The organism is Pseudomonas sp. MS15a(2019), from assembly GCF_013277805.1.
Lineage (GTDB): Bacteria > Pseudomonadota > Gammaproteobacteria > Pseudomonadales > Pseudomonadaceae > Chryseomonas > Chryseomonas benzopyrenica.
This window is the reverse complement of the sequence record NZ_VBTN01000011.1, coordinates 56,834-112,242: the sequence shown is the minus strand read 5'-3', so window position 1 is coordinate 112,242 and position 55,409 is coordinate 56,834. Positions and strand designations below refer to the sequence as shown.

Below are 55,409 nucleotides of genomic sequence, written 5' to 3'. Positions count from 1 at the left end.
CCCTGAACAAGGACACCCCCGACGAGGTGGTGACCCGCCTGCAGCAGGCCCTGGATGCCATGCGCCGCGAAGGCCTGGTCGACAGCATCACCAACAACTATCTCTAGTGCGGCGTCGCGTGGCGGGCGCCTGGCGAGTTGCGCTGGAGGTGAGCATTCGCTAGCGCACTGTCTGCACGCGAGCTGCCAGGGGTTCCGCATTGGCCCGGCAGCTGGACGGGGCCGCGAAGCCTTGACGACCGCGGTGAGGCCAGCCGCAGTGAGCGCTGAACGTTGTAAAGGGATACTCAACGAAACCTCGGAAATGCGGCCTTGCGTCGCCAGGGAGTTGCAATGCAAAAGCTGTGGTTGCGTCTTGCAGGGGTACTGCTGGGTTGCACGCTGGGCTTGACCCAGGCCCGTGCCGAGCTGCCGGATTACTATCAGGTCGTGCTCCTGACCGAAAATTATCCTCCCTTCAACATGTCGGTCGATGACAAGAACTTCGCCCGCGATGACGCCATCGACGGTATCGCCACCGATGTCGTCCGCGAGATGTTCAGGCGTGCGGGCATCAAGTACAGCCTTTCGCTGCGCTTCCCCTGGGACCGCATCTATCGGCTGACCCAGGAGACGCCCAACTACGGACTCTTCTCCGTCGCCTACACCGAGGCGCGCAAGGATCAGTTCAAATGGGTGGGGCCCTTTGGCCGATCGAGCTGGACCCTGCAGGCGTTGCCTGGCAGCAAGCTGGACGTCAAGACGCTCAAGGACGCCGCCCGCTATCGCATCGGTACCTATCGCAACGATGTGATCAGCAAGACGCTGACCGCCCAGGGCATTCCGGTCATCGATGCCCTGCGTGATCAGGAGAACGTCGACAAACTGGTGAAAGGCCAGATCGATATCTGGGCAACCGCCGATCCAGTCGGTCGCTATCTCGCCAAGCAGCAGGGGGTGACCGGCTTGCAGACGCTGCTTCGCTTCAACGAGGTGGATCAGTATCTGGCGCTGAACAAGGATACGCCTGACGAAGTGGTGACACGCCTCAAGGCGGCCCTGGAGCAGATGCGCAAGGAAGGGGTGATCGACAGCATCACCAACAACTACCTCTGACGCCTGGAGGCCACCAGCCGGTCGCTAGCGATAGCGACCATCGCGACCGTGCCCGGTCATGGCCTGATTGGCGCGCAGGGCGATCATCTGCGGCAGGTCGATCACCTCCACGCCCTGGGCCTTGAGCAGCGGCAACTGCTGGGCCAGCACCGCCAGAGTCGCCGGGTGCGGATGGCCGATCAGCACGGCGCTGCCCTGGCGCTTGGCCAGACGCACGCCTTCGGCCAGTTGCGCGGCCACGGCTGCCGGAGTCGCCTCGTTGTCCAGGAAGACATCGCGCGAGACGCTGGCCAGGCCGATCTTCTGGGCCTCCGCGGCGGCCACGGTGGCAGCGCTGGTGCGGCTGTCGAGAAACAGCAGGTGGCGCTCCTGCAGGACCTGCATCAACTCGGCCATGGCCGGTCGGTCGGCGGTCATGCGACTGCCTTCGTGGTTGTTCACCCCATCCGCCTCGGGAACCCGTGCCAGCGCTCGATCGAGGCGTTGCAGGCGCTCGGCGGAAGACATTTCCGGATGCCAGGCATAGGGGCCGCCGGCCGGGTCCATGGGCAGGTGCAGCAACACGGTGCGCCCGGCGCGATGGGCCTGGGCGGCCAGCTCCGCGGCGTAGCGGGTCTCGGGGATGATGGCCAGGACCACCGGCGCGGGTAGCGCCAGGACCTGGCGATCCCGCGCCGGATTCTGGCCGAGATCGTCGATGACGATGGTCAGCTGCGCGGTGGCGGCCTGGGCCAGACCGCTGGCCAGGGCGAGCACCCCGGCCAGTAGCCAACGTCCCATCCTCACGGGGTATGGGTGACGTTGAGCCCCTTGAGCAGCGACAGCGCCTGGGAGAGCTGGAAGTCGTCATCCTGCGGCCGCGGACTCTGGTTGGGCGCCTTGCTGCCGGTGGGCCGATCGGCGCCGCCGTTGCCATTGCCCAGGTGACCGGCCAGATCCGCTTCGCGGAAGTATTCGTCGCCACCGCTCTGCGGGGTGACCTTGGCCGGCGCCACGGCGATGTCCGGGGTGATGCCCTGGGCCTGGATGGAGCGACCGTTCGGCGTGTAGTAGAGCGCCGTGGTGAGCTTGAGCGCCCGGTCGTTGTTGAGCGGCAGCACCGTCTGTACCGAGCCCTTGCCGAAGCTGTCGGTACCCATGAGGATGCCGCGCTTGGAATCCTGCAGGGCGCCAGCGACGATTTCCGCGGCCGAGGCACTGCCGCCGTTGATCAGCACCACCAGCGGTACCTTCTCGCTGGGATCGGCGGCATCGGCCGAGAAGCGCAGTTCGGAATTGGGCAGGCGACCCTTGGTGTAGACGATCAGGCCATGGGTCATGAAGGCATCGGCCACCTCGACCGCCGACTGCAGCACCCCACCCGGGTTGTTGCGCAGGTCGAGGATCAGGCCCTTGAGCTTGCCCTTGTTTTCCTGGCGCAGCTTGGCGAGCGCCTTGACCGTCTCTTCGCCGGTGTTGACCTGGAACTGCGAGATGCGCAGCAGGCCATAGCCGGATTCGAGCACCTGGCTCTTGACGCTGTTGACCTTGATCACCGCCCGCGCCAGCTTGACGTCGAACGGCTGGCCACCACCGCGGACGATGGTCAGCACGATGGGGCTGCCCGGCTTGCCGCGCATCTTGTCGACCGCTTCGTTGATGGCCTGGCCCTTGGTTGGCTGGCCGTCGATCTTGACGATCAGGTCGCCTGGTTGCAGGCGCGCCTTGGCCGCCGGGGTGTCGTCGATGGGCGAGACCACCTTGATGAAGCCGTTTTCCTGGCCGACTTCCAGGCCCAGGCCGCCGAATTCACCGCTGGTGGTTTCCTGCAGCTCGGCAAAGTCCTTGGGTTCCAGGTAGGCCGAATGCGGATCCAGGTTGCTGAGCATGCCCTTGATGGCGTTTTCCAGCAGGACCTTGTCCGACACCGGCTCCACATAGGCCGCCTTGATGCGGTCGAACACCTCGGCAAAGGTGCGCAGCTCGTCCAAGGGCAGCGGAGCGCTGGCCGGGGCCGCGGGCGCGGCGACCGATGCGACCGGCGTCACCGCAGCCGGGGTGCTCTGCGGCGATTGCGCCTGGACGACTCCAACGCCGCTGAACAGCAGGGCGAGGACCAGGACGGTGGGACGAAAGCGATGCGGCATGTGCAGCTCCTAAACCGAGGTGTGTCGCACTATCCCTGAGCACGGCACCAGATGACCGGGTCCGTCGGACGGCCCTGTTGGCGGATGGCGAAGTACAAGGCGGAGGCTTCCTGACCGCCGCTGGCGCCGACGGTCGCGATGGCATCCCCGGCCTTGACCACGTCACCTGCAGACTTGAGCAGGCTCTGATTATGTCCGTACAGGCTGAGATAGCCATTCCCATGATCGATGATAACCAGTTGGCCGGCGCCTCTTAGCCAATCGGCGAAGACCACCCGGCCGTCGTGTACCGCCTTGACCCGGGTGCCGGCACCGGCGGCGATCAGGACACCGTCCCATTTCGCGCGGGGATCGTCGCCGCGGGCACTGCCGAAACGGGCCACCAGGCGACCATCGACCGGCCAGGGCAGCTTGCCGCGCGCATTGGCGAAGGCACCGCCATAGGCAGGTGCTGCACTAGACACCGCCAGCTCCGGGGCGTTCGAGGGGCGCGGGGCTTTCGGCTCGCTTTGCGCCTGGCGCCGTGCCGCTTCCCGCGCCTGGGCGGCGCGAGCTTCGGCCAGTTGCCGTTGGCGGGCCTCCTCGGCTTCGCGGGCCTGGCGCGCGAGGGTTTCCTCGATGGTCTTGAGCACCTTGTTCAGGGCTGCCTGATCCTGCTCGCGGCTTTCGATCTCGCGACTCTTGTCGCGGTAGTCCGCATTGATCTTGGCCAGGGCTGCCTGGCGCTCCTTGCGCACCTCGGCGAGCTCCGCCTGCCGCTTTTCCAGGTCTTCGCGGCGGGCGACCAGCTCGCCCTGTTCCTGCTGGATGCCCTGTTCCACCTCGCGCAATTCGCGCAGGGTGTCGTTGAAGCTGGCGAGCTGATCCAGGCGGGTGCGATTCAGGTAGTTGTAGTAGGTGAGGGTGCGACTGACCTTTTCCGGATGCTCCTGATTGAGCAGCAGCTTGAGGTATTCCTGGCGCCCGCTCTGGTAGGCGGCGCGCACTTGCACGGCGATCAGCTTCTGTTGCTCAGCGCGAGACTGGTCGAGCTTCTTCTTGCGCCCGTCCAGCTCTTGCAGCTTTTTTTCGCCGTTCTCCAGCTGCTTCTGCAGCGAGTCGACCTGCTTTTCCAACTCGCCCATCTGGGTCTCGGTGCCCTGCAGCTGCTTCTGCACGCCGGACTTCTCGGCCTGCACCTGCTTGAGTACCTTCTGCATCTCCTGGATTTCCCGGCGGGTCTGCTCGATCTGCCGCTGGGTGTCGGCGCGGTCGTCGGCCAGGGCGGGAGCGAGAACGCTGGCAAGCAGGAAAAGGGCAAGAACAGGGCGCATGCGAGGTCGTACGTTTCAAGGGCGAAGCGCCTAGTATGCCCGTCACATCCGGCAAAAAAAACGGCAAGGCACGCCGTTCAGCGTTCACGGCCCGACCAGGCGGCCAGGCTGCGAACGAGGGGGCATTTCTGTTTCAGTAACCCACGGTGAAACGGGTGCGGTGGTGGACAGGCCGTTCGGCCTCGTCCAGCAGCGCCACGGCGAAGTCCTCGTAGGAGATATGGCTGTCACCGGCCGCATCGAACAGCAGGGCATCGTCGCCCAGGCGGAAGCCACCGGTACGCTCGCCGGGCGCGAAGACCATCTGCGGACTGACGAAAACCCAATCGAGGTCGCTGACCCCGCGCAGGGCATCCAGGGTGGCGATGCCGGCTCCGGCTTCAGTGCGGTATTCCGCGGGAAAGCCAGGGGCGTCGAACAGTCGCGCGCCGTCCGGCAGGTGCAGGCTGGCGGCGCCGCCGACGATCAGCAGGCGCGGGATGCCGGTGGCCCGGGCGAAGTCGATCAGGGTGCCTGGTGCGATGTCGGCGAATTTCAGGCTGCTGATCAACACCTCGTGACCGGCCAGGGCCTTGGCGGCCCGCGGATCGGTGACATCGCCGGCGACCACGGTCAGGCCGGCGCGGGGCGCCAGGCGCGCGGGATCCCGTACCAGGCTGGTGACCTGGTGACCGCGGGAGAGGGCTTCGTCGAGCAGACGGCTGCCGACGTTGCCGGTGGCGCCGAGCAGGGCGATGGAGGTCATGGCTTGGATTCCTCGGAAATGAAGGGAAGCCAAGCCTAGGCAGAGCGGCGAAAGCCGCCAAGGAGGCAGTTTGAGATGAGCTGGTTACCTGCGGATAACCCCGGGTCGCCGAGGGTATGGCGCCATCGGGGGGCTGTGTATACTGGCCAGCATTTTTAGCCCTCCCTGGATAGCTCTTTCATTATGGAATTTCTCGGTCGGGTGGTCGAATTCGCCACCCATCATCCGCTTCTCGTCGCCGCCTTCCTCGCCATCGTCGCCCTGATGCTGTTCAACGAGACCCGTAGGGGCGGTCGCAGCCTGTCCACCGGCGAACTCACCAATCTGGTCAATCGCGAAGAGGGTGTGGTGCTCGACATCCGCCCGAGCAAGGACTTCGCCGCCGGGCATATCGTCGGCGCGCTGAACATCGCTCAGGAGAAAGTCGCCAGCAGCCTGTCTCTACTGGAGAAGCACAAGGCCAAGACCCTGATCGTGGTGGACAGTGCCGGCCAGCAAGCCGGTGCCGTGTGCGGCGAGCTGCAGAAGGCCGGCTTCACCGCCGCTCGACTGAATGGCGGTATCGCCACCTGGCGTGCAGAAAATCTGCCCCTGGTGAAGTGACCCCCTAGCGTGGCCGTTCCATCGGCCACTGGAGACCGCGCATGTCTGACGTCGTCATCTATACCAGCGCCTGGTGTCCCTATTGCCATCGTGCCAAGCACCTGCTCGATCGCAAGAACGTGGCCTATCGGGAAATTTCCGTCGACGGCCAGCCGGCGCTGCGCAGCGAAATGGCCCGCAAGGCCGGTCGCACCAGCGTGCCGCAGATCTGGGTCGGCAGCACCCACGTCGGCGGTTGCGACGACCTCTATGCCCTAGACCGAAGCGGGCGTCTCGATCCGCTGCTGTCCGCCTGACCAACACTCATCACTCAAGGCCCTACCATGACCGACCAAGCCAATGGCGCCCAGGAAGACGGCGCTCAGTTCTCTCTCCAGCGCATCTACATCCGCGACCTGTCCTTCGAAGCGCCCAAGAGCCCCGAGATCTTCCGTCAGGACTGGCAGCCCAACGTCAACCTGGACCTGGCCACCCGCCAGAAGACGCTGGGCGACGACTTCCACGAAGTGGTGCTGACCCTGACCGTGACCGTCAAGAACAACGAAGAGACCGCCTTCATCGCCGAAGTGCAGCAGGGTGGCATCTTCCTGATCAAGGGTCTGGACGCCGCGTCCATGGCCCATGCCCTGGGCGCCTTCTGCCCCAATATCCTGTTCCCCTACGCCCGTGAGGCGCTGGACAACATGGTGGTACGTGGCTCCTTCCCCGCGCTGATGCTGCAGCCGGTGAACTTCGACGCCCTCTACGCCCAGGAACTGGCGCGCATGCAGACCGCTGGCGAAGCCTGATCGGCTCGCTGCGGTACCGGACGCCCCTTGCGAGGGGCGTTCTGCTGTCTGGCCCCAGGGGGCTAGGCCTTGCCGGTCTCCCGCTCACGCGCCTTTGTACTGGCTCTGAGCTTGCGGCTGGCACGCCAGAGATCGAAGCTGAACACCGCAAGGCCAGCCCAGATGCAGATAAAGGCGAACAGTCGCTCGCGGGGAAAAGGCTCGCCAAAGAGCCAGACCGCCTGGATCAACACCAGGGTCGGGGCGAGGTACTGCAGAAAGCCCAGGGTCGAATAGGGCAGCTTGCGCGCCGCGGCGTTGAAGCACAGCAGCGGTATCAGGGTGACGGGACCGGCCAGCACGATCAGCAGGCCCAGGGAGGACTGCCAGACCTCCGCCTGCAGGCTTACGCCCGGGGTCAGCAACGGCAGCGCGATCAGGGCGATCGGCACCAGCATCCAGCTTTCCACCACCATGCCCGGCAGCGCAGCCACGGGCGTCTGTCGCCGCACCAGGCCATAGAAGGCGAAGCTCAGAGCCAAGGCCAGCGACACCCAGGGCAGTTGCCCAAGGGTCCACAGCTGCTGGGCCACACCCAGCACCGCCAGGCCCACGGCGATCCACTGCAGCGGGCGCAGCCGCTCGCCAAGGATCACCAGGGCGAGCAGGATGTTGACCAGCGGGTTGATGTAGTAGCCCAGGCTGGCCTCGACCACATGGGCGTTATTGACCGCCCAGATGTAGACCAGCCAGTTGCAGGCCACCAGCGCGCCGGATACGGCCAGCCAAAGTAGCCGCCGCGGGTGGGCGCGCAACTCCGCCCACCAGCCGCGATGGCGCCAGACCAGCAGCAGCAGGGCGCTGAACAGGGCGGACCAGAGGATGCGCTGGAACAGGATCTCGGTCGCCGGCAGGGCCGCCAGCAGTTTGAAGAACAGCGGAAACAAGCCCCACAGCCCATAGGCGGTGAGGCCCAGGGCATAACCCTGGCGCAAGGCAGACATGAGGGATCCTTAGGCAGGCAACGTTCTTGTCCGGGCAGGATAGCTCAAGGGACGGCGGGATGTCGGAGTGGGTGGTGCTTCCTGTCGTCGGCCCTGAGCAGGCTGGCATCCCGCACTCGCAGCCATGGCAGTGCGCCGCTGCGACCGCTGCGTAGGCGGCAGGCATTGTCTAATCGCGGCTATGGGCCGCTCCTACGGGTCAGGTTCCGGTAGGAGCGGCCCATGGCCGCGATCAGTGTTGTAGCGTGGAAAACGGCACAGTCTTTTCCACTGGAGAAGTCTTCACGAGGCGTACCCTCACCCCGGCCCTCTCCCAGGGGGAAAGGGGTATTCGGGCGCCTAGGCTAGAACAGTCGCAACGGCGCCTCGTCCAGGGCGGCGCGCTGTTCGCGCAGGGTGAGGATCTGATCGCCCCAGTAGCGTTCGCTGCCGAACCAGGGAAAGCTCTTGGGAAAGGCCGGATCGTCCCAGCGACGTGCCAGCCAGGCGCTGTAGTGCATCAGGCGCAGGGTCCGCAGCCCCTCGATCAGGGCCAGTTCGCGCGGCTGGAAATCGTGGAATTCCTCGTAGCCGTCCATCAGCTCGGACAGCTGCGTCAGCCGCTCCTGGCGATCACCGGCCAGCAGCATCCAGAGATCCTGCATGGCCGGACCGTGGCGGCAGTCGTCGAGGTCGACGATGTGGTAGGCATCGTCGCGGCAGAGCAGGTTGCCCGGGTGGCAGTCACCGTGCAGGCGGATGACGTCGTAGCTGACGCTCTCGAAGAGTTCGTCGAGGCGCAAGAGCAGGTCGCGCGCCACCGATTCATAGGCGGGCAGCAGGCTCTTGGGGATGAAATTGCCGGTGAGCAGGGTGTCCAGCGAGGCATGGCCATAGCCCTGGACGTCCAGCGACTCACGGTGCTGGAAGGGCCGGCTGGCACCCACCGCATGCAGGCGACCGAGCAACTGGCCGAGGCGATGCAACTGGTTGAGATCACCCGGCTCCGGTGCGCGGCCACCGCGGCGGGGAAAGAGCGCGAAGCGAAAGCCGGCATGGGTGAACAGCGTCTGGCCGTCGCGCTGCAAGGGTGCGACCATGGGCACCTCGCGCTCCTCCAGTTCGGCGGAAAAGGCGTGTTCTTCCAGAATGGCCGCGTCGGTCCAGCGATCCGGGCGATAGAACTTGGCGATCAGCGGGGTCTCGGCTTCGATGCCGATCTGATAGACGCGGTTCTCGTAGCTGTTGAGCGCCAGCACCCGGGCATCGCTGAGATAGCCCAGGCTTTCGATGGCGTCGATGACGAGGTCGGGACTCAAATTTTCGAACGGATGAGACATGGCGCGCTCCTCGGTCACGGGGGACGATGGCGATTGCCACCCTGCATCCGGGAGATGCTAGCGCATGCCCGAGCCCCATGGCGAAGGCTCGAGCGCTATCCGCTCGCCGGTCAGGCGCCTATCACCCCGCCGTCTTCCCGGGTGATGACCATCACCGAGGAACGGGGCTGACCATCCGGTCGTTGCTCCGGGAACTGGGAGCCGCCTTCCTCGCCCGGGTGCTGGATGCCGACGAACATGGTCTTGTAGTCCGGTGAGAAGGCCAGACCCGTGACCTCGCAACCGACCGGGCCGACCAGGAAGCGGCGCATCTCGCCGCTGCGCGGATCGGCGCAGAGCATCTGGTTGTTGCCCATGCCCTCGTAGTCGCCCTTGTTGCTGTACTTGCCGTCGGTGAGCACCCACAGCCGGCCGGCGGCGTCGAAGCCCAGGCCATCGGGGCTGTTGAACATGTTCTCGGCATTGATCTGCTGGGAGCCGGCTTCCGGCGTGCCCGGGTGCACCTTGGGATTGCCGGCGATGACGAAGAGGTCCCAGTCGAAACTCAAGGCCGCGGCATCGTCACCGCTCTCACGCCAGCGCACGATCTGGCCGTAGAGGTTGTTGGCGCGGGGATTGGGGCCACCCACCGGCATGCCGTCTTCACCGCGCTTGGTGTTGTTGGTCAGGGTGCAGTAGACCTGGCCGTCCTTGGGGCTGACGGCGATCCATTCGGGTCGGTCCATGCGCGTGGCGCCGACCTGGCTACCGGCCTGGCGGGCGTGGATGAGCACCTCGGCCTGGCTGGCGAAGCCGTTGGCGGCGGTGAGGCCGTTCTCGCCATGCACCAGCGGCAGCCACTGGCCGCGGCCCTTGGGACGGTTCGGGTCGCGGTCGCCCTCGTCGAAGCGGGCGACATAGAGGGTGCCGTGGTCGAGCAGGTCGCGATTGGCCTTGGGGTCGTCCTGCAGGCGGTCGCGGCTGACGAACTTGTAGATGAATTCGCCACGTTCGTCGTCGCCCATGTAGACCACCACGCGGCCATCACGGGTGCGGGCGAGGGCGGCGTTCTCGTGCTTGAAGCGGCCCAGGGCGGTGCGCTTGACCGGCTTGGCTTGGGGATCGAAGGGATCGATCTCGGTGATCCAGCCGTGGCGGTTGAGTTCGTTGGGATTCTGCGCCAAGTCGAAACGATCGTCGTGCAGGTGCCAGTCGTTCTCCACGCTGGCGTGCTTGACGCTGTAGCGCTTCTGGGCCGCATCGAACTTCAGGTTGGCGTCGCGACTGCCAAAGACATCGGTGAAGTTTTCTTCGCAGGTCAGATAGGTGTGCCAGGGGGTGGCGCCGCTGGAGCAATTCTGGAAGGTGCCCAGCACCTCGCGACCAGCCGGATCAGCGGCGGTCTTGAGCAGGTCGTGGCCGGCGGCCGGACCGCTGACGGCGATGGGCGTGTTGCCATGCACCCGGCGGTTGTAGGGCGAGCCCTGGACGAAGTGCCATTGGCCGTCCACGCGCTTCACCTCGATCACCGAGACGCCCTCGGCGGCCTGAGCCTTGCGGGTGTCTTCCAGGGATTTGGGCGGCGTGCCGTGGCTGAGCAGATAGCGGTAGTTGGTGTATTCGTTGTTGATCGCCATCAGCGCCCGGTCCGGATCGTCCGGGAAGGGATAGAAGGCCATGCCATCGTTGTTGTCACCGAACCGCACGGCCTGGTCGGCGGCGCTGGGGCTGCCATCGGGGCGGAAGGCCGGGCCATCGGTGTGCAGTGGCTGGCCCCAGCTGATGAGCACGCTGGCGCGATAGCCGGGCGGCACCACCAGGGTGTCGGCGGTGGAAGCCGGGATGTTGGCGAAGCCGATCAAGGGATTGCCCGTGGCCTCGCTGACGGCATCGGCCAGGGCGCTCCGCCCGAGCAGGCCACCACCGAGGAACAGGGCGGCTCCCGCCAGGGCGCCAGCGCCAATGAAGCGTCGGCGGCTGAGGTGGACGAGGCGTTCGAGATCGGTCTGGTCGTTGTGCATGCGGATGGCTCCCTCACGGTGTGCAGGCGAGGCTAGTCAGACTAAATGACGTTTTGGTGACAGCGGCTAGTCGCCGGGTGGTGGTGTCCGCGCCAGGCAATAGACGTCTACCCGCCTGGCGCCAGCGCGCTTGAGCAGGCGTGCCAGGCTGTCGGCGGTGGCGCCGGTAGTGAGGACGTCGTCCACCAGGGCCAGATGGCGACCCTCCAGCTGGGCGTCCTGCACTAGGGCGAAGGCCTGTTTGAGATTGCGCCGCCGCTCGCTGGCGCTCAGGCCTTGCTGGCTGTGCTGTTCCTGCACCCGCTGCAACAATCCGCCATCCACCGGCAGTTGCAGGGCCTGGCCGAGCCAGTTGGCCAGCAGGGCGGCCTGGTTGAAGCCGCGCTGGTGCAGGCGCAAGGGTGAGAGCGGGACCGGCAGCAACAATTCCGGGCGTGGCTGGCCTTCGTCGAACAGGTGCTGCAGATGCCGCGCCAGCAGCGTCCCGGCCACGCGACCGAGACTGCCCTGGTCGCGATGCTTGAATCTGTTGATCAGGGTGTCGACTGGAAAGGCATAGCGCCAGGGCGCCAGTACCTGGTCGAAGGCCGGCGGCCCGCCCAGGCAGTTGCCGCAGAGCAGGCCGTCCACCGGCAGGGGCAGGGCGCAGCATTGGCAATGGGGCCCAAGCCAGGGCAATTCGCTGTCGCAGCCTTCGCACAGTGGCAGTCCGGCCGGAAGCCAGGCGGCGCAGAGGGCGCAACTGGTACCGGGCCGCAGGCGTTGCCAGTGGCGCTTCATTACCTGGGAGAGCGGTGGGGGCATGACGGCATCCGTGCCGAGCGAGAGCCCTACTGTGCCAGGCGGCGCGCCTGGCGACCAGTCAGCCGCGGATCAGCCAGCTCATCACCATGAGGCCGAGAATCAGCCAGATGACGCCACCCACCACCGAGCGCGCCATGAAGGCCCGTACCGCGGCGTAGAGCAGCAACAGGCCGATGGCCAGCACCACGAAGCTGATATAGGAGTCGTCCATGCCGATGGAGCGGGCCATGCCATGGAGGAAGTCGTGCACGGCATCGGCAAGGCCGCCCAGGACCGAACCGAACAGATCGATGATGAAACGGATGACCTGGCCGAGCGCAGCGCCGAGCCAGTCGAAGAAGCCTTCAGTACGCATGGATGTTCCCGGATCCTTGGCAATGTCCCTTGGAACCCGCGAAGCCCGCCGGGTTCGCTGGTGATCCGCGCTACACTGCGCGTTTTCCGCAGTGTCTCTCAAGTTCCTAGTGATGACAGCTACCGACGCGCTACCTCTGATCCTGCTTCCCGGCCTGCTCTGTGACCAGCGTCTCTGGGCCATCCAGGCCGCCGACCTGGCCGATACCTGCCCGGTGCTTATCCCCGATCTCACCCGCGATCTGGGTATCGTCGCCCTGGCGCGCCGGGTGCTGGCCGAGGCGCCGCCGCGCTTCGCCCTGGGCGCCCTGTCCATGGGCGGCTATGTGGCCTTCGAGATTCTGCGCCAGGCGCCGGAGCGGGTGGTGCGGCTGGCGCTGTTCGACACCATGGCCAGCCCGGATGCCCCCGAGCGCGCCGCCCAGCGCCGCGCCATGCTCGACCTGGCCGAGCGCGGGCGCTTTCTCGGCATCAGTCCGCAACTGCTGCCGCGCCTGATCCACGCCTCGCGCCTGGGCACGCCGGTCGCTGACACCGTGCTGGCCATGGGCAAGGCGGTGGGCAAGGAAGCCTTTCTGCGTCAGCAGCAGTCCATCATCGACCGCCCCGACTCGCGGCCCACCTTGGCGCAGATCCGCATACCGACCCTGATCGTGGTCGGCGCCCAGGACCAGCTCACCCCGCCGGCTGAAGCCGAACTCATGCACGCCGGTATCCAGGACTCGCGGCTGGTGGTACTGGACAGCTGCGGCCACCTGCCGCCGCTGGAACTGCCGGAGCGGACCACGGCGCTGCTGCGGGAATGGCTGGCCTGACACCTCGTCGCGGGCGCTGAACCCGGGCGGCAGGCGGGCCTCCATTGGCAAAGCCCTGAGGGAGTCCCGTATGTCGCGTCGTCCACCGCTGTCCGTCCTTTCCCTGGTGCTGGGCCTCGCCCCCACTGCCGTGGCCCTGGCCGCGCCGGTGGGGACCGGTCAGCCCGAGCAACTGTATTTCGCCGATGACGGCGTCATCCCCAACAGCCGCCTGCCCGTACTCCTCTATCGGCAGGTTCCTCTGGAAGGAACCGACCGCGCGGCGGCGCTGGAGCGACTGTTCGCCGACAACGCCTGGCCGCCGCAGTGGCGCTATGGTGTCTACGACTACCATCACTATCACCCCAATGCCCATGAGGCCCTGGGCGTGGCGCGCGGCCAGGCGCGGCTGCGTCTTGGCGGCGAGCAGGGGCAGGATGTGGCGGTGACCGCGGGTGATGTGGTGGTACTGCCGGCGGGTACCGGGCACCGCAACCTGGAGTCCAGTGCGGACTTCCTGGTGGTGGGCGCCTATCCGCCCGATCAACAGGACTTCATCACCCAACGCGCCGATCCGGCCGCCCATGCGCGTTCGGTCGAATTGATCGCCCAGGTGCCCTTGCCCACGAGCGACCCGGTGAGCGGGCGCGAGGGCGTGCTGCCCACGCTGTGGCGCTAACAGAGTCGCGTCAGGGTGGCTTCGTCTGGCTGACCGGCGAAAAAGGTCTTCAGCGCCTGGCGAAAGGGCTCGGGGTCTTCGGCCACGGCGGCGAAGAGAGTCAGGCTGGAGTGAAACTTGAGATCGTCCGGCTGCCCGAACAGCGCCGTGGCGGACAGCTCAGGATGTTCCAGTGCCGCCGCGGTGATCTCGCGCAGGCGCGATCCCAGCAGCGGATGTGCAAGGTAGGCACTGGCCTCGTCGCGGGAGGCGATGGCGTAGTGCTGGGCGGTCTCGCTACGCCCCAGTCCCTGGATCTGCGGAAAGATGAACCACATCCAGTGGCTGCGCTTGCGCCCGGCGCGGATCTCCGCCAGGGCGGTGGCATAGGTGTCGGCCTGGGCGTCGAGGAAGCGTTGCAGATCGTGAGTGGCGGGCATGGGGGAAACTCCGGGCCTTTTGCCTATCGGCAGGTCAGCCCGGAGGAAGTGCCGGCCAAGGGACGAGCGGTCTAGCTGCGGATCGTCTGGTAGCGAGCCTCAGCGCCGTCGCCGGCCTCGTCCAGATCGATCCGCGAGGTCTCCGGCAGGCTCAGGCCACCGACCAGACCGAGCAGAGCGACCAGGATCAGGTAGAGCGCCGGTGAGAGATTGCTGCCGGTGGCGCCGATCAGCCAGGTCGCCATCAGTGGCGCGGTGCCGCCGAAGATGGTGTAGGCCAGGTTGTAGGTGATGGCGCCCGCGGTGTAGCGGGTGCGGGTCGGAAAGATCTCGCTGAGCAGCGGCGCGGTCACCACGTTGCACAGTACCGCGCCGGCGCCCAGCAACAGGGAGCCCAGCAGGGCACTGCCGAATTGGCCGCTGCTGGCCAGCAGCAAGGCCGGATAGACGCCTACCGCCAATACCAGGCTGGCCAGCACCGTGGTCATACGCCGCCCGATGCGATCGGTGACGCGCCCCAGCACCGGACAGGCGGCCGCGGCGGCGAACAGGGTGATCAGGCTGATGGCCAGGGCTGCGGCCCGGTCGAAGCCGCCTGCCAGTTGCAGGTAGGTGGAGAAGTAGGTGGTGAACATATAGAAGGACAGCGCCGTCAGCGAGATGAAGGCACCGAGGCGCAGGATCGAGCGACCCTGCAGCCTGAGCGTCTCGCCCAGCGGCGAATGGCTGACCTCATGGTCGGCTTCCAGCGCCTGGAAGGCCGGCGTCTCGTCCAGCTTCAGGCGCAGGTAGAGGCCGATCAGACCCAGCGGCGCGGCGGCCAGGAAAGGGATGCGCCAGCCCCAGTCGGCCATGACCGCGGCGCCCAGCAGCCGCTCCAGTCCCCAGGCGGTCAGGGCGGCGCTGGCGAAGGCGAGAAAGGTCGAGACCGGCACGAAGCTGCCATAGCGTCCGCGACGATCGCGCGGCGAATGCTCCATCACGTAGGCGCAGGCGCCGGCGTATTCGCCCCCGGCGGAAAAGCCCTGGGCGCAACGGATCAGCGTCAGCAGGATCGGTGCCCAGATGCCGATGGTGGCGTAGCTGGGCAGGATGCCGATCAGGGCGGTGGCGCCGGCCATGATCAGGATGGTCAGCGCCAGGGTACGCTTGCGGCCGATGCGGTCGCCCAGCAGGCCGAAGACGATGCCGCCCAATGGGCGAAAGGCGAAGGCCACGGCAAAGACGGCAAAGGTCTTGAGCAGGCCGGCAGTGGCATCCCCACTGGGAAAGAAGTGCGCCGCGAGCAGAGTGGCGAGAAAGCCGTAGAGGGCGAAATCGAACCATTCGACGAAGTTGCCGATGGACGCGGCGGAGATGACCTTGCGCAGGGTGGCGGGTGAAACGGGGGTCGCTGTCTGGCTCATGGCGGGCCTCAGGAAAGGGAGGAGACGGAGGCAGAAATGAAGCGCCTGGTTTTATTGTCATGAAGTCGGGGCGTACCGCAGGATCGACCCTAGTCCTTTTCCCGTGATCGAGTAGTCCCGCCAGCGACTTGTCCACCGTTGGAACCGACTTCAGGAGCTCAGCCATGCCCATGACCACCACCTATGCGGAGCGGGAACCCGCCCGCGCCGACGTCGATGCCCTGCCCGGGGTGACCCTGCTGGAATTCGGCGCACCCTGGTGCGGCCACTGTCGCGCCGCCCAGCCGCTGCTTGCCACGGCCCTGGCAGAGCATCCCACCGTGCGCCATCTCAAGATCGAAGATGGCTCCGGGCGCCGCCTGGGGCGCTCTTTCCGCGTCAAGCTCTGGCCGACCTTGATCGTCTTCAAGGAAGGCCAGGAGCTGGCGCGGCTGGTACGCCCGAACGGGGCGGCAGAACTGCGCGAAGCCCTGGCCCTGGCGGACTGACCGGTCGTTCCGCTCGTCCTCGCCGCGCTTGACAAGGCCGGGGCTGGAACATTAGTTTCAAACGACTGTTTAAACGCCCTGGCGGCGGGTCCGTAGCGACGCTGCCGCCACCCTCGACAACAAGCATTCGCAAAGAGGTAACAGTCATGCCCGATTACAAAGCCCCCCTGCGGGACATCCGCTTCGTTCGCGACGAACTCCTGGGCTATGACGCGCACTACCAGAGCCTGCCGGGTTGCGGCGATGCCACCCCGGACATGGTTTCCGCCATCCTCGAAGAGGGCGCCAAGTTCTGCGAACAGGTCCTGGCGCCGCTCAATCGCATCGGCGACCAGCAGGGCTGCACCTGGAGCGAAGAGGGCGTGAAGACCCCCGATGGCTTCAAGGAAGCCTATGCCCAGTTCGTCGAGGGCGGCTGGCCGAGCCTGGCGCACAACCCGGCCCACGGTGGCCAGGGCCTGCCCGAGTCCCTCGGCATCTCCCTGTCGGAAATGGTCGGCCAGGCCAACTGGTCCTGGGGCATGTACCCCGGTCTGTCCCACGGCGCCATGAACACCCTGGAGCAGCACGGCACCGACGAGCAGAAGCACACCTACCTAGAAAAGCTGGTGACCGGCGAATGGACCGGCACCATGTGCCTGACCGAACCCCACTGCGGTTCCGACCTGGGCATGCTGCGCACCAAGGCCGAGCCGCGTGCGGACGGCAGCTACGCCATCACCGGCACCAAGATCTTCATCTCCGCCGGTGAGCACGACATGGCCGAGAACATCGTCCATATCGTGCTGGCCCGCCTGCCCGATGCCCCTGCCGGCACCAAGGGCATCTCGCTGTTCATCGTGCCCAAGCGCCTGCCCGACGCCAGCGGCGCGGCCGGTGAGCGCAACGCCGTGCACTGCGGTTCCCTCGAACACAAGATGGGCATCCACGGCAACGCCACCTGCGTGATGAACTTCGACGGCGCCACCGGTTTCCTGATCGGCCCGCCGAACCGTGGCCTGAACTGCATGTTCACCTTCATGAACTTCGCTCGCGTCGGTACCGCTCTGCAGGGTCTGGCCCATGCCGAGGTGGCGTTCCAGGGTGGTCTGAAGTACGCCCGCGAGCGTCTGCAGATGAGATCCCTGACCGGTCCCAAGGCGCCCGAGAAGCCCGCCGATCCGATCATCGTGCACCCCGACGTGCGCCGCATGCTGCTGACCATCAAGGCCTTCGCCGAAGGCAGCCGGGCGATGATCTACTACACCGCCAAGCTGGTGGACATCCTCAAGTACAGCCAGGACGAGGAGCAGAAGCAGCAGGCCGAGACCCAGATGGCCTTCCTCACCCCCATCGCCAAGGCCTTCATGACCGAGGTCGGCTTCGAGGCGGCTAGCCACGGCGTGCAGATCTATGGCGGCCACGGCTACATCGCCGAGTGGGGTATGGAGCAGAACCTGCGCGATGCGCGCATCGCCATGCTCTACGAGGGCACCACCGGCATCCAGGCCATCGACCTGCTGGGTCGCAAGGTACTGATGACCCAGGGTGAGTCGCTCAAGGCCTTCACCAAGGTGGTGCACAAGTTCTGCCAGGCCCAGGCCGAGAATGCCGACCTCAAGGCCTTCGTCGAGCCACTGGCCAAGCTGAACAAGGAGTGGGGCGAGATCACCCTCAAGGTCGGCATGGCCGCCATGAAGGATCGCGAGGAGGTGGGTGCCGCCGCCGTCGACTACCTGATGTACTCTGGCTATGTCTGCCTGGCCTACTTCTGGGCCGACATGGCCCGGGTCGCCGCAGAGAAGCTGGCCGCCGGTACCGACGAGGCCGCCTTCTACCAGGCCAAGCTGGCCACTGCGCGCTTCTACTACGAGCGCCTGCTGCCCCGTACCCGCGCCCACGCCGAGGCGTTGCTGGCCGGCGCCGGCAGCCTGATGGCCCTAGCCGAGGAGGACTTCGCGCTCGGTTACTAAGGGCACGAAGCTCCTCTGAAAACCTCGCTCCGGCGGGGTTTTCGCTTTTTCACGGATGCGAAAAAGCCAGGCGGCGCGGACCTCCGATCGGCTGACCGCCAGGTCAGATCATGAACCTATGTCTCCCTTCCGGTTCGGTCTTACACTCGGGTCATACCGATAAGAACACCTTCCGAGGAGACTCGACATGGCTGACTACACCCCGCCGCTTCGCGATATCCGTTTCGTGCTGGATGCCGTCCTCAAGGTCAAGGACCGCTGGAGTCAGTGGCCTGCCCTGGCCGAGGTGGTGGACGGCGAGACCGCCGATGCCATCCTCGAAGAAGCCGGCAAGCTGTGCGCCCAGGAACTGGCGCCGCTCAATCGTAATTCCGATGAAGAAGGCTGCCACTGGAAAGACGGCGAAGTGACCACCCCCCAGGGTTTCCGCCAGGCCTACCAGGCCTTTGCCGAAGGTGGCTGGGTCGGGGTCGGTGGCGATCCCGAATACGGCGGTATGGGCATGCCCAAGGTGCTTACCGCCCAGGTCGAGGAGATGATGCACGCCAGCTGCCTGGCCTTCGGTCTCTATCCGATGCTCAGCGCCGGCGCCTGTCTGGCCCTGCACGCCCATGGCAGCGAGGCGCTCAAGCAGGCCTACCTTCCCAACCTCTACAGCGGCCAGTGGGCCGGCTCCATGTGCCTGACCGAGCCCCATGCCGGCACCGACCTGGGCCTGATCCGCACTCGCGCCGAACCCCAGGCCGACGGCAGTTACCGGGTCACCGGCACCAAGATCTTCATTACCGCCGGCGAGCACGACCTCACCGAGAACATCATCCATCTGGTGCTGGCCAAGCTGCCCGATGCTCCGGCCGGTTCCCGGGGCATCTCGCTGTTCCTGGTGCCCAAGATCCTGGTGGACGAGGCGGGCGCCCTGGGCGCGCGCAACGCCGTGGCCTGTGGCTCCCTGGAACACAAGATGGGCATCAAGGGCGCCGCCACCTGCGTGATGAACTTCGATGGCGCGGTCGGCTATCTGGTGGGCGAGGTCAACAAGGGCCTGGCCGCCATGTTCACCATGATGAACTACGAGCGCCTGGGCGTTGGCATCCAGGGCCTGGGGTCGAGCGAGCGCTCCTACCAGAATGCCCTGGCCTATGCCCGCGAACGCCTGCAGAGCCGCTCGCCTGCCGGTATCCAGCAGGCCGCCAAGAACGCCGATCCCATCATCGTCCATCCCGATGTCCGCCGCATGCTGCTGACCATGAAGGCCCTGAACGAAGGCGGCCGGCTGTTCTCCAGCTATGTCGCCCTGCAACTCGACACCGCCAAGTACAGCCCCGAGCCCGTCGAGCGCGAACGCGCCGAAGCCCTGGTGGCGCTGTTGACCCCGGTCGCCAAGGGCTTCCTCACCGATCTCGGCCTGGAACTCTGCGTCGCGGGTCAGCAGGTGTTCGGCGGCCATGGCTACATCCGTGAATGGGGCCAGGAGCAGTTGGTGCGTGACGTGCGCATCACCCAGATCTACGAAGGTACCAATGGCATCCAGGCCCTCGACCTGGTCGGCCGCAAGCTGGCCGGCAGTCGTGGCGCCCTCTACCGGCCCTTCAGCGAAGAGGTCCACAACTATCTGGCCAGCCTGCCGGCGGACAACGAATTCGCCGCACCCCTGCGCCAGGCCCTGGATCAACTGGACGGCGCGACCGAGTGGCTGTTGCAGGCCGGCGCCAGCGATCCCCATGAGCTCGGCGCGGCCTCGGTGGATTACCTGCATCTGTTCGGCTATGTCGCCTATGCCTATCTCTGGGCGCGGGCCGCGGCGGCTGCTGCGGATCAGGAAGCCAGCTTCGCCGAAGCCAAGCTGGCCACTGCACGCTTCTATTTCGCCCGCCTGCTGCCGCGCACCCTGAGCTTGGCCGCCGCTGTGCGCAGTGGCGCGCAGCCGCTCTACGCCCTGGCTGAGGAGGGCTTCTAAGCTGTTGACCGGCAAGGTGAAAAGCCATGCCGTGTAAGCTTTGGCTTACATGACGTCGCCGCGATAAGCCATCGCCTAGTCCATGGGAGCTGCGTAATCTACACCCATCGGATCGCGGTACAGGATGTACCCAGCGCTCCAGATGATTTCAAGGAAATGTGGCCAGGATGGCCCCCCGGCAAGGATGTCGGGCAGAGACTTACAGGGATAGATGGCCAAGGATTGGCGGCCCGACAAGGATGTCGGGTTAAGTCTGCGAAACCCCGCTTCGGCGGGGTTTTTTATTGCCTGCCGGAACCTGATTCGGGCGTACCAGTCTTAGAGGCATCTTCTTGCCCACCCACTACTGGAGCCTGAAATGGACCTCATCCGCCTTATCTTTGCCATCATCCTCCCTCCCGTGGGCGTCTTCCTGCAGGTTGGCTTCGGCGGTGCCTTCTGGCTGAACATCCTGTTGACGCTGCTGGGTTACATTCCGGGTATCATCCATGCCGTCTGGGTGATTGCCCGTCGCTGACCAGAGGCGCGGACGCGCGTTGCGTGTCTCGATCGATCAGTTGAGCTGCGAGCCCGCTGCAACGGAGGCGACGACGCCAGCGCCGCTGGTGTCCACGTCCGGCCAGCGCGTGTTCTGCAGGCTTTTCGAAAGAACCCTGCCAAGGCGTGGCAGGGTTCCGATCGGTCTTCGGTCGTGTCTCGGCGGATGACGGCAATCCCGCTGACAGAGGCCTAGCCGCCGCCGACCGTTTCGTCCTGTACAAGGCTTTCAGACCCCATGAATCGCGAGTCGCCCCTCGATCAGAAGCACTTCAGCCAGATCCTCAAGCGCAATCTTTCCCTGCCCCTGAGTATCGGTGTCTTCAGCGCGATCTTCTTCATCGCCATCATCTATTACCTACTGAAAGTTACCCAGTGGGTCGAGCACACCGACCGCGTCATCAGCGAGGCCAACGCCAACTTCCGCCTGGTGGTCGATCTGGAAACCGGGATGCGCGGCTATCTGCTGAGCGGCAATACCAGCTTTCTGCAGCCTTATGAGCGCGCCCTGCCCAATGTCGAGCCGCAACTCGATGAGCTGAAGAATCTGGTCAGCGACAGTGCCGTGCAGATTCGCCGACTGGAGCGGATCGAGGCGGTGCACCGCGAGTGGCGCCAATACGCCAGCCAGGTGATCGAGGCGCGCCGCATTGGGGGGGATTTCCAGACACCGCTGAGCGATGGTCAGGGCAAGAATCGCATCGACAGCATCCGGCGCGACTACACCGACTTCATCGCCTACGAAGAGCAGATGCGCGCCGAGCGCACCGAGACGGCCAGCCGCATGACGGTGATCTTCGTCGCCGCCTTCCTCATCGTCAGCCTGCTGTTGTCGGGCATCATGGCCTTCTTTGGTCGCCGGGAACTCATGCGGCTCTCCGCGACCTATACCCGGCTGCTCGATCAGCAGGCCGAGCACACCGACAACCTGGAGCGGCAGAGCTGGTTCCGCTCCGGCCAGAATCAGCTGTCGGAAGCAGTCATCGGCCAGGCGTCGCTGGCGCCGCTGGGCCAGAGCATCCTGCAATTCCTGGCGCGCTATCTGGGCGCCGCGGCCGGCGCGCTCTATGTGCGTCTCGACGATGGCAGCCTGGAGCGCGTCGCCGACTATGCCCTGGACGACGAGGGGCGCCGCCGTCGCCAGCGCCTGGCACCGGGCGAGGGCCTGGCCGGTCAGGCCGTCCTGGACGGTCGCCCCATGGCGCTCGACCAGCTGCCCGTCGACTACCTCAAGGTCAACTCGGCGCTGGGTGAACGCCAGGCCAGCGCGGCGCTCATCGTACCCATCGAGAACGATGGCCGGGTGAATGGCGTGGTGGAACTGGGTTTCCTGCGTGCTCTGCGTCCGCAGGACGAAGAACTACTGACCCTGATCGCCGATTCCATTGGTTCCTCGGTGGAAGCCGCGCGCTATCGCCAGCGCCTGCAGCAGGTACTGGCGGAAACCCAGCAGCTCAACGAAGAACTGCAGGTGCAGCAGGAAGAGCTGCGCACCGCCAACGAAGAGCTGGAAGAGCAGTCCCAGGCGCTCAAGGAATCCCAGGTCCATCTGGAGCAGCAGCAGGCCGAGCTGGAGCAGACCAACGAGCAGCTCTCCGAACAGGCCCAGGAGCTCTTGCAGCAGCGCGACGTGCTGGACGACCGCAACAATCGCCTCAACGAAGCCCAGCAGTTGCTGGAAGATCGGGCACGCGAGCTGGAGCGGGCCAGCCAGTACAAGTCCGAGTTCCTGGCGAACATGTCCCATGAATTGCGTACGCCGCTGAACAGCTCGCTGATCCTGTCCAAGCTGCTGGCGGACAACCCCGTCGGCAACCTGAGCACCGAGCAGGTGCGCTACGCCGAGTCCATCTATTCGGCGGGCAACGATCTGCTCACCCTGATCAACGACATTCTCGACATCTCCAAGGTCGAGGCCGGCATGCTGGAGATTCGTCCGGAGCAGATGTCCGTGCGTCGCCTGGTGGAAGCCTTGAGGACCGCCTTCGAGCCGGTGGCCCAGAACAAGGGCGTCGCCTTCGTGGTGGAGCTGGACGAGCGGATGCCGCCAGCCTTCTTCAGCGATCGCCAGCGGGTCGAGCAGATCCTCAAGAACCTGCTGTCCAACGCCTTCAAGTTCACCGAACACGGCCAGGTCAGCCTGCGCCTGTCCCTGCAAGACGGCCAGCCCAGCTTCGCGGTGAGCGATACCGGCATCGGCATCGCCGCCGAGCAGCAGGAGCTGATCTTCGAGGCCTTCCGCCAGGCGGATGGCGCCATCACCCGTCGCTACGGCGGCACCGGTCTGGGACTGTCGATCTCCCGCGACCTGGCGCTACTGCTGGGAGGCACTCTGAGCGTCACTAGCCAGCCGGGCGAGGGCAGTACCTTCACCCTGCGCCTGCCGCTGGAGTACCAGGAAGCCGCCGCGCCCAGCCTGCCGGTGACACCGATCATGGCTCCGGCCCAGGCCGCCACGCCGGCTGCCGCGACGCCCGCGCCTCTGGCGACCCTGGCCGCCACCCCGCGTCCGGCCGCGCCGCCGCCGGTCACCGAGGCCGCGGCACCCGTGGGCGCCGCCTTCGCCGACGACCGCGACAGCTGGCCCTATCCGGATCGCCGGGTGCTGGTGATCGAAGACGAGGTGCCCTTCGCGCAGATCCTCTTCGATCTCGCCCACGAACTGAAGTACAGCTGCCTGGTCGCCCACCGCGCCGAGGAAGGCTTCGCCGCGGCGCTGGAGTACCGTCCCGACGCCATCCTGCTCGACATGGGCCTGCCGGATCATTCCGGTCTCACGGTGCTGGAGCGGCTCAAGGAAAATCCCCTGACCCGCCACATCCCGGTACACGTGGTCTCGGCCTCGGATCGCATCGAGACCGCCATGCACATGGGCGCGGTCGGCTACGCCATCAAGCCCACCACCCGCGACGAACTGCGCGAGGCCTTCACCCGCCTGGAAGCCAAGTTCGCCGCCGGCATCAAGCGGGTGCTGCTGGTGGAGGACGACGCCCTCCAGCGTGACAGCATCGCCAAGCTGATCGGCGACGTGGACGTGGAGATCACCGCGGTGGAGATGGGCAGCCAGGCCCTGGAGCTGCTGCGCGACGAGGTCTACGACTGCATGGTCATCGACCTCAAGCTGCCCGACATGGAGGGCGGAGAATTGCTCGAACGCATGGCCAGCGAGGACATCTGCTCCTTCCCTCCGGTCATCGTCTACACCGGTCGCAGCCTGACCCGTGACGAAGAAGCGGCGCTGCTCAAGTATTCGCGCTCCATCATCATCAAGGGCGCGCGCTCGCCGGAGCGGCTGCTGGACGAGGTGACCCTGTTCCTGCACAAGATCGAGGCCGACATGCCGCTCGATCGCCAGCGCATGCTGGAAAGCGCCCGCAGCCGCGAGAAGGCCTTCGACGGCCGTACTTTGCTGCTGGTGGACGACGACGTGCGCAACATCTTCGCCCTCACCAGCGCCCTGGAGCAGAAGGGCGCCAAGGTGGAGATCGCCCGCAACGGCCTGGAGGCGCTGGAGAAACTCGACAACAGCGACACCATCGACCTGGTGTTGATGGACATCATGATGCCGATGATGGACGGCTACGAAGCCATGCGCGAGATCCGCAAGCGGCCGCACATGAAGAAGCTGCCGATCATCGCCATCACCGCCAAGGCCATGAAGGACGACCAGGAGCGCTGCCTCGCCGCCGGCGCCAGCGACTACCTGGCCAAGCCCATCGACCTTGACCGGCTGTTCTCGCTGATCCGCGTCTGGATGCCGTCGCTGGAGCGCCTTTAGGTCATGAGCGAACGGCTGCAGGACATCGAGCTGAGGTTGCTGCTGGAAGGCATCTTCCTGAGATACAGCCACGACTTCCGCAATTACTCCAAGGCCTCGCTCAAGCGGCGGGTGCTGCAGGCGCTGACGCGCTTCGACTGCCCGAGCATCTCAACGCTGCAGGAGCGGGTCCTGCGCGATCCGGCGCTGTTCGCCGAGCTGCTGCAGTTCATCACCATCCCGGTGAGCGAGATGTTTCGCGACCCGGGCTACTTCCTCGCCCTGCGCCAGCAGGTGGTGCCGGTGCTGCGTACCTATCCCTCGCTCAAAGTGTGGATCGCCGGCTGCAGCACCGGCGAGGAAGTCTTCTCCATGGCCATCCTGTTCCAGGAAGAGGGGCTGCTCGACCGCACGCTCTTCTATGCCACCGACATCAATCCGCGCTCCATGGAAAAGGCTCGCCAGGGCATCTTTCCGCTGGAGCGGATGCGCGCCTACACCGCCAGCTACCAGAAGGCCGGCGGTACCCGCGCCTTTTCCGACTATTACACCGCGGCCTACGACGGCGCCCTGTTCGACAAGTCGCTGATCGCCAACGTGACCTTCGCCGACCACAGCCTGGCCACCGACAGCGTCTTTTCCGAGACCCAGCTGGTGTCCTGCCGCAATGTGCTCATCTACTTCAACAAGAATCTGCAGAATCGGGCGCTCGGCCTGTTTCACGAGTCCCTGAGTCATCGCGGCTTTCTCGGCCTGGGCAGCAAGGAGTCGCTGGACTTCTCCGCCTATGCCGGTCACTTCGAGCCGGTGGTGAAGCAGGAACGGCTGTTCCGCAGGCTCTAGCATGTTCCCGCCCCGCAAACCCTTGCGCCTCATCGTCATCGGAGCCTCGGCCGGCGGGCTGCAGGTGCTGCTGCGTCTGCTCTCGCCCCTGCCGGCCAGTTTTCGCCTGCCGCTGGCGGTGGTGCTGCACCTGCCGGACGACCGCAATTCGCGCCTGGCCGAGTTGTTCCAGGCGCGGCTGGCCCTGCAGGTACGCGAAGCCGAGGACAAGGACGCTATACTGCCGGGCAGCCTGTATTTCGCGCCGCCGGGTTATCACCTGCTGGTGGAAGACGACTTCACCCTGTCGCTGTCACGCGACGAGCCGGTGCAGTTTTCCCGGCCGTCCATCGATGTCTTGTTCGAAAGCGCGGCCGATGCCCTGGGCGAGCAGGTCTGCGGCGTCCTGCTCACCGGTGCCAACCACGACGGCGCCAGCGGCCTGCACGCCCTGGCTCAGAACGGCGCGGTCACCGTCGTCCAGTCGCCGCAATCGGCCGAGGTGCCGACCATGCCCGAGGCGGCATTGAAGAGATTCCACCCGGATTTCGTGCTGGATGTGCCGGGCATCCATCTATTGCTCACCGAGCTGGAACGCGACCATGGCTGATGTACCCGTCGAACAGGCGAAGATCCTGCTCGTAGACGACCTGCCGGAGAATCTCCTGGCACTGGAAGCCCTGCTGCGCAGCGAGGCGCTGGAGATCTTCCAGGCCACCTCCGCCGAAGCCGCGTTGGAGCTCCTGCTGATGCACGAATTCGCCCTGGCGATCCTCGATGTGCAGATGCCGGGCATGAACGGCTTCGAACTGGCGGAGATGATGCGCGGCCTGGAAAAGACCCGGCACATTCCCATCGTCTTCGTCAGCGCCGCCGGTCGCGATCTCAACTATGCCTTCAAGGGCTACGAGAGCGGTGCGGTGGACTTCCTGCACAAGCCCCTCGACGTCCATGCGGTCAAGAGCAAGACCCGGGTCTTCGTCGACCTCTACTGGCACCGCAAGCGCCTGGCCGAGCAACTGGTGGCCCTGGAACAGAGTCGCCAGGAGCAGGAGATCCTGCTGGCCGAGCTGCGCCAGACCCAGGTGGAGCTGCAGCAGGCGGTGCGTACCCGGGACGACTTCATGTCCATGGTTTCCCATGAACTCAAGACTCCGCTCAATACCCTGATGCTCGAAGCCCAGCTGCGTCGCATGTACCTGGACAAGGGCAAACTGGAAGCCTTCACCCCCGACAAGCTGGCCGGCATGGCCGAGCGCGACGAGAGGCAGATCCAGCGCCTGGTGCACCTGATCGACGACATGCTCGACATCTCGCGCATCCGCACCGGCAAGCTGTCCATCCGTCCCACGCAGTGCGATCTCGCCGCTCTGGTCAACACCGTGGTGGACAGCTTCGCCTCGCAATTCGCCGCCGCCGGCTGTCCGGTGGAGCTGCACGCCGAAGGCCCGGCGCCCGGCTTCTGGGACGAATTCCGCATCGAGCAGGTGATCACCAACCTGCTGACCAACGCCATGAGATACGGCGCCGGCCGCCCGGTGGAAATCTCCCTGCGCAGCGATGGGGCCGAGGTGGAGCTCAGCGTCAAGGACCATGGCATCGGCATCCCGGTGGAGCACCAGGCGCTGATCTTCCGCCAGTTCGAGCGCGCCAGCGGTACCGAGAACATTGCCGGCCTGGGCCTGGGGCTCTATATCGCCGACCAGATCGTCAAGGCGCACCGCGGCAGCTTGCACGTGGAAAGCATCGCCGGACAGGGCGCGACGTTCAGGCTAAGGCTGCCCTGCCTGTCCGCTTAGGTAGCATTGACAGGACTCCAGACGCTCGCGAGAATCGTGAAAAGAGGTGGGATGTCGTACCTCTTGCCAGATAAATCCATAAGAAGGCGCCCAGTCATGTCCGAAGTTTCCTCGTCTCGTTTCCATCGACTCCTGCTCACCGGCGCCGCGGGCGGCCTGGGCAAGGAGCTGCGCCAGCGGCTCAAGCCCCATGCCGAGATCCTGCGCCTGTCCGATATCGCGCCGATGGATGCGGCCCAGGGGCCAGCGGAAGAGGTGGTTATCTGCGACCTGGCGGACAAGGCCGGCGTCCATGCCCTGGTGGAAGGCGTCGATGCCATTCTGCACTTTGGCGGCATCTCCACCGAGCACGCCTTCGAGCCCATCCTCGAAGCCAACATCCGCGGCACCTTCAACCTCTATGAGGCCGCACGGCGCCACGGGGTGAAGCGCATCGTCTTCGCCAGCTCCAACCATGTCATCGGCTTCTACCGCCAGGACCAGCGCATCGACGCCAGCGTGCCCCAACGTCCAGACAGCTACTACGGCCTGTCCAAAGCCTTTGGCGAAGACCTGGCGACGTTCTATTTCGATCGCTATGGCATCGAGACGGTGAGCATCCGCATCGGTTCCTCCTTCCCCGAGGCGCAGAACCGCCGCATGCTCGCCACCTGGCTGAGCTACGAAGACCTGACCGACCTCATCCTGCGCAGCCTGACCACCCCGGACGTCGGTCACACCATCGTCTATGGCGCCTCCGACAACCGCGACAGCTGGTGGGATAATCGCCTGGCCGCGCACCTGGGCTTCCAGCCCAAGGACAACTCCGAGCAATTCCGCGCCAAGGTCGAAGCCCAGCCCATGCCGGCGGCGGACGATCCGTCGATGGTCTACCAGGGTGGTGCCTTCGTCGCCACCGGCCCCTTCGACGACTGAGGGTGCCCGTCATGACCGCTGAACTACTGGTCGATGCCCGCAACGCCACCGGCGAGTGCCCGGTGTGGCACGTCGCCGAACAGGCGCTCTACTGGGTCGATATTCCTGCCAAACGTCTGCACCGCTGGACCCCGGCGGGTACCCTGGACAGCTGGAGCGCACCGGAGATGCTCGCCTGCATTGCCGCCCGCGAGGGCGGTGGCTGGCTCGCCGGTCTGGAAAGCGGCCTCTTCGCGCTGCAGACCGAAGCCTCCGGCCAATTACGCGGCGAGCGCCTGGTCGCCCTCGACCATGCCCAGCCGGCCATGAGATGCAACGACGGTCGCTGCGATCGCCAGGGCCGTTTCCTGGTGGGCACCATGGTGCAGGACATGGCCCAGGGCGCGACCGCTGGGCGCCTCTACAGCCATACCGCAGGAGAGGGTGCCCGATTGCTGCTGGACGACCTCATCGTCCCCAACGGCCTGGCCCTGAGTCCCGATGGCCGCACCCTCTACCTGTCCGACTCCCATCCCAGCCGTCAGCTGATCTGGGCCTTCGATTACGATTCCGATACGGGCACCCCCAGCAATCGGCGACTGTTCGTCGACATGAACGCCCATCCCGGCCGGCCCGACGGCGCCGCGGTGGATGTGGACGGCTGCTACTGGATCTGCGGCAACGATGCTGGCCTGATCCATCGCTTCACCCCGGACGGCCGCCTGGACCGCTCCCTGGCCGTGCCGGTCAAGAAACCCGCCATGTGCGCCTTTGGCGGGCGCCACCTGGACACCCTGTTCGTCACCTCCATCCGCCCGGGCGGGGATCTCGCCGACCAGCCCCTGGCCGGCGGGCTGTTCGCCCTGGATCCCGGGGTGCAGGGATTGCCCGAGCCCACCTTCGCGGGCTGAGCGGCAGTCGAACTCAGCTGTAGCAGGACTCCTGGCGGGAGGAGTCCTGGCTCGCCCGCTGACCGGCGCCTGATAGTCCCAGGACACCGGTTGTCATGCTTTTGTCATGAGTGGCGGCAGGGGTTGAGTCCGGGCGGCTTATAATCAAGACCTACCCGCCGCAAATCGCCGCCATGACCCCTTCACCCGCGCTCCGCCCCACCGCCCGTTACTACGGCCTGGAATGGCTGAGATTCCTCATGGCGCTGTACATGGTCGTCTATCACCTGGGCGGGCTCTACAGCGATCTGCCGGACGCCTTCCGCCGCCTGGCCGGCATGGGCTTCTTCGCCACCAGCACCTTCTTCCTGCTCTCCGGTTTCCTGCTGGCCCACGTCAGCCTGGATCGCCAGGGCGCGCTCAAGGGCAGCTCGCGCGGCTTCGTCCTGCGCCGACTATGCAACCTCTATCCCATCCACCTGCTCACCCTGCTGGTGGCCCTGGGCCTGTCCTACTGGCTGTCCCAGGACTCCTGGCTGGAGCACGGGGTGCCGGTCTACTACAACCAGCATCCCTACCTGCAACTGGAGGAGGGCGGCGCGCTGGACGAGATGCTGCCGCTGTCCTGGCTGGCCGCTACCACCCATGTGCTGCTGCAGCTGCTCCTGCTGCAATCCTGGGAGCCGCGCTTTCTCTGGCTCAACGGCGCCGCCTGGTCGATCTCGGCGCTGCTGTTCTTCTACCTGCTGTTCCCGCTGCTGGGCCCGCGCCTGATGCGCCTGCGCCGCTGGGCCCTGGCTGCCGCCGTGCTCTGGGGGCTCTATCTGCTCGGCCCGCTGGTGGCCACCTGGGCCCAGGCCTTCGATACCGTCACCGTGGGCGTCATCCACCGCAATCCGCTGATCCGCCTGCCGGAATTCCTGCTCGGCATCCTGCTCTATCGCGCCGTGCAGGAGCCCTGGGTGGCCGAGACGACCCAGCGCCTGCGCGTACCTCTGCTGCTGTTCGGCCTCACCGGCCTGTGGCTGGGCGCCCTGCTGCTGGAAGGCGATGGCCGCCGCTGGTTCTACCTGGTCCACAACGGCCTGCTCACGCCCTTCCAGGCCGCCGTGCTGCTGGCCTGCGCCACCTTCGGCGAGCCCGGCCGCGCCGGCGTGCGCCGCCTGGCCCAGCGTCTCGGCGAGGCCTCACTGTGCATCTTCGCCGTCCACACCCCGCTGATCGGCGTGCTCGAACCCTGGACCCGCACCCTGCTGGGCTGGATGCACCTGGCCGGCGACAGCCTCGAAGACCTGGCCGAAGACGTCGGCGAGGTGCTGGCGCTGCCCATCCCCATCCCCGGTTGGATGCTGCCGCTGCACCTGGTGCTCATCGTCCTGCTCGGCCTGGCCATGCAGCGCTGGGTAGCCGGCCCGCTGCGCCGCTGGCTGCAGGCGCGGCTGCCCAACTCTTAAGAAGGCCTTAAGCCGACTGGGCTAGCCTCGCCGCAGGAATCCGCAGCGGAGCTGAGCCTTGTCCAGCGAATACGAAGTCCACGGCCCTCACGACCACGAGGTGGAGCACGCCGCCCACGGCGCCCATCGCCGCGACAGCCTCACCGGCCGCATCGCCGTCACCACCGCCATCCTGGCGACGCTAGGCGCCCTCTGCGCCTATCAGGGCGGCAACGCCGAGAGCCTGGCACTCTACTACAAGAACGAAGAAGCCATCGCCAAGACCGAAGCCGCCAATCAGTGGGGCTACTACCAGGCCAAGGGCGAAAAGCAAAATCTCGCCGACCTGGGCGCTGCCCTCGCGACCAACCCCGACACCGCCCAGCGCTTCACCCAGGACAGCCAGCGCTATGCCCAGCAAAAAGCCGAGATCCGCATCAAGGCCGAAGCCCTGGAGGCCAAGGTCGACGCCAACGAAGCCCTGAGCGAAACCCAGCTTCACCGCCACCACCGCTGGGCCCAGGCCACCATGCTGATGCAGGTCGCCATTTCCCTGGCCGCCATCACCCTACTGACCCGGCGGCGCTGGTTGCAGGCGGCGGTGTATGGGGTAGCGGGAGGAGGGGTGGGGGTTGGGGTGTTGGCGTTGCTGCACGTCTAGCCGTTCAGGCATTGCCAGATAGCGGCCACGAGGCACTCAAAAGGCATGCCTTGTCACAACGATAGAATTGGCTTTACTGGCAGCTTCAGGTTCCGTATACGTTACAAATCATCAAATTTGTTACGTATGCAGAACATGGATAGCGAGCTAATCAGTCAACGTCTCGGCAGCCAACTCCGCCAGCGACGCCTCAATCGAGGCCTTACGCAAGCGAGCCTCGCCGAGCTGGCAGGCCTTACCCGGCAAAAGATCATCGCCGTGGAGCGGGGAGACTCCCGTGTCGGTATGGCAGCCTACGCACGAGCACTCGCAGCCTTGGATTGCGAGCTGGCAATAATCCCTGCCGCCTTGCCGACCTTGGACGAGATTCAGGGGGTATTCGACTGATGAAGACCCGGCTGCGAGTCGCAACTCCTGCAGGCGGGAGCGGAGCGCTCATGGCTCAGGATGGCGACTACCTGTTGTATCCCTGGCTTGAGCAGTGGTGGAAAGGTCAGTAAACGCTATGCGGGCTACACTGGACTGGCATGATTTAACCGCCCAGGACATACTCGTAGCATCCGCGTAGCTGCGCACAAGGAAGGTCGAACATGGATCGTTCGAGCATCCCGATTGACCTGCTTCATCCCAGAGCCCAGCTGAGCCCCATTCTAGAGCCCAACTTCTGTAAGCTCTTGATTCGATAATTCACACTCCCGCAACCGCTGATGCTGATCCCAGCATTCAAAGCAGTCGTGGACAATGTCAGGGTCTCGGAGCTAACTCTTCCAGGTCGAAGGTGTCCTGAGGGAAGAACAGCCTGAATTTTTCCAGACAGTTACCCATTAGCCTGGTCGTGTCTTCGTAATCTCCGCTGTAGCGCCCTGACTTGGAGTTGATGAGCCAGCCGCTCTCCACTTTCTTCAGCTCGCCCGCAATGCGAGCTGGCCTGAACTTAGTGATGCAAGGATGGCCACACGGTTTCAGTTCATCACCGATCAACAGGGGGATTTCTTCGCCAATGAGCAGTGCTCCATCATGGGCTATTGCCCAAATCAGATAGGTCACCTCTTCTTGAGCGAACCGATCATGAAGCTCCATAAGTGGCCTGCGCTGGGGATCGCGCATCACCTGCCGAGTAGGGTTCGTGGAAATCTGGCCGTTCAGGAACTCTTGTTCCTTCAGTTTGATCGGCGCTCGAAGCGGGCCGTAGGTTTCGTCGAGGTAATCTTCCAGCGTCTCTTCACGGTCACGCAACCGCGACAGGAATGACTGATAAAAATGAACGGGCGCTGCGCGCTCGGCAATGTATGAGCCATGTACTGCGAATATCTCCAGAAGCGGCGTGCTCAGAACAACGTTATCGACGTAGATGGCCGAAACAGCGTTACCCTGCGGGATATCGCTTGCGTCGATCAAGACGCGAAACGCTTTTACCTTGCCGTAGAAAAACTGTACTTCCCACTGCAGGCGGGCGAAGCTGGAAGTCAGGAACTTGATTTTGGCTCGCTTCCAGGCATTCAGGGCGTCCGCGCTAACCGCAACAGACTTGCCCGTGGAAGGATCGACATACTCGGCTGGGGCAGCATACTTTCTGATTTCCTGCCGGATTTCGGAAATCGAACGCAATTTCACCGCGAAGGTGAGCTCATCAACTGCCGGGCTTTCTGCCTGCCCCCGCGCTGGAGTCTCTGGTTCAGAACTGGACAAAAGACCGGCCAAGTCTGCGAATGCTGTCGAGATCTTCTTGCCAGTGTAATGGGCGTAGAAAAATGGCAGCCTGGCCTTGGTGTCAGTAGGCATTGCAAGAAATTCTGGAACGATCAGTTCGTGAGGATCCATCCATTGATCGGTACCTTCGATCATCCGTTGCAGGCCGAGCGCCCAGTCATCGGCACTTGCATCGCGATCATACCGGTTGAGCTTGACCAGTTTCGCACGCGCATAAGGCCCTAAACGGTCATCGTGCACGTAAACGACGCTGTCGCTGTCCACCTTGTAGCCCAGGATGCATACCGCATGACCGGCATCGTAGTCTTCCAGGGTCTCCTGATCGGTGACCTTGGAGACGGAGCCCATCACGAGCAAAGGTAGATGGCTGTCGATGTGCCCAGTGACGGTGGCGAGGAAATCTTCTTCTGACAGCTTTTGCTTTTTCAGATCCTCGGAGTGATGGCGAAGGCCTTCGACATCAAGGCAGCGCAAGATCTGCTTGTTGGTCAATTCCTTGTTGGGGAAGCTGTTGGAAGAGCCGTCAATGTGGTTGATCGCATTGAGTGTGATCTCACTGCAGGAGTGGATGGCTTTGACGTCTCGCCATTTCAGCGAGTGTAGCGATGACCAGATCGCCGTCGACGCACAGGCCGATACCACCTTGTCCTGTTCCTGGAAAGCGATAGACCAAACACTCAGTTTGATGCCAAACAGATCCACCGTGTATTCACGGGACAACCGACACTTACGTTTGCCGACCTGCCCAGTCTGACCAATCGCGATTTCGGGTTCATGAACCTCTGGCTCAGACTCAACCGCTGCGCTTTCCACCTCCGTGTTGTCCGCGCCCGTTTCGGCCATCGGAGCGACAACCGTCGGCGCATCTACATCGGACATCGCCTTCAGGCAGGTCTTGCCAATGAACGTCTTGGGCAGTGGCTTGATCACCATGAAACCCAGGTAGCTTGCGTTGAGTTCAAGGGCGAGCTCTTCTGAACCTTCCCCAGCCTCAAGGATGGTGTCGATTCGCTTGTGATCCACCGGTCTGGTGAAAAAATGCATCCGCGCGCACTGGTGCCCAGCGTTCCCAAATCGCTTCACATAGTAGTGAGAGAAGTCTTCCAGGTAATCCTTGTCGACGTAGTTGCGCTCAAGCAGCACAGAGACGGCGCCCATGTCCTTCAGGTAGTTGAAGATGTAGTCGACCTGGGGCTTTTGAAGGATGTCTGGAAAATCTGAGCCGAAGCATTGCGTCACCAGATTGCTCAGGGTCTGCTTCTCGAAGCTGGAAATCAGGAAAGGATTCATTGGCATAAAAAAAGCAGCCATCAGGCTGCTTTTCCTTACAAAAAAGGTAAATCAAAGGCTGCAGGTCTTCGCGAGCAGCGCGTGGCCGACTGCCTTGTTGGCAACCTGCTTCTCAATCTTGTGGTCGTATTCACGCTGACGCTGGCGAGCTTGCTCAAGCCGGTCGTTGCTGTCGCGGTTAAGATCGCGAACACGTGAAAGGTCAATCAGTGCCTGTAAGCTCATGGATTCTCTCGCTGAAAATGCACGCCGATTCAAACTAGCATGCTCAAACACAAGCGCACAACCGTCGAACCGTAGCCAAATGCATACACATTGACGCAAAAGCTCGTGCAAGCGTCAAAAACGAAGGTCGGGCATTCTATAGCCGAAACCTGCGCTCAGAAAGCTATTTTACACAGACCTTACGAACGGTACGTTAAGCCAATCGCGAAATCGACGCGTATGTCGCATGCATCCGTTCGACTGCGACAGTGCGTTGATGTTCCGTTTCCGCTTGCGTGAGCGCTTGTGTGACCAGCGTCTCCTGCAAGCGAGCCTATGACTGTATCGACCCAATTCACCTGAACTTGAAGCCCGTAAATCCTGGGATCTAGCTCACTGCTGAACAGCAAGAGCAACCTAAGCGTACGAGGAATACACCTTGTGCAGGTCAGCCCGGCATCCACTGATGCGACAATAGCTGCTCGATCTCACTAGATTTTTGCGTTGGCAACCGCATCAGCACATCCTTGAGGTAGGCGTACGGATCATGCCCGTCCATGCGCGCTGACTGGATCAGGCTCATGATCGCTGCGGTCTGTTTACCACTGCGCAGCGAGCCAGCGAACAGCCAGTTCGACCTCCTAAGAGCCCACGGCCTGATCTGGTTCTCAACGGCATTGTTGTCGATGGGCACAGCACCATGATCCAGGTAGCGCGCCAGCGCTACCCAGCGTTTCAGGCTGTAATCCAGTGCCTTGGTCGTGGCTGAGCCATGGAAAAAGGGGACAGATTTATTTTCTTCCCGAACACTCTTTGATCGTCTCATTCTCCTATCTCTCAAAGATTCTGCATCGTCCGACACTTAGGAAAGGTCGAGCATCCCCGGAACTGCTTTCCCGCTTTCGCCCCTGACTTCGCGGTACGAATCAGCAGCGCACTACCGCATTTCGGGCATTGCTGCTCGGCTGTCGGGTCACTACGGCGTTTGAGGTTCTGCACATGCTCGCGGTGGGTGGCGAGCGTCGGCACGCGGCGGCCGTTTTGCAGGGCTTGCAGCATGGCGTCGACTTCAGCCTCTTTGAAGACCGCGTGCTGGAATGACTTGATGTAGCGGATAAAGCCGATGCCCTGGGTCACATTGGCTGGCACCTCGGTTTTGAAGGTGCTGCCGCCCACGAAGGTTATGACCGAATGCAGATGCTCCGGGCTGACGCCCAGGATCGCTTCCAGCGCCTTAAGGTGCTTGTAGTTCTGCCGCAGCGGATTCTGAAATTTGAAGGTGCGCCTGTAGAGCTTCTGCGTCCACTGCGCCTGGCGTTCGTTGCCAAAGATCCAGCCGCTCAGGTTCTTCGTTTCCACCACGAAGATGCCGTAGCGCGACAGGAAGACATGATCGATCTGGGTGGTGCCATCAGGTGTAGGTAGGGTGACATTGTGCAGACGACGATAGGTTTGTTTGTCGAGCTGCCAATGGGCAAAAAGGCGTACCAGTAGCTCACCCAGATACCCTTTCACCCAGGGTGACTTGAGCAAGCCGATGACGAAGGCGAGTGGCAGCAGCCAGAAAAGCGTCGGCGCGAAGGGCGCCAGAAGGGAGAAGTCCATTTCCTAGGTCCTGCAGATGACAACACGAAGGGTAAGACTAGTGCAGGCAGGGGGCGGGGTGGGACCGTTCGGAAGGGATTAGCGACCGGCTTTCGGATAAAGCCCAAAATCCAGGCACAAAAAAGCCGCGCAACGCGCGGCTCCTGAAAGCTGGTGGGCCCACACGGACTCGAACCGTGGACCAAAGGATTATGAGTCCTCTGCTCTAACCAACTGAGCTATAGGCCCTATAGCGCGGTGGAGTATACCGGGGGTGGGGGAGGATCGCCAAACCCTTGTCGGGCATAAAAAAACCGGAGCCTGGGCTCCGGTTTTCTGGTGCAGCGTGGGCGCCTTACTCGTCGAGGAAGGAGCGCAGGTGTTCGCTGCGGGAAGGGTGGCGCAGCTTGCGCAGTGCCTTGGCTTCGATCTGGCGGATACGCTCGCGGGTGACGTCGAACTGCTTGCCCACTTCCTCGAGGGTGTGGTCGGTGTTCATGTCGATGCCGAAGCGCATGCGCAGGACCTTGGCTTCACGAGCGGTGAGGCCGGAGAGCACGTCGCGGGTGGCTTCCTTGAGGCTTTCGCTGGTGGCTACTTCGATCGGGGACTGCATGGTGCTGTCCTCGATGAAATCGCCCAGGTGCGAATCCTCGTCGTCGCCGATGGGCGTCTCCATGGAGATCGGTTCCTTGGCGATCTTGAGCACCTTGCGGATCTTGTCCTCGGGCATCTCCATGCGCTCGCCCAGCTCTTCCGGGGTCGGCTCGCGACCCATCTCCTGCAGCATCTGGCGGGAGATCCGGTTCAGCTTGTTGATCGTCTCGATCATGTGCACCGGAATCCGAATGGTGCGCGCCTGGTCGGCGATGGAGCGGGTGATGGCCTGGCGAATCCACCAGGTGGCATAGGTGGAGAACTTGTAGCCACGGCGGTATTCGAACTTGTCCACCGCCTTCATCAGGCCGATGTTGCCTTCCTGGATCAGGTCGAGGAATTGCAGGCCGCGGTTGGTGTACTTCTTGGCGATGGAGATCACCAGGCGCAGGTTCGCCTCGACCATTTCCTTCTTGGCGCGGCGAGCCTTGGCCTCGCCGATGGACATGGCGCGGTTGATGTCCTTGATCTGCGAGACTTTCAGCTCGTAGTCACGCTCAAGTTCAGCCAGCTGGGCCTGCTTGGCCTGGATGTCGGCCTGGAAGCGCTCGAGACCCTCGGCGTACTTGGGCTTGCCCTTGAGCAGGCCGGCGGTCCATTCGGTGTTGGTCTCGTTGCCCGGGAAGTGGCGCAGGAAGTCGGCACGCGGCATGCGCGCATCGCGCACGGCCAGCTGCATGATGGCGCGCTCGAGGCCACGCACGCGCTCCAGGGACTCGCGTACGCGGGTCACCAGGGCTTCGTACTGCTTGGGCACCAGCTTGATCGGTGAGAACAGCAGGGCCAGGGCAACGAATTCTTCCACGGCGTGATCGTTATCGCGGCCGTGCTTCTTCAGTGTCTTCTTGGTCTTTTCCAGCTGCTCGGCGACCGCACCGAAACGCAGGCGAGCCTCTTCTGGATCCGGACCGCCGTCGCCTTCTTCCTCGTCGGCGTCGTCGCTTTCTTCCTCTTCGTCCTTCTCGTCGTCCACGGCCTTGGCATCGGTGGCCTTGTTCGGGACGGGCAGCTCATTGCTCTCGTTGGGCAGGGTGCCGTCGTCGGGATCAATGTAGCCGGCGAGGACGTCGGACAGGCGACCGCCTTCGGTGGTGACGCGGGTGTATTCACTGAGGATGTAATCGACGGTGCCCGGGAACTGGGCGATGGCGCCCATGACTTCGCGGATGCCTTCCTCGATGCGCTTGGCGATCTCGATCTCGCCTTCGCGGGTCAGCAGTTCCACGGTACCCATTTCACGCATGTACATGCGCACCGGGTCGGTGGTGCGGCCGACATCGCTCTCCACCGCGGCCAGGGCGGCGGCGGCTTCTTCGGCGGCGGCTTCGTCGGTATCCGTTTCGGCCAGCAGCAGGGCATCGGCGTCCGGCGCGGTCTCGAATACGTTGATCCCCATGTCATTGATCATGCGGATGATGTCTTCCACCTGTTCCGGATCTGAAATATCCTCCGGTAGGTGGTCATTGACCTCCGCGTAAGTCAGGTAACCCTGCTCACGACCGCGGGCGATCAATTCTTTCAGACGGGATTGCTGTTGCGCTTTTCCGGACATAGGTACCCTTCCACTGAAGGCTTAGGCGGGCAAAAATAGCTGAACATTATAGCCGGTTAGACGGTGGTCGTGCCAGTTAGGTCACGGACCCCGCCGGACGGCTGAGGAGTTCGCGTAGGCGGTCCTTGTCTTCGGAGCTCAGTTCGCTCTGTCGCGCCTTGCGTAGGAGTTGCTCCAGCGAGCGATCACGCTGGCTGGCGGCTAACCTCGTTATGGTGTCGAAAAACTGTTGTTCAAGGTTGTCGCCGGCAATCAGCCATTCTTTTTCCGCCAGGGCGCGCAACAGGCGTCCCTGTTCGGTGCCGTGCCAGCGGGCGATGAGTGCCAGGGTGCTCTGCCCCGGCTTCTTCTGCAGCGCCTCGACCAGGGCGACCAGCAACTGGGCGTACTGATCGCTTTCCTCGGCCAGGTCGCGGGCGTCCTGCACCGCCTGGGCGAGGGTGGGGTGGTGCAGCAGGCTGCGTAGCGCGGCCAGCACTGGCGTTTCCACCTTGACCGGTGGCTGGCGCGGGATGCGTTCGCCGCCGCCCTTGCCGTTGAAATCCTTTTTCCAGCCCTTGCCGTCACGCCCGCCCTTGCCTTCACGGCGGGGCGTCCACTGCTGCTGCACCGGGGCTTCCTCGGCATGGGCGTAGGCGTAGTCGCCATAGTCCATGGGCGGGGCATCCTGCGCTGGGGCGGCGGGCGCCAGCTGGCTCAGGGCGTCGTTGCCGAGGCCGGTGAGTTCGCTCAGGCGCTGGCGCATCAGCAGGCGCAGGTTGTTGCCGGGAATCTTCTCGATCAGCGGCGCCGCCAGGGTGGCCAGGTGCGCCTTGCCTTCCAGGGTGGCCGGATCCGCCTCGATCATCAGTTGCTGGAAGAAGTATTCGGCCAGCGGCTGGGCCTGCTGGACGAAGCGCGCCTGGAAGGCATCCGCGCCCTCGGCACGCACCAGGGTATCCGGGTCTTCGCCTTCGGGCAGGAACAGGAAGCGCACCCGGAAGCCATCCTTGAGCACCGGTAGCGCCGATTCCAGGGCGCGCCAGGCGGCGCTGCGGCCGGCCTGGTCGCCGTCGAAGCAGAACAGGATGCTCGGCACGATGCGGAACAGCCGCTTGATGTGCTCTTCGCTGGTGGCTGTGCCCAGGGTGGCCACGGCATTGCGGATGCCTTGCTGGGCCAGGGCGATGACGTCCATGTAACCTTCCACGACCAGGATCTCGTCCAAGTCGCGGTTGTGCTTGCGCGCCTCGAACAGCCCGTAGAGTTCCTGGCCCTTGTGGAACACCGGGGTCTCCGGCGAGTTGAGGTACTTGGGCTTGTCGTCACCCAGCACCCGACCGCCAAAGGCGATGACCCGGCCACGGCTGTCGCGGATGGGGAAGATCACACGGTCGCGAAAACGATCGTAGCGTTTGCCGCTCTCGGCGTTCTCCACCAGCAGGCCGGCGTCGAGCATGGCCTTCTGCTGCAGGTCGTCGCCGCCCAGGTGCTTGCCCAGGTTGTCCCAGCCCGGCGGGGCGAAGCCCAGGCCGAAGTCGCGGGCGATCTCGCCGGTGAGGCCGCGCTTCTTCAGGTAGTCCACCGCCGCCTGGCGCTTGGGATGATTGCGCAGCGCCAGGCGATAGAATTCGGCGGCCGCGGCCAGCAGCGGATAGAGCGGCGAGTCGGTGGGCTGCCGCGGCTTGCGCCGACCGCCACTCTCTTCGCGCGGCACGTCCACGCCGGCCTTCTTGGCCAGTTCCTCGACCGCCTCGGGAAATTCGAGGTTGTCGTGGTCCATGATGAAGCCCAGGGCATTGCCGCCGGCGCCGCAGCCGAAGCAGTAGTAGAACTGCTTGTCGGGGCTGACGCTGAAGGAGGGGGTCTTCTCGTTGTGGAAGGGGCAGCAGGCCATCCAGTTCTTGCCGGCCTTCTTGAGCTTCACCCGCGCGCCCACCACCTCGACGATGTCGGTGCGATTGAGCAGGTCGTCGATGAAGCCTTGCGGGATGAGTCCGGCCATGGTCAGCGTCTGGATAGAAGGGCGAAGAGCGGAGGGTGGGGCAGGCCAAATGGCCAGAAGGAGAGTCTAGCGCCAGCGGACGCCAGGGTGAAACGGGAAGGCCAGAAACAGACAACCCGACCAGAGGTCGGGTTGTTTGATGACGCCAGGGGAGCGCTGTAACTTAGTACAGACGCTCGCGACGGCGCTGCTCGCGCTGTACTTTCTTGGCGTGGCGCTTGACCGCGGCGGCAGCTTTACGCTTGCGCTCGGCGGTGGGCTTTTCGTAGAACTCGCGGCTACGAACTTCGGCCAGTACACCGGCCTTCTCGCAGGAACGCTTGAAACGACGCAGCGCTACGTCGAAGGGTTCGTTTTCTTTGACTTTGACGTTGGGCATCCAGGTCGTACCTTCAAATTTACCGAGGTTTAATCCAACGCTAGCGGCAAAAGGGCACGGGAAGCGTCGGTTTTTAGGTGGGTGGGAGCCAGCCATCGCTGACTGACTCCCCCCTAAGAACCGTACGTGCGTCTTTCAACGCTGACGGCTCAAGCCTTGTACAAAGCTCATGCGTGAGCCGGTTTGTCTACTGTCAAACCGCGTGCATGAAGCTGCTGGTGGCAAGTGGGGTGCAATAGTACGCGATTTTCCAAGCTGTCACCACCTCCGTTTGACCGAAAAATGATGTGATGGTCATGCCATCCGGTTTCTTGGGTTATCGGATTCTTGCACAGCTGACACAAGCCCTTCTGGCTGCTGTAGAGCGACGTCACCTGCGTCCGGTACTTCAGCTTCAAAAGCATCCGTCGTTGCCGCAAGATTTCGCCTTCAGCTTCCCAGGCCGGATCGAACGGGTTGTACTCCGCTGTCACCTTTATGTGCCGCTCAATCGCCATGCTCTCTAGTGAGTACAGGGCGACCTCCCGCTTTTTACCGTCCTCTCCTAGCACTACGGTGGCGAACCTTTTCTTGCCTTCTTCCCGAGCCAGGTAGTACCGCCTCCCGACCCAATCCAATGGCTTGTTGGGGTGTCGCCGTTTAGCCCAACGCCATACCGCATTGTAGATCCGATGATCCATGCGGCTGAACGCCTCCTTAGCTACCACGGGGCGGTGGTACATCGCCCAGCCCCGCAGCATCGGATTCAGCAGGTGGATGAGGTCCGCCTGTGTCACCGTCTTATGTCTACTGACGGCTTCCCGCACCTTGCTGTAGAACGCTTGCGCGTTTTTCCTGCTCGGTTTGATGAGGAGCTTCCCTTTGTATTTGCGGAAATTCCACCCTAGGAAGTCAAAGCCTCGGTCGATGTGCACAACGTGCGTTTTCTCCGGTGACAGTCGTAACCCGCGCGGGGCGAGGAACGCTTCCACCCAAGGTCTGACGACACCTTCCAGAAGCTCCTTAGAGTTTCCGGTAATGACGAAGTCATCCGCATACCGCACCACATTGACCTTTGGCGACTTGATCTTGAGCTTTTTAATGTGTTGCCTAAGCCCGATCTCAAGTCCGTCCAGTGTCATATTTGCCAAGGTGGGAGAGATGATTCCCCCCTGAGGCGTGCCGGCTTCCGTTGCCGATAGATGGCCTTTGTCTATGACGCCAGCCTTCAACCATTTTTGGAGTATCGCTCGGTCCATGGGGACCTTGCGGATCAGCCAGTCGTGGTTGATATGGTCGAAGCATCCCTGGATATCTGCCTCGAACACCCATCGGGCCGAGGCCTTTTTGGATAGTGAGACAAACAGCTGTCCCATTGCGTCCGCCGTAGACCGTTCAACCCTGAAGCCGTAGCTATTCGGGTCTGCGGTGGTTTCCGCGATGGGGGCTAGGGCAAGCAGATATAGCGCTTGCATTGCCCGATCCAGCATGGTCGGAATTCCCAGGGGGCGTTCCTTTCCATTGGCTTTAGGTATGTACACCCTTTTGAGGGGGCGTGGGCGATACCCGTGGCTCTTCAACCTACCTACTGCTTTCCATTTGGTGTCAGGTGTATCCCAAAGCTCGCGGTCGACTCCCGCCGTGCGCTTACCTTGGTTTTCAGTAACTCGCCGTACAGCCAAGAATCTGGCTGACTTAGAGCGGGTCAGCATCCTTTGCAGGGCCTTTGCTCTGCGCCATTTGCCTTCCCGACAAGCCTTCGCAATTCGCATCTGCATCCTTCGAACATTCCGCATGGTCCGACGCCAATCGACGTCGTGCCATTTGTGCGGAGTGCTGGAAAGCGCAGACACGTCTACAAGACCGAGCTCTTTCATGCTTCTTTCCTCTCCAGTGGGTTCACCCCTGAAGAGACGCACGTCCCCCCTGACGGGAGGAATACATCCCATCAGGAGATTGATTGCGGACCAAATACAACTTGGTCCTGGTGAATCGTAGAGACAAAGGTTAGCGAGAGGTCATGCGACGCAAGACCAGTGCGGAAGTCTGCCCGGTTTCCCGTGGGGTGATGTTTCAACCCCTATTCAGACGATTACAGCCTGACGTTCGCTTTCTCCGCTATCCCATACCCGCACCGCCAACAGGTTGCCTTGCGGCTTCCCTGCCCAGAGGGCAGCGATACGGGCTTACCACGTTCCCTGCCTGTCACACGACTGGGTTAGGACCTGCCTTTCCGCCGGAGATCACATTGACGACGTACCCCCAAACCCTACAGGAGTAACCGATCTCATACCGTTTGGTTCATGCCTATCAGCAGCTTTGGCACGGTTATCCTCACGACGTTTATCAGCAGTTCACATATGTTGCCCATACCAGCCAGCCTAGCGCCTCAACCCGGTTCTGCTCCGAGTATCCGCCCCACCACCTCGCGATGATGTGACGCCAAATGGGGCTACATTGTCAGTAGAGCTTCACACCCCACCGTTGCCAGTGACGCATGTCTACGTAGGCTACCGTTGGTCGCACAACGAGTCCGCTGCCACCCCTTTTTGGAGATGGTTGGACAATGACAAGCAGAGCTGTCGCTCTGTGCTTTGGAACAAGTACCCCCAATATCTCACGACAGTGGACAGATTCCATGCGCGAACGGATCTAGAGGATACTTGTGCCCTGAAGGGCGTAGGTATCGCCCTAGGGACTATTCGGAAGGTAGGAGAAGCGGAATTCCGCCATTTCCTATCGGTTGGGTTAGACCAAAGCCAAACCTCGCAATGCGATGATGGGCTGAGTGTCATAACTAACCAAAATCAGATACTTGTGCTGTTCTACAGGTTCGAACCCCCGGCATCGGGAATTCAGGTCTGATGGCACAGCTGCCGACCAAGCACAACACGAACCATGTCGTGTCGCACAGGGTTGCGGATAGTAACGCTTCAACTGCCCCGCTGCCAAGCCCCGGCGGACGAAAAGCGCTGGCCGGTGCTGGAAGCGGCGCTTATCATGCGCAGCCTGACATCTTATACCCTCGAAGGCTTATCTCCATGCGTGTTCTGGGACTGGAAACGTCCTGCGATGAAACCGGCGTCGCCCTCTACGACAGCGAGCGCGGCCTGCTGGCCGATGCGCTGTTCAGCCAGATCGATCTGCACCGCGTCTACGGTGGCGTGGTGCCGGAGCTGGCCTCGCGCGATCACGTCAAGCGCATGCTACCGCTGATCCGCGAAGTGCTGGAGGAGGCGGGCAGCCGTCCCGAAGACGTGGACGCCATCGCCTATACCGCCGGCCCCGGCCTGGTCGGTGCCCTGCTGGTGGGCGCCGCCTGTGCCCAGGCGCTGGCGTTGGCCTGGGGCGTACCCGCCCTGGGTGTCCATCATATGGAAGGGCATCTGCTGGCGCCCATGCTCGAAGAGCAGCCGCCGCAGTTTCCCTTCGTCGCCCTGCTGGTCTCCGGTGGCCACACCCAGCTGGTACAGGTCGATGGCATCGGCCGCTATACGGTGCTGGGCGAATCCCTGGACGATGCCGCCGGCGAGGCCTTCGACAAGACCGCCAAGCTGCTGGGCCTGAGCTATCCCGGTGGGCCGGAGATCGCCCGCCTGGCCGAGCGTGGGGTGGCGGGACGCTTCGTCTTTCCGCGGCCCATGACCGATCGGCCCGGTCTGGAATTCAGCTTCAGCGGTCTCAAGACCTTTACCCTCACCACCTGGCAGCGCTGCAAGGCCGCCGGTGACGACAGTGAGCAGACCCGTTGCGACATCGCCCTGGCCTTCCAGACGGCGGTGGTCGAGACCCTGGCGATCAAGTGCAAGCGCGCGCTGAAGCAGGCCGGGCTCAAGTCGCTGGTGATTGCCGGTGGTGTCAGCGCCAACCGCGCCTTGCGCGAGAACCTGGAGCAGATGCTCGGCGAACTGGGCGGCCAGGTCTTCTATGCCCGGCCGCGCTTCTGCACTGACAACGGCGCCATGATCGCCTATGCCGGTTGCCAGCGGCTGCTGGCCGGCCAGCAGGAAGGCCCGGCCATTGCCGTCAAGGCGCGCTGGCCCATGGAGCAGCTGGCGGCGCTCTGAGACGGGCGGAGGGCGTCGCCGGGTAATCCCCGTGCGGCGCCAGGATCAAAAATGACGCTCGGTCCCCTGGCGCAGCGCGCGCAGGTTGTGTCTGTGGCGTATCAGGATGAGCAGGGCGAGCAGCAGCATCGGTGCCAGCAGGTCCGGGCGCTGCCAGGCGAACAGCGGCAGGATGCCGAGCACCGCGACCAGGGACGCCATGGAGGCGATCCTCAGGCGGGCGAACACCGCGGCCCAGAGCACCAGGCCCAGCAAGGCTGCAGGCGGATAGAGCCCCAGCAGCAGACCGGCCGCCGTGGCGACGCCCTTGCCACCGCGGAAGTGGAAATACAGCGGATAGAGATGGCCGACCACGGCGGCCAGCCCGATCCAGGCCTGTTGCAGGGGCGCAAGGCCCAGTTGGTGGGCGATGAGCACGGGAATCAGACTCTTGCTCAGGTCGCCGGCGAGGGTCAGCAGCGCCAGCTTGCGTCCGGCCAGGCGCAGCATGTTGCTGGCGCCGGGATTGCCGGAGCCGTCGTGACGCGGATCGCGGGTGCCGAACAGGCGACTGAGCAGCACGGCGAAGGACAGCGAGCCCAACAGGTAGGCCAGCAGGAGCAGCAGCCAGAACATGGTAGGGTTCCGCGCCAGGAGAAGGCTCGATTCTACCGACAGCCCGCCGCCCGACGATAGGCCGGCGGTGACGATCACACAGAGCACGACAAAGGTGCGAGGCAAAGGCAGTGGACAAGGTTTTCATCGAGGGGCTCGAGGTCGACACCGTGATAGGGGTGTACGACTGGGAGCGTGACATCCGCCAGTGCCTGCGCATCGATCTCACCATGGGCTGGGATATCCGCGCGGCGGCCGCGAACGACGAACTCGAACACACCCTGAACTATGCGGCGGTGGCCGAGCGCATCACCGCCTTTGCCCACGAGACCGCCTTCGAGCTGGTCGAGACCTTCGCCGAGCGCCTGGCCGCCTTGCTTCAGGCGGAATTCAAGTTGCCCTGGCTGCGCCTGCGCATCACCAAGCCCGGTGCGGTGCCGACCGCCCGTGGTGTGGGCGTGGAGATCGAGCGGGGGCAGGCGTGACCCGGGTCTATCTGGGGCTGGGCAGCAACATCCAGCGCGAGCAGCATCTGGGCATGGCCCTGGACGAACTCGCGACGCTGCTGACCGACCTGCAGTGTTCACCGGTGTTCGAAAGCGAGGCGGTGGGTATCCGCAGCGCGCCTTTCTTCAATCTGGTGGTGGCGGGTGACACCGAGCTCGATCCCGCGACCCTGAGTCAGAGACTCAAGGCCATCGAAACCCGCAGTGGTCGCTATGCGCCGGATCGCCAAGGCCTGCCGCTGGACATCGACATCCTGCTGTATGGCGACCTGAGCGGCGAGTTCGATGGCCTGACCCTGCCGCGCGCCGAGATCCTGCGCAACGCCTTCGTGCTCTGGCCGCTGGCCTTGCTGGCCGGTGAGCGGCGGCATCCGGACAACGGTCGGAGTTTTGACGAGCTGTGGCAGGAGATGCGCGACCAGACCACCCAGGTGCTGCGGCCGGTATCCTTTAGCTGGAAGGGTATGGCGTTGACGCCGGCAGCGTTGCTTGGCGCCAAGCTGGCGTAACGCAGTGGTCGTTGGGCTTCGCTGCGCTCAGCGCCAACCTACGGAAAACCGGCTTGCGCTTGGTCTTTCTCTCCCTGCCGTAGGTTGGGTTGAGACGGCGCCATCGTCGAAGCCCAACGGGGCTCCGGGGGAGAGTTGTTAGGCTTCGCTGCGCTCAGCGCCAACCTACGGGGCCCCGGCTTGCGCTTGGCCTTCCTCTTCCTGCCGTAGGTTGGGTTGAGACGGCACCATCGTCGAAGCCCAACGGAGCTACGGGGTAGGGGGGTTGGGCTTCGCTGTGCTCAGCGCCAACCTACGAGAGCTGGGCCAGGGCGTCGAGGCGGGCCTGCTTGAGGGCCTCGCCCAGGGCGGCGCCCTTGAAGCCCTGGGCGACCAAGGGCTGGACCTCGACCCCGCGCAACACCTCGGCTGCCTGGCGCAGCAGGGTCAACGGTGGTTCGCCGTCGTCGGTCCTTACCGCCGCCGCACAGGTGCAGGCCTGGAGGAACTCCTCGAAGCGCGCCGGACGCCGCAAGACGTCGAAACCCTGCAGCAGCTCGAACCAGGCCTCCGGTGTCAGCTGTCGCGCCTGCAGGGCCGTGGGCCAATGGCGCGCCAGCAACAAGGCCAGTTCGGCGGGTTCGCGCGGGACCTTGAGGCGGGCGTTGATGGCAGCATGTCGCTCTTCCGGTACGTCCAGCAGCAGGCAGGCCCAGCGCACGTTCAGCGACGCCTGGACCTCGGCGCTCTGGCGCAGGGTGGCATAGACCCGGGCGCCGGGTTCGGGTTGCTCACCGGCGAACCCGGCAGCCACCTCCGGCAGGAGCGCCGCCAGGGCGCCGCAGTCGTGCAGCACCCGAATGAAGACATCGGGCCGCTCTTCAAGCAGCGCACGGGAGATTTCCTTCCAAAGTCGTTCGGCGGTCAGGGCGTCCAGCTCGCCACTGGCGACCATCTCCTGCATCAGCAGCAGCGTCTCGGGCGCCACCTGGAAACCCAGGCTGCAATAGCGGGCGGCGAAGCGGGCGACGCGCAGCACGCGCAACGGATCTTCGGCGAAGGCGGGCGAGACGTGGCGCAACAGGCGCGCCTGGAGATCGGCGCGGCCGCCGTAGGGGTCGATGACCTGGCCGTCGTCGTCTTCGGCCATGGCGTTGACGGTCAGGTCGCGACGGATCAGATCCTGTTCCAAGGTGACGTCGGGCGCGGCGTGGAAGGTGAAGCCACCGTAGCCGCGCCCGCTCTTGCGTTCGGTACGGGCCAGGGCGTATTCCTCACCGGTCTGGGGATGCAGAAACACCGGGAAATCGGCGCCCACCGGGCGATAGCCCTGGGCGGCGAGGGCTTCGGCGGTGGCGCCCACCACGACCCAGTCGACTTCGGTGACCGGTCGGCCGAGCAGGCGATCCCGTACGGCACCGCCCACCTTGTAGATTTGCATAGAAAAAGACCTCCTTGCGGAGGTCTAGGATAGCCCGAAAGAGCGACTCGGCTCAGATCGGCGACGCCAGATCCAGGCGGCGGTCGTGATCGCGGCTCTCATGGCGGGGCGGAACCTGGAAGCTGTGGGTGACGTCTTCGCCCCTCACGCTTTCCAGTCGAATGTCGAAGCCCCAGAGCCGGTGCAGGTGCTTGAGCACCTCGTCCGTGGAGTTGCCCAGCGGCTTGCGGTCATGCTGGAAGTGGCGAAGGGTAAGGGAGCGATCGCCACGCCGGTCCACGTTCCAGATCTGCACATTGGGCTCTCGATTGCCCAGATTGTATTGAGCGGCGAGTTGCTCACGGATCAGGCGATAACCGCCGTCGTCGTGGATGGCCGCCACTTCCAGTTCGTCGCGCTGGTCGTCATCGAGGATGCTGAACAGCTTGAGGTCGCGGATCACCTTGGGCGAGAGATACTGCAGGATGAAGCTTTCGTCCTTGAAGCTCTTCATGGCGAAGGTGACGGTGGCCAGCCAGTCGCTGCCGGCGATGTCGGGGAACCAGCGGCGGTCTTCTTCCGTGGGATCCTCGCAGATGCGGCGGATGTCGCGGAACATGGCGAAGCCCAGGGTGTAGGGGTTGATGCCGCTGTAATAGGGGCTGTCGAAGCCCGGCTGGTAGATCACCCCGGCGTGGGATTGCAGGAATTCGAACATGAAGCCTTCGGTGACCAGGCCCTCGTCGTAGAGATCGTTGAGCAGGGTGTAGTGCCAGAAGGTGGCCCAGCCCTCGTTCATCACCTGGGTCTGGCGCTGGGGATAGAAGTACTGGGCGATCTTGCGCACGATGCGGATCACTTCGCGCTGCCAGGGCTCCAGCAACGGCGCGTGCTTTTCCACGAAATATAGGATGTTTTCCTGGGGTTCGCTGGGGAAGCGTGCCCCTTCGTCATGGGCCTCCTTGCCGGCCATCTTGGGAATGGTCCGCCAGAGGTCGTTGACCTGCCGCTGCAACTGCTCTTCGCGCTCCTTCTGCCGCTGGCGTTCCTCGGCGGCGGAAATGGGGTAGGGCCGCTTGTAACGATCCACCCCGTAGTTCATCAGCGCATGGCAGGAATCCAGCAGTTCTTCCACGGCATCGATGCCATGGCGTTCCTCGCACTGGGTGATGTACTGCTTGGCGAACACCAGGTAGTCGATGATGGAGCTGGCATCGGTCCAGGTGCGGAACAGGTAGTTGCCCTTGAAGAAGCTGTTGTGGCCATAGCAGGCGTGGGCGATCACCAGCGCCTGCATGGTCATGGTGTTCTCTTCCATGAGGTAGGCGATGCAGGGATCGGAGTTGATCACGATCTCGTAGGCCAGGCCCATCTGGCCGCGGCTGTAGTGCTTCTCGGTGTGCAGGAAGTGCTTGCCATAGGACCAGTGGTTGTAGCCGATGGGCATGCCGACGGAGGCATAGGCATCCATCATCTGCTCGGCGGTGATCACCTCGATCTGGTTGGGATAGGTATCCAGCGCATAGCGCTTGGCGATCCGGGCGATCTCCCGGTCGTAGGTCTGGATCAGCTCGAAGGTCCATTCCGAGCCGGTGGAGATGGGCTCACGTTTCATGACACGAGTCTCCGCTGGAACAGTTCGCGGAACACGGGATAGATATCCCCCGCCGAGACGATCTGCTGCTGCGAGAAGGAATCCGGGAAGGCGCCGCGGACGTTCTCGTATTCGTACCACAACGCCTGGTGCTCGCGCGGGGTGATCTCCACATAGGTGTAGTACTGCATGAATGGCAGGATCTGCTTGGTCAGGATCTCCCGGCAGATGGGCGAGTCGTCGTTCCAGTTGTCGCCGTCGGAGGCCTGGGCGGCATAGAGATTCCACTCGTTGACCGGATAGCGCTCGGCCATGACCTCCTGCATCAGCTTGAGAGCGCTGGAGACGATGGTGCCGCCGGTTTCCCGGGAGTAGAAGAATTCCTCCTCATCCACTTCCTTGGCACTGGTGTGGTGGCGGATGAACACCACCTCGATGCGCTCGTAGTTCCGCTTGAGAAACAGGTAGAGCAGGATGTAGAAGCGCTTGGCGATGTCCTTGGTGGCCTGGGTCATGGAGCCGGAGACGTCCATCAGGCAGAACATCACCGCCTTGGAGCTGGGGCTGGGCTGCTTGGACAGCAGGTTGTACTTGAGGTCGAAGGTGTCGAGGAAGGGCACCTTGTCGATGCGCGCGCGCAGCCGCTCGATCTCGGCCTCCAGCACCTGGATGTCGCCCAGGTTGTCGGGCTCTTCCACCCGCAGCCGCGCCAGTTCGGCCCTGGCTTCGCGCAGCTTGTTGCGGCTGCCGCCGGAGAGGGCGATGCGCCGGGCATGGGAGGCGCGCAGGGTGCGGATGATGTTGATGCGGGCCGGATTGCCCTCGTTGCTGATGCCGGCGCGTACCGTCTTGAAGGTATCGGTGCCGGTCAGTTGCTTCTTGACCAGGTTGGGCAGCTCCAGGTCTTCGAACATGAAGTCGAGGAATTCGTCCTGGGTGATCTGGAAGGCGAATTCGTCCATGCCTTCGCCGCTGTTGCTGGCCTTGCCCTGGCCCTGACCACCACCGCCACCCTGGGGCCGCGGGATGCGTTCGCCGCTGACGAATTCCTTGTTGCCCGGGTGGACGATGGTCTGGCGCCCGCCCTTGCCTTGGTACAGCGCGGGCTCGTCGATGTCACGGGCAGGAATGCTGATCTGCTCGCCGTGCTCCATGTCGGTGATGGAGCGCCGACTCACGGCTTCCTCGACCGCCTTCTTGATGTGCTCACGATAGCGCCGCAGGAAACGCGTGCGGTTCACCGTGCTCTTGTTCTTGCCGTTTAGACGCCGGTCGATGACATAACTCATACAGGCCCTCCGGGCTATTGCAGGACGCCACGACGACGCGGCAGGCGCGTCGTCGCGGGTTCAGCCTCAGGCTGCCTTACTGCGACTTGCGTACCCGTGAATACCACTCGGACAGCAGCCGCACCTGCTTCTCGGTGTACCCGCGCTCCACCATGCGGGTCACGAAATCACTGTGCTTCTGCTGATCTTCCTTGCTGGCCTTGGCATTGAAGCTGATGACCGGCAGGAGCTCCTCGGTGTTGGAGAACATCTTCTTCTCGATCACCGCGCGCAGCTTCTCGTAGGACAGCCAGCTCGGATTCTTGCCGTTATTGTTGGCACGGGCGCGCAACACGAAGTTGACGATCTCGTTGCGGAAATCCTTCGGATTGCTGATGCCGGCCGGCTTCTCGATCTTCTCCAGTTCCTCGTTGAGAGAGGCGCGATTGAGGATCTCGCCGGTTTCCGGATCGCGGTATTCCTGATCCTGGATCCAGAAGTCGGCGTAGAGCACATAGCGGTCGAAGATGTTCTGGCCGTATTCGCTGTAGGACTCGAGGTAGGCGGTCTGGATCTCCTTGCCGATGAACTCCACATAGCGTGGCGCCAGGTATTCCTTGATGAATCTCATGTAGCGCTCGCGGGTCTCGGCCGGGAACTGCTCGGCTTCGATCTGCTGCTCCAGCACATAGAGCAGGTGCACCGGGTTGGCCGCGATCTCGTTGGCGTCGAAGTTGAACACCCGCGAGAGGATCTTGAAGGCGAAGCGGGTGGACAGGCCGTTCATGCCCTCGTCGACGCCAGCGCTGTCGCGGTACTCCTGGATCGACTTGGCCTTGGGATCGGTGTCCTTGAGGTTTTCGCCGTCGTAGACACGCATCTTCGAGTAGATGTTGGAGTTTTCCGGTTCCTTGAGGCGAGAGAGCACCGAGAACTGGGCCAGCATCTTCAGGGTGTCCGGCGCGCAATGGGCGTTGGCCAGGGAGCTGTTGACCAAGAGCTTGTCGTAGATGTGGATCTCGTCGGAGACACGCAGGCAGTAGGGCACCTTGACGATGTAGATCCGGTCGATGAAGGCCTCGTTGTTCTTGTTGTTGCGGAAGGTGTGCCACTCGGATTCGTTGGAGTGGGCCAGGATGATGCCGCTGTAGGGCAGGGCGCCGAGGCCTTCGGTGCTGTTGTAGTTGCCTTCCTGGGTCGCGGTCAGCAAGGGGTGCAGGACCTTGATCGGGGCCTTGAACATCTCCACGAATTCCATCAGGCCCTGGTTGGCGCGGCACAGGGCGCCGGAATAGCTGTAGGCGTCCGCATCGTTCTGCGGGTATTCCTCCAGCTTGCGGATGTCCACCTTGCCCACCAGGGCGGAGATGTCCTGGTTGTTCTCGTCGCCCGGTTCGGTCTTGGCGATGGCGATCTGGTTGAGGATGGACGGGTAGAGCTTGACCACCTTGAACTTGCTGATGTCGCCACCGAATTCCTGCAGGCGCTTGGCCGCCCAGGGCGACATGATGCTGCGCAGGTAATGGCGAGGGATGCCGTAGTCCTCTTCGAGAATCTGACCATCTTCGTCGGGATTGAACAGCCCCAGCGGCGATTCGAACACCGGCGAGCCCTTGATGGCGTAGAAAGGGACCTTCTCGATCAGGTGCTTGAGTTTCTCCGCGAGGGAGGATTTGCCGCCACCTACCGGGCCGAGCAGATAGAGGATCTGCTTCTTCTCTTCCAGGCCCTGCGCCGCATGGCGGAAGTAGGACACGATCTGCTCGATGCAGTCTTCCATGCCGTGGAAGTCGGCAAAGGCCGGATAGCGGCGGATGACCTTGTTGGAAAAGATGCGGGACAGGCGTGAGTCGCTGGTGGTGTCCACCAGTTCGGGTTCGCCGATGGCCATGAGCATGCGCTCGGCGGCACTGGCAAAGGCGGTACGATCCTTCTTGCAGATCTCAAGGTATTCCTGAAGGGAATACTCTTCCTGGCGAGTCGCTTCAAAACGCCCCTGGAAGTGACTGAAAATGCTCATGACGTCTCCTCGCTGGATACCCTGGACCAGCTTGGAATCGATGCCTGGAGCCTTGCCTTGCTGCCGATGGGGAGCGGTCATGCCGGGCGACGAAAGATAACGTCTCTAATACCTTCGCGGTCGTCTTGCCTAATCGATCCTTACACGCTTGCAGAGAAGGGTTGGGTTTCGAGAGACGCACGAAGGAGACCGATGGAAACGGTCCCCCTGGAATTCCCCCGAATCTCCAGTGGTTACACCGATGGTCCAAAGCCGGTTATCGAGCCCGCCGTTTCCGGAGGGCCTGATTCCAGAATAGTCCTATCTGCGAGATGTGGAAGAGCCAATTCGGTTTATTCTTGTAACCACAGCGTCAAGCCGCTGTGTTAAACGCCCGCGCCGCTTTCGGTCTGCTCGGGATAGAGGGTGCGCCAGTTTTCGAAGCCGCCGTCGACGCTGTAGACCTGGCTGAAGCCCTGGCCGGCGAGAAAGGCCGCCGCGCTTTGGCTGGAATGGCCGTGGTAGCAGAACACCAGTAGCGGCGCGTCGAGATCGGCGGCGGCGATGAAGTCATGGATGTTCTGGTTGTCGATCCGCTGGGCGCCGGCGACGTGCAGGGTGGCATAGCTGTGCGGATCGCGGATGTCGACGATCCGGGCGCCCTCACTGCGCAGTTCCAGGGCCCGTTCGGGGGAGATACAGGTGAATTCGCTCATTTCTTCTCCTTGCAACTGCAGAGATGACGGCGGTTGCCGTCGACGTCGAGCAGGGTCATGTCGCCGCCCCAGACGCAGCCGCTGTCGAGGGCCTCGACATTGGGCGCTGCGCAGCGACCCTTGAGCGCGGCCCAGTGGCCGAACAGGATGCGCACGTCGCGGGTCAGCCGATGCTCGTGGCTGAACCAGGGGGCGAAGCCGGCCGGCGCACTGTCCAGGCCTTCCTTGCTCTTGAATTCCAGCCGACCTTCCGGACTGCAGAATCTCATGCGCGTCAGGTAGTTGGTGATCAGGCGCAGGCGCTCCTGGCCCTGGAGATCATCTTGCCAGAGCGCCGGCTCATTGCCATACATCTGCTCGAGAAAGGGCACATGGGCCTGGTCATCGCGCAGCACGGCCTCCACTTCGCCGGCCAGGCTCTTGGCCTGGGTCAGCGTCCATTGCGGTGGCAGGCCGGCGTGGACCAGCACGCAGTTGCGTTCGGCATCGTGCTGGATCAGCGGCAGGTGGCGCAGCCAGCTCAGCAGTTCGTCGCGATCGGGAGCGGCGAGGATGTCGCTCAGGGTGTCCTGCTTTTTCAGCCTGGCGCCGCCAAGGGCCACCGCCAGCAGGTGCAGGTCGTGGTTGCCCAGGACGCTGACCACCGAATCGCGTATCGCGTACAGGTATCTCAGGGTTTCCAACGACTGAGGTCCGCGGTTGACCAGATCACCTACCAGCCAGAGGCGGTCCTGCGCGGGATCGAAGCGGACCTCGTCGAGGAGGCATTTGAGCGGGTCGAGGCAACCTTGCAGGTCACCAACGGCGTACAGCGTCATCGGCAGTCCTAGTGTAGCGAGCCCGGTACGGCCAGGCGGAAGGTGGGGATGGCGGCGTCGAAGAGGTGGCCATCGCTGGCGACCATCTGGTAGCTGCCCCTCATACTGCCGACCTGGGTCGGCATCAGGGTGCCGCTGGAATAGCTGTGGGTCGCGCCCGGGGCGATCAGCGGCTGCTCGCCCACCACGCCCGGCCCACGCACTTCCTGCACCTCGCCATTGCCGTCGGTGATGATCCAGTGGCGGCTGAGCAGTTGCGCCGGCAGCTGGCCGTCATTGCGGATGCTCACATCGTAGGCGAAGGCGTAGCGCTCCTGGCTGGCGTTGGATTGTTCGGGCAGGTAGCGGGTGGTGACCTGCACGGTGATGAGGTAGCGCGGATCGGGCTCGGTCACGAAAGGATTCTCTGCGGATACGGGTGGAAAGGCTTCAGCTGGACGCCAACTGGTTGGCCAGGCGCACATAGGCGGCCAGGTCCAGCTGCTCCGGGCGCAGCCCGGGATCGACGTCGGCGGCTTCGATGGCGGCGCTGTCCAGGGTGCCCTTGAGGGTGTTCCTGAGGGTCTTGCGGCGCTGGCCGAAGGCCTCGCGGACGACGCGTTCGAGCAGGACCGGGTCACGGGCCACGTGGGGGCGCTCGGTATGAGGCACCAGGCGGACGATGGCCGAATCCACCTTGGGTGGCGGATTGAAGGCGCCCGGACCGACGTTGAACAGGTGCTCCACGCGGCAGTGATACTGCACCATGATCGACAGCCGGCCCCAGTCGCCATTGCCGGGCACCGCGGCCAGACGTTCCACCACTTCCTTCTGCAGCATGAAGTGCATGTCGGCGATGATGTCGGCGAAACTGAGCAGGTGGAAGATCAGCGGCGTGGAGATGTTGTAGGGCAGGTTGCCCACCACCCGCAGTCGATCGCCCGCGGCGATGCTGGAGAGGTCGTATTTCATGGCGTCACCCTGGTGCAGGGTGAACAGCGGATTGAGGCCGAACTTGAGTCTGAGCAGGGGAATCAGGTCCTGGTCCAGCTCGATGACATCGAGCCGGGCGCCGCTGCCGAGCAGCCCTTCGGTGAGGGCGCCCTGGCCCGGGCCGATCTCCAGCAGTCGCTCGCCGGGTCGCCCGTGGATGGCGCGAAGGATGCGATGGATCACCCCGGCGTCGTGCAGGAAGTTCTGGCCGAACCTCTTGCGGGCGCGGTGTTGGTAGAGCTCGGTCATCAGGTGCTCCGGCGCAGGCAGCGGGCCTGCGATGTCAAGACGGCAAAGACCCACCAGTTTAGCAGACCCTTGACCGTCACCGGGGCGCTCGGAGGCTGTTCATAACCTGCTACGCGTCGGCCAAACTGCGTTGAAAAGACCCTGGAAGGCCAGCCCCACCTAGGCGGCCCCGTCGGAAATGCTCATTTACCGTTCGTAAACTCGCCCGCGAGCCCGATCCGCTTCCTCAGGGCTTTTTGCGGGGCCGCCCAGGCCTTGTATGTCTCTAGCTCGCGAGGTTATGAATAGCCTCTTAAGTCACCGAGCGGCGATGGGCCGCCATGCTGTAGGCGGTGTCGAGAGCCACCTTCAGACTGCCGGTGTCGATGTGACCGCTGCCGGCCAGGTCCAGGGCGGTACCGTGATCGACCGAGGTGCGAATGATCGGCAGGCCCAGGGTCACATTGACCGCGGCGCCGAAACCCTTGTGCTTGAGCACTGGCAGGCCCTGGTCGTGATACATGGCCAGGACCGCATCGCAGTGATCGAGGTGCTTGGGGGTGAAGAGGGTATCGGCAGGCAGCGGCCCGACGAGGTCGAGGCCCTCGGCGCGCAGGCTGTCCAGTGCCGGCTCGATGATCTCGAGCTCTTCGCGGCCCAGATGACCGCCCTCGCCGGCATGGGGATTGAGGCCACAGACCAGGATGCGGGGTTGGGCGACGCCGAAATAGCGTTGCAGGTCGTCGTGCAGGATGCGGGTGACTTGGAGTAGCGTCTGGCGAT

51 protein-coding genes, 1 tRNA gene and 1 pseudogene (2 of these 53 running past the window's edge) are annotated in these 55,409 nt (G+C 63.9%); 23 read left to right on the top strand and 30 right to left on the bottom strand.

All coding sequences use genetic code 11. The annotated features are described in order from the left end of the window. Window positions 1-107 carry the 3' end of a transporter substrate-binding domain-containing protein gene (locus FEZ61_RS17645; protein WP_173149748.1) on the top strand. The gene continues 655 nt to the left of window position 1, outside the view, so 107 of the gene's 762 nt are visible here — the last part of the coding sequence; the start codon falls outside the window, past its left edge; it ends in the stop codon at window positions 105-107. Between the two features lie 225 nt (window positions 108-332). Then, window positions 333-1,094 (top strand): ABC transporter substrate-binding protein, encoded by a 762-nt coding sequence (locus FEZ61_RS17640; protein WP_064306834.1) that lies wholly within the window; start codon window positions 333-335, stop codon window positions 1,092-1,094. A gap of 24 nt (window positions 1,095-1,118) precedes the next feature. Here the strand turns inward: FEZ61_RS17640 and FEZ61_RS17635 are convergent, their stop codons facing one another. The 4 genes from FEZ61_RS17635 to FEZ61_RS17620 form a co-directional block, all read right to left on the bottom strand. Beyond that, window positions 1,119-1,874: a divergent polysaccharide deacetylase family protein gene (locus FEZ61_RS17635; protein ID WP_173149746.1), complete on the bottom strand. Its 756-nt coding sequence runs from the start codon at window positions 1,872-1,874 to the stop codon at window positions 1,119-1,121. Window positions 1,875-1,876: 2 nt separating this feature from the next. Beyond that, complete coding sequence (locus FEZ61_RS17630; RefSeq protein WP_017639555.1) at window positions 1,877-3,220, bottom strand: S41 family peptidase; 1,344 nt, start codon at window positions 3,218-3,220, stop codon at window positions 1,877-1,879. Between the two features lie 29 nt (window positions 3,221-3,249). Beyond that, window positions 3,250-4,533: a murein hydrolase activator EnvC gene (locus FEZ61_RS17625; RefSeq protein ID WP_017639554.1), complete on the bottom strand. Its 1,284-nt coding sequence runs from the start codon at window positions 4,531-4,533 to the stop codon at window positions 3,250-3,252. 133 nt (window positions 4,534-4,666) lie between these two features. Then, window positions 4,667-5,278: an NAD(P)-dependent oxidoreductase gene (locus tag FEZ61_RS17620; RefSeq protein WP_017639553.1), complete on the bottom strand. Its 612-nt coding sequence runs from the start codon at window positions 5,276-5,278 to the stop codon at window positions 4,667-4,669. Between the two features lie 183 nt (window positions 5,279-5,461). Here FEZ61_RS17620 and FEZ61_RS17615 point away from each other — a divergent pair, with 183 nt between their 5' ends. Genes FEZ61_RS17615 through secB form a run of 3 tightly spaced genes read left to right on the top strand, consistent with a single transcriptional unit; the run spans window position 5,462 to window position 6,669 of the window. Next, complete coding sequence (locus FEZ61_RS17615; RefSeq protein WP_017639552.1) at window positions 5,462-5,881, top strand: rhodanese-like domain-containing protein; 420 nt, start codon at window positions 5,462-5,464, stop codon at window positions 5,879-5,881. A 41-nt stretch (window positions 5,882-5,922) separates the two neighbouring features. Beyond that, window positions 5,923-6,177 (top strand): glutaredoxin 3, encoded by a 255-nt coding sequence (gene grxC, locus FEZ61_RS17610; RefSeq protein ID WP_017639551.1) that lies wholly within the window; start codon window positions 5,923-5,925, stop codon window positions 6,175-6,177. A gap of 27 nt (window positions 6,178-6,204) precedes the next feature. Then, window positions 6,205-6,669 carry a protein-export chaperone SecB gene (gene secB, locus FEZ61_RS17605; protein ID WP_007159775.1) on the top strand — a complete coding sequence of 155 codons (465 nt, stop codon included), beginning with the start codon at window positions 6,205-6,207 and terminating at the stop codon, window positions 6,667-6,669. Between the two features lie 62 nt (window positions 6,670-6,731). Here the strand turns inward: secB and rarD are convergent, their stop codons facing one another. From rarD to FEZ61_RS17580, 5 genes are all read right to left on the bottom strand, one after another. Continuing rightward, on the bottom strand, window positions 6,732-7,652 hold the full coding sequence (gene rarD, locus FEZ61_RS17600) for an EamA family transporter RarD (RefSeq protein ID WP_173149744.1): 921 nt from the start codon (window positions 7,650-7,652) through the stop codon (window positions 6,732-6,734). Between the two features lie 344 nt (window positions 7,653-7,996). Further along, window positions 7,997-8,971 (bottom strand): serine/threonine protein kinase, encoded by a 975-nt coding sequence (locus tag FEZ61_RS17595; RefSeq protein ID WP_017639549.1) that lies wholly within the window; start codon window positions 8,969-8,971, stop codon window positions 7,997-7,999. A 110-nt stretch (window positions 8,972-9,081) separates the two neighbouring features. Continuing rightward, complete coding sequence (locus FEZ61_RS17590; protein WP_173149742.1) at window positions 9,082-10,971, bottom strand: PhoX family phosphatase; 1,890 nt, start codon at window positions 10,969-10,971, stop codon at window positions 9,082-9,084. A 66-nt stretch (window positions 10,972-11,037) separates the two neighbouring features. Continuing rightward, window positions 11,038-11,775 carry a ComF family protein gene (locus tag FEZ61_RS17585; RefSeq protein ID WP_242455191.1) on the bottom strand — a complete coding sequence of 246 codons (738 nt, stop codon included), beginning with the start codon at window positions 11,773-11,775 and terminating at the stop codon, window positions 11,038-11,040. Window positions 11,776-11,833: 58 nt separating this feature from the next. Then, entirely contained in the window at window positions 11,834-12,130 is a 297-nt protein-coding gene (locus FEZ61_RS17580) for a hypothetical protein (RefSeq protein WP_007159771.1), read from the bottom strand. Between the two features lie 112 nt (window positions 12,131-12,242). Between FEZ61_RS17580 and FEZ61_RS17575 the strand changes: the two genes are divergently transcribed. Both FEZ61_RS17575 and FEZ61_RS17570 read left to right on the top strand, forming a co-directional pair. Beyond that, on the top strand, window positions 12,243-12,944 hold the full coding sequence (locus FEZ61_RS17575) for an alpha/beta fold hydrolase (RefSeq protein ID WP_173149740.1): 702 nt from the start codon (window positions 12,243-12,245) through the stop codon (window positions 12,942-12,944). A gap of 70 nt (window positions 12,945-13,014) precedes the next feature. Next, window positions 13,015-13,602, top strand: coding sequence for a cupin domain-containing protein (locus tag FEZ61_RS17570; protein ID WP_173149738.1), 588 nt, complete (start codon window positions 13,015-13,017; stop codon window positions 13,600-13,602). Here FEZ61_RS17570 and FEZ61_RS17565 read toward each other — a convergent pair. Further along, the gene (locus tag FEZ61_RS17565; protein WP_173149736.1) at window positions 13,599-14,021 is read right to left on the bottom strand and encodes a DUF1810 domain-containing protein; all 423 of its coding nucleotides are present in this window, start codon (window positions 14,019-14,021) and stop codon (window positions 13,599-13,601) included. The genes FEZ61_RS17570 and FEZ61_RS17565 overlap by 4 nt on opposite strands. A 71-nt stretch (window positions 14,022-14,092) precedes the next feature. Further along, window positions 14,093-15,427: an MFS transporter gene (locus tag FEZ61_RS17560; RefSeq protein ID WP_017639543.1), complete on the bottom strand. Its 1,335-nt coding sequence runs from the start codon at window positions 15,425-15,427 to the stop codon at window positions 14,093-14,095. A 164-nt stretch (window positions 15,428-15,591) separates the two neighbouring features. On the opposite strand from FEZ61_RS17560, the gene FEZ61_RS17555 reads away from it, so the two are divergent. The 13 genes from FEZ61_RS17555 (at window position 15,592) to FEZ61_RS17495 (ending at window position 31,004) form a co-directional block, all read left to right on the top strand. Further along, window positions 15,592-15,915, top strand: coding sequence for a thioredoxin family protein (locus tag FEZ61_RS17555; protein WP_017639542.1), 324 nt, complete (start codon window positions 15,592-15,594; stop codon window positions 15,913-15,915). A 146-nt stretch (window positions 15,916-16,061) separates the two neighbouring features. Then, window positions 16,062-17,867: a phenylacyl-CoA dehydrogenase gene (locus FEZ61_RS17550; RefSeq protein ID WP_017639541.1), complete on the top strand. Its 1,806-nt coding sequence runs from the start codon at window positions 16,062-16,064 to the stop codon at window positions 17,865-17,867. A gap of 187 nt (window positions 17,868-18,054) precedes the next feature. Continuing rightward, window positions 18,055-19,824: an acyl-CoA dehydrogenase C-terminal domain-containing protein gene (locus FEZ61_RS17545; protein ID WP_064306822.1), complete on the top strand. Its 1,770-nt coding sequence runs from the start codon at window positions 18,055-18,057 to the stop codon at window positions 19,822-19,824. A 358-nt stretch (window positions 19,825-20,182) separates the two neighbouring features. Then, window positions 20,183-20,341 (top strand): YqaE/Pmp3 family membrane protein, encoded by a 159-nt coding sequence (locus FEZ61_RS17540; RefSeq protein WP_007159763.1) that lies wholly within the window; start codon window positions 20,183-20,185, stop codon window positions 20,339-20,341. 258 nt (window positions 20,342-20,599) lie between these two features. Continuing rightward, complete coding sequence (locus FEZ61_RS17535; RefSeq protein WP_173149734.1) at window positions 20,600-24,139, top strand: response regulator; 3,540 nt, start codon at window positions 20,600-20,602, stop codon at window positions 24,137-24,139. 3 nt (window positions 24,140-24,142) lie between these two features. Continuing rightward, window positions 24,143-24,961, top strand: a complete 819-nt coding sequence (locus tag FEZ61_RS17530) for a CheR family methyltransferase (protein WP_017639538.1) — start codon at window positions 24,143-24,145, stop codon at window positions 24,959-24,961. 1 nt (window position 24,962) lies between these two features. Further along, window positions 24,963-25,550: a chemotaxis protein CheB gene (locus FEZ61_RS17525; protein WP_173149732.1), complete on the top strand. Its 588-nt coding sequence runs from the start codon at window positions 24,963-24,965 to the stop codon at window positions 25,548-25,550. Next, complete coding sequence (locus tag FEZ61_RS17520) at window positions 25,543-26,739, top strand: hybrid sensor histidine kinase/response regulator (RefSeq protein WP_160924183.1); 1,197 nt, start codon at window positions 25,543-25,545, stop codon at window positions 26,737-26,739. The genes FEZ61_RS17525 and FEZ61_RS17520 overlap by 8 nt, the downstream gene beginning before the upstream one ends. A 96-nt stretch (window positions 26,740-26,835) precedes the next feature. After that, complete coding sequence (locus tag FEZ61_RS17515; RefSeq protein ID WP_173149730.1) at window positions 26,836-27,654, top strand: NAD(P)-dependent oxidoreductase; 819 nt, start codon at window positions 26,836-26,838, stop codon at window positions 27,652-27,654. An 11-nt stretch (window positions 27,655-27,665) separates the two neighbouring features. Further along, on the top strand, window positions 27,666-28,544 hold the full coding sequence (locus FEZ61_RS17510) for an SMP-30/gluconolactonase/LRE family protein (protein WP_173149728.1): 879 nt from the start codon (window positions 27,666-27,668) through the stop codon (window positions 28,542-28,544). A gap of 173 nt (window positions 28,545-28,717) precedes the next feature. Beyond that, window positions 28,718-29,977 (top strand): acyltransferase, encoded by a 1,260-nt coding sequence (locus FEZ61_RS17505; RefSeq protein WP_173149726.1) that lies wholly within the window; start codon window positions 28,718-28,720, stop codon window positions 29,975-29,977. A 58-nt stretch (window positions 29,978-30,035) separates the two neighbouring features. Then, complete coding sequence (locus tag FEZ61_RS17500; protein ID WP_173149724.1) at window positions 30,036-30,617, top strand: DUF4337 domain-containing protein; 582 nt, start codon at window positions 30,036-30,038, stop codon at window positions 30,615-30,617. 135 nt (window positions 30,618-30,752) lie between these two features. After that, window positions 30,753-31,004 (top strand): helix-turn-helix domain-containing protein, encoded by a 252-nt coding sequence (locus FEZ61_RS17495; protein ID WP_026083668.1) that lies wholly within the window; start codon window positions 30,753-30,755, stop codon window positions 31,002-31,004. Between the two features lie 357 nt (window positions 31,005-31,361). Here the strand turns inward: FEZ61_RS17495 and FEZ61_RS17490 are convergent, their stop codons facing one another. From FEZ61_RS17490 to ltrA, 9 genes and pseudogenes are all read right to left on the bottom strand, one after another. Further along, window positions 31,362-33,638, bottom strand: a complete 2,277-nt coding sequence (locus FEZ61_RS17490; protein WP_173149722.1) for a hypothetical protein — start codon at window positions 33,636-33,638, stop codon at window positions 31,362-31,364. Window positions 33,639-33,668: 30 nt separating this feature from the next. Further along, window positions 33,669-33,842 (bottom strand): hypothetical protein, encoded by a 174-nt coding sequence (locus FEZ61_RS17485; RefSeq protein WP_173149720.1) that lies wholly within the window; start codon window positions 33,840-33,842, stop codon window positions 33,669-33,671. A 427-nt stretch (window positions 33,843-34,269) separates the two neighbouring features. Continuing rightward, window positions 34,270-34,671 (bottom strand): annotated as a pseudogene (locus tag FEZ61_RS17480) (transposase); the annotation flags it as partial. Continuing rightward, on the bottom strand, window positions 34,659-35,426 hold the full coding sequence (locus tag FEZ61_RS17475; protein WP_173149718.1) for an NERD domain-containing protein: 768 nt from the start codon (window positions 35,424-35,426) through the stop codon (window positions 34,659-34,661). The gene FEZ61_RS17475 and the pseudogene FEZ61_RS17480, both read right to left, overlap by 13 nt. 151 nt (window positions 35,427-35,577) lie before the next feature. After that, window positions 35,578-35,654 (bottom strand) — tRNA-Ile (locus tag FEZ61_RS17470). A gap of 106 nt (window positions 35,655-35,760) precedes the next feature. Next, window positions 35,761-37,614: an RNA polymerase sigma factor RpoD gene (gene rpoD, locus FEZ61_RS17465; protein WP_064306814.1), complete on the bottom strand. Its 1,854-nt coding sequence runs from the start codon at window positions 37,612-37,614 to the stop codon at window positions 35,761-35,763. 76 nt (window positions 37,615-37,690) lie between these two features. Further along, window positions 37,691-39,598, bottom strand: coding sequence for a DNA primase (dnaG, locus tag FEZ61_RS17460; protein WP_173149716.1), 1,908 nt, complete (start codon window positions 39,596-39,598; stop codon window positions 37,691-37,693). A 163-nt stretch (window positions 39,599-39,761) separates the two neighbouring features. Next, window positions 39,762-39,977: a 30S ribosomal protein S21 gene (gene rpsU / locus FEZ61_RS17455; RefSeq protein ID WP_007159750.1), complete on the bottom strand. Its 216-nt coding sequence runs from the start codon at window positions 39,975-39,977 to the stop codon at window positions 39,762-39,764. Between the two features lie 167 nt (window positions 39,978-40,144). After that, window positions 40,145-41,833, bottom strand: coding sequence for a group II intron reverse transcriptase/maturase (gene ltrA / locus FEZ61_RS17450; protein ID WP_064306812.1), 1,689 nt, complete (start codon window positions 41,831-41,833; stop codon window positions 40,145-40,147). Between the two features lie 1,164 nt (window positions 41,834-42,997). On the opposite strand from ltrA, the gene tsaD reads away from it, so the two are divergent. Continuing rightward, window positions 42,998-44,023, top strand: a complete 1,026-nt coding sequence (tsaD, locus tag FEZ61_RS17445) for a tRNA (adenosine(37)-N6)-threonylcarbamoyltransferase complex transferase subunit TsaD (RefSeq protein ID WP_173149714.1) — start codon at window positions 42,998-43,000, stop codon at window positions 44,021-44,023. Window positions 44,024-44,068: 45 nt separating this feature from the next. Here tsaD and plsY read toward each other — a convergent pair whose 3' ends face one another. Further along, window positions 44,069-44,638 carry a glycerol-3-phosphate 1-O-acyltransferase PlsY gene (gene plsY / locus FEZ61_RS17440; RefSeq protein ID WP_173149712.1) on the bottom strand — a complete coding sequence of 190 codons (570 nt, stop codon included), beginning with the start codon at window positions 44,636-44,638 and terminating at the stop codon, window positions 44,069-44,071. Between the two features lie 110 nt (window positions 44,639-44,748). Here plsY and folB point away from each other — a divergent pair, with 110 nt between their 5' ends. Then, window positions 44,749-45,102 (top strand): dihydroneopterin aldolase, encoded by a 354-nt coding sequence (folB, locus tag FEZ61_RS17435; RefSeq protein ID WP_007159747.1) that lies wholly within the window; start codon window positions 44,749-44,751, stop codon window positions 45,100-45,102. Then, window positions 45,099-45,632, top strand: coding sequence for a 2-amino-4-hydroxy-6-hydroxymethyldihydropteridine diphosphokinase (folK, locus tag FEZ61_RS17430; RefSeq protein WP_173149710.1), 534 nt, complete (start codon window positions 45,099-45,101; stop codon window positions 45,630-45,632). The genes folB and folK overlap by 4 nt, the downstream gene beginning before the upstream one ends. A 292-nt stretch (window positions 45,633-45,924) precedes the next feature. Here the strand turns inward: folK and FEZ61_RS17425 are convergent, their stop codons facing one another. From FEZ61_RS17425 to pdxA, 9 genes are all read right to left on the bottom strand, one after another. Then, window positions 45,925-47,052 carry a multifunctional CCA addition/repair protein gene (locus FEZ61_RS17425; protein WP_017639523.1) on the bottom strand — a complete coding sequence of 376 codons (1,128 nt, stop codon included), beginning with the start codon at window positions 47,050-47,052 and terminating at the stop codon, window positions 45,925-45,927. Between the two features lie 52 nt (window positions 47,053-47,104). Then, window positions 47,105-48,646: a SpoVR family protein gene (locus tag FEZ61_RS17420; protein WP_064306809.1), complete on the bottom strand. Its 1,542-nt coding sequence runs from the start codon at window positions 48,644-48,646 to the stop codon at window positions 47,105-47,107. Continuing rightward, window positions 48,643-49,914 carry a YeaH/YhbH family protein gene (locus FEZ61_RS17415; protein ID WP_093254956.1) on the bottom strand — a complete coding sequence of 424 codons (1,272 nt, stop codon included), beginning with the start codon at window positions 49,912-49,914 and terminating at the stop codon, window positions 48,643-48,645. Before FEZ61_RS17415 ends, FEZ61_RS17420 begins: the two co-directional genes overlap by 4 nt. A gap of 76 nt (window positions 49,915-49,990) precedes the next feature. Beyond that, window positions 49,991-51,913, bottom strand: coding sequence for a PrkA family serine protein kinase (locus tag FEZ61_RS17410; RefSeq protein ID WP_064306876.1), 1,923 nt, complete (start codon window positions 51,911-51,913; stop codon window positions 49,991-49,993). A 365-nt stretch (window positions 51,914-52,278) separates the two neighbouring features. Next, window positions 52,279-52,608 carry a thiosulfate sulfurtransferase GlpE gene (gene glpE, locus FEZ61_RS17405; RefSeq protein WP_017640351.1) on the bottom strand — a complete coding sequence of 110 codons (330 nt, stop codon included), beginning with the start codon at window positions 52,606-52,608 and terminating at the stop codon, window positions 52,279-52,281. Next, entirely contained in the window at window positions 52,605-53,426 is an 822-nt protein-coding gene (locus FEZ61_RS17400; RefSeq protein WP_064306808.1) for a symmetrical bis(5'-nucleosyl)-tetraphosphatase, read from the bottom strand. Before FEZ61_RS17400 ends, glpE begins: the two co-directional genes overlap by 4 nt. An 8-nt stretch (window positions 53,427-53,434) precedes the next feature. Further along, window positions 53,435-53,821 (bottom strand): Co2+/Mg2+ efflux protein ApaG, encoded by a 387-nt coding sequence (gene apaG, locus FEZ61_RS17395; RefSeq protein WP_064306807.1) that lies wholly within the window; start codon window positions 53,819-53,821, stop codon window positions 53,435-53,437. 34 nt (window positions 53,822-53,855) lie between these two features. Then, window positions 53,856-54,647 (bottom strand): 16S rRNA (adenine(1518)-N(6)/adenine(1519)-N(6))-dimethyltransferase RsmA, encoded by a 792-nt coding sequence (gene rsmA / locus FEZ61_RS17390; protein ID WP_017640354.1) that lies wholly within the window; start codon window positions 54,645-54,647, stop codon window positions 53,856-53,858. Window positions 54,648-54,939: 292 nt separating this feature from the next. Continuing rightward, window positions 54,940-55,409: the 3' portion of a 4-hydroxythreonine-4-phosphate dehydrogenase PdxA gene (gene pdxA / locus FEZ61_RS17385; protein ID WP_173149708.1), read on the bottom strand. The gene runs 526 nt beyond the window's last position; 470 of the gene's 996 nt are visible here — the last part of the coding sequence; its start codon lies beyond the right edge, outside the window; the stop codon is at window positions 54,940-54,942.

What these genes read in the sequence shown, in the direction of transcription:
- rsmA (WP_017640354.1), bottom strand. Translation starts at nt 54,647, where the DNA reads ATGACCGAGCTCTACCAACACCGCGCCCGCAAGAGGTTCGGCCAGAAC.
- FEZ61_RS17505 (WP_173149726.1), top strand. Translation starts at nt 28,718, where the DNA reads ATGACCCCTTCACCCGCGCTCCGCCCCACCGCCCGTTACTACGGCCTG.
- FEZ61_RS17540 (WP_007159763.1), top strand. Translation starts at nt 20,183, where the DNA reads ATGGACCTCATCCGCCTTATCTTTGCCATCATCCTCCCTCCCGTGGGC.
- FEZ61_RS17570 (WP_173149738.1), top strand. Translation starts at nt 13,015, where the DNA reads ATGTCGCGTCGTCCACCGCTGTCCGTCCTTTCCCTGGTGCTGGGCCTC.
- FEZ61_RS17510 (WP_173149728.1), top strand. Translation starts at nt 27,666, where the DNA reads ATGACCGCTGAACTACTGGTCGATGCCCGCAACGCCACCGGCGAGTGC.
- FEZ61_RS17515 (WP_173149730.1), top strand. Translation starts at nt 26,836, where the DNA reads ATGTCCGAAGTTTCCTCGTCTCGTTTCCATCGACTCCTGCTCACCGGC.
- FEZ61_RS17420 (WP_064306809.1), bottom strand. Translation starts at nt 48,646, where the DNA reads ATGAAACGTGAGCCCATCTCCACCGGCTCGGAATGGACCTTCGAGCTG.
- FEZ61_RS17625 (WP_017639554.1), bottom strand. Translation starts at nt 4,533, where the DNA reads ATGCGCCCTGTTCTTGCCCTTTTCCTGCTTGCCAGCGTTCTCGCTCCC.
- FEZ61_RS17495 (WP_026083668.1), top strand. Translation starts at nt 30,753, where the DNA reads ATGGATAGCGAGCTAATCAGTCAACGTCTCGGCAGCCAACTCCGCCAG.
- FEZ61_RS17425 (WP_017639523.1), bottom strand. Translation starts at nt 47,052, where the DNA reads ATGCAAATCTACAAGGTGGGCGGTGCCGTACGGGATCGCCTGCTCGGC.
- plsY (WP_173149712.1), bottom strand. Translation starts at nt 44,638, where the DNA reads ATGTTCTGGCTGCTGCTCCTGCTGGCCTACCTGTTGGGCTCGCTGTCC.
- FEZ61_RS17585 (WP_242455191.1), bottom strand. Translation starts at nt 11,775, where the DNA reads ATGCCCCCACCGCTCTCCCAGGTAATGAAGCGCCACTGGCAACGCCTG.
- dnaG (WP_173149716.1), bottom strand. Translation starts at nt 39,598, where the DNA reads ATGGCCGGACTCATCCCGCAAGGCTTCATCGACGACCTGCTCAATCGC.
- FEZ61_RS17485 (WP_173149720.1), bottom strand. Translation starts at nt 33,842, where the DNA reads ATGAGCTTACAGGCACTGATTGACCTTTCACGTGTTCGCGATCTTAAC.
- FEZ61_RS17410 (WP_064306876.1), bottom strand. Translation starts at nt 51,913, where the DNA reads ATGAGCATTTTCAGTCACTTCCAGGGGCGTTTTGAAGCGACTCGCCAG.
- FEZ61_RS17490 (WP_173149722.1), bottom strand. Translation starts at nt 33,638, where the DNA reads ATGGCTGCTTTTTTTATGCCAATGAATCCTTTCCTGATTTCCAGCTTC.
- FEZ61_RS17615 (WP_017639552.1), top strand. Translation starts at nt 5,462, where the DNA reads ATGGAATTTCTCGGTCGGGTGGTCGAATTCGCCACCCATCATCCGCTT.
- FEZ61_RS17535 (WP_173149734.1), top strand. Translation starts at nt 20,600, where the DNA reads ATGAATCGCGAGTCGCCCCTCGATCAGAAGCACTTCAGCCAGATCCTC.
- FEZ61_RS17525 (WP_173149732.1), top strand. Translation starts at nt 24,963, where the DNA reads ATGTTCCCGCCCCGCAAACCCTTGCGCCTCATCGTCATCGGAGCCTCG.
- FEZ61_RS17550 (WP_017639541.1), top strand. Translation starts at nt 16,062, where the DNA reads ATGCCCGATTACAAAGCCCCCCTGCGGGACATCCGCTTCGTTCGCGAC.
- FEZ61_RS17555 (WP_017639542.1), top strand. Translation starts at nt 15,592, where the DNA reads ATGCCCATGACCACCACCTATGCGGAGCGGGAACCCGCCCGCGCCGAC.
- FEZ61_RS17595 (WP_017639549.1), bottom strand. Translation starts at nt 8,971, where the DNA reads ATGTCTCATCCGTTCGAAAATTTGAGTCCCGACCTCGTCATCGACGCC.
- rpoD (WP_064306814.1), bottom strand. Translation starts at nt 37,614, where the DNA reads ATGTCCGGAAAAGCGCAACAGCAATCCCGTCTGAAAGAATTGATCGCC.
- secB (WP_007159775.1), top strand. Translation starts at nt 6,205, where the DNA reads ATGACCGACCAAGCCAATGGCGCCCAGGAAGACGGCGCTCAGTTCTCT.
- FEZ61_RS17415 (WP_093254956.1), bottom strand. Translation starts at nt 49,914, where the DNA reads ATGAGTTATGTCATCGACCGGCGTCTAAACGGCAAGAACAAGAGCACG.
- FEZ61_RS17590 (WP_173149742.1), bottom strand. Translation starts at nt 10,971, where the DNA reads ATGCACAACGACCAGACCGATCTCGAACGCCTCGTCCACCTCAGCCGC.
- rarD (WP_173149744.1), bottom strand. Translation starts at nt 7,652, where the DNA reads ATGTCTGCCTTGCGCCAGGGTTATGCCCTGGGCCTCACCGCCTATGGG.
- glpE (WP_017640351.1), bottom strand. Translation starts at nt 52,608, where the DNA reads ATGAGCGAATTCACCTGTATCTCCCCCGAACGGGCCCTGGAACTGCGC.
- FEZ61_RS17565 (WP_173149736.1), bottom strand. Translation starts at nt 14,021, where the DNA reads ATGCCCGCCACTCACGATCTGCAACGCTTCCTCGACGCCCAGGCCGAC.
- FEZ61_RS17635 (WP_173149746.1), bottom strand. Translation starts at nt 1,874, where the DNA reads ATGGGACGTTGGCTACTGGCCGGGGTGCTCGCCCTGGCCAGCGGTCTG.
- FEZ61_RS17580 (WP_007159771.1), bottom strand. Translation starts at nt 12,130, where the DNA reads ATGCGTACTGAAGGCTTCTTCGACTGGCTCGGCGCTGCGCTCGGCCAG.
- FEZ61_RS17640 (WP_064306834.1), top strand. Translation starts at nt 333, where the DNA reads ATGCAAAAGCTGTGGTTGCGTCTTGCAGGGGTACTGCTGGGTTGCACG.
- tsaD (WP_173149714.1), top strand. Translation starts at nt 42,998, where the DNA reads ATGCGTGTTCTGGGACTGGAAACGTCCTGCGATGAAACCGGCGTCGCC.
- FEZ61_RS17575 (WP_173149740.1), top strand. Translation starts at nt 12,243, where the DNA reads ATGACAGCTACCGACGCGCTACCTCTGATCCTGCTTCCCGGCCTGCTC.
- FEZ61_RS17620 (WP_017639553.1), bottom strand. Translation starts at nt 5,278, where the DNA reads ATGACCTCCATCGCCCTGCTCGGCGCCACCGGCAACGTCGGCAGCCGT.
- FEZ61_RS17530 (WP_017639538.1), top strand. Translation starts at nt 24,143, where the DNA reads ATGAGCGAACGGCTGCAGGACATCGAGCTGAGGTTGCTGCTGGAAGGC.
- ltrA (WP_064306812.1), bottom strand. Translation starts at nt 41,833, where the DNA reads ATGAAAGAGCTCGGTCTTGTAGACGTGTCTGCGCTTTCCAGCACTCCG.
- FEZ61_RS17475 (WP_173149718.1), bottom strand. Translation starts at nt 35,426, where the DNA reads ATGGACTTCTCCCTTCTGGCGCCCTTCGCGCCGACGCTTTTCTGGCTG.
- FEZ61_RS17630 (WP_017639555.1), bottom strand. Translation starts at nt 3,220, where the DNA reads ATGCCGCATCGCTTTCGTCCCACCGTCCTGGTCCTCGCCCTGCTGTTC.
- FEZ61_RS17520 (WP_160924183.1), top strand. Translation starts at nt 25,543, where the DNA reads ATGGCTGATGTACCCGTCGAACAGGCGAAGATCCTGCTCGTAGACGAC.
- rpsU (WP_007159750.1), bottom strand. Translation starts at nt 39,977, where the DNA reads ATGCCCAACGTCAAAGTCAAAGAAAACGAACCCTTCGACGTAGCGCTG.
- grxC (WP_017639551.1), top strand. Translation starts at nt 5,923, where the DNA reads ATGTCTGACGTCGTCATCTATACCAGCGCCTGGTGTCCCTATTGCCAT.
- FEZ61_RS17400 (WP_064306808.1), bottom strand. Translation starts at nt 53,426, where the DNA reads ATGACGCTGTACGCCGTTGGTGACCTGCAAGGTTGCCTCGACCCGCTC.
- FEZ61_RS17560 (WP_017639543.1), bottom strand. Translation starts at nt 15,427, where the DNA reads ATGAGCCAGACAGCGACCCCCGTTTCACCCGCCACCCTGCGCAAGGTC.
- FEZ61_RS17545 (WP_064306822.1), top strand. Translation starts at nt 18,055, where the DNA reads ATGGCTGACTACACCCCGCCGCTTCGCGATATCCGTTTCGTGCTGGAT.